We start from the raw sequence: 55,440 nt of genomic DNA, 5'->3' as shown, positions 1-55,440 counted from the left end.
GGCGCTCTTCGGCGCAGCAGCTGCTTCCTTGTCCTCGACCTCTGCGACGGGGGCGATTTCCGGCTCCGCTGGCTGTTCGCCGGGTTGATCTGCTGGCTGATCCGCGGGGTGTTCTGCCGGGTGCTCGGCTGGCTGGTCGGGCGCCTCGTTCGGCGCGGGCTCAGGCGCGTTGTCAGGCGCATGGTCGGCCGGGTTATCGGCAGGGCCTTCGGCGGGTGCCTCACTGGCGCCCTCGCCGGCGTTTTCCTCGGGTTCGTCCTGTCCGCCCTGGGCCGCCACCAATGGGGCGAGCGCGGCGGAATCGGCGTTGATGGTGTGGGCATCGACAACCGCGAGGAACGGCCCGTTGATGCCGGGGCCGAAGCCCTCAGCCAGCAGGTCGGCGGCCTTGCGCTGAGTGGTATCGGGATTCGAGGTGGTATCGGCAGGCAGCGCCAAATCCATGTGGAGCACGGGGGCGGTCATGGCGCCGAGGGAGAGGACGACGAGGGCCATCGCCAAGCCGGGCACCTTTTGTACCAGCCGTACCCAGCGATTGCCCATGGTCGGGCCGCGGCGCACCTTGCCCTTGCGGGAGGGGTTCCCGGCCACGCCGGGGATGCGGCCGGCAAATGCCTTGTCCCCCAGAAGCCCCAGCATCGCGGGGATGAGCGTGAGGGAGACGAGGACGGCGATGGCCACGGTTGCGGCGGCGGAAAGCCCCATGGCGGTGAGGAATTCGATGCGCGCAATGAGCAGGGCAAAAAGCGCGGTAAAGACGGTGGTGCCGGCGAAGACCACGGAAGAGCCCGCCGTTCCTGCCGCCATACCGGCGGCCTCTGGGGCGGACATGCGGGCCCGCTCGGCGCGGTAGCGGGACAGGATAAACAGCGCATAGTCGATGCCCACCGCCAGGCCAATCATGATGGCCAGCACCGGCGTCATGTTATTGAGCTCGATCCAGTGCGTGGTAATCATCATGCCGCATGCGCCCAGGCCAACCCCGATGACGGCCGAAATCAGCGGCATTCCGGAGGCGACCAGGGAACCGAAGGTAAAGATGAGTACGAGGAAGGCCACGCCCAGGCCGATGACCTCGGAGGTGGAATTGACCCGAATCTCATCGCCAAACCCGGCACCGCCGGCCTCAACGGTAAGCCCCTGCTGCCTGCCAATATCCATCGCTTCCGTCACGATGTCCTTATCGGCCTGTTCCACGCTATAGGGCGATTCGGCATCGAAGTTGAAGGTGGTATAGGCAATGGTCTCGTCTTCGTTGACCATGGCGAGGTTATCGGCATCGGCACGCGCGGATGATTCCGGCAGCCCCATCTCCGTGAACTGGTGGATGACCTCGTCCTGCAGCCGCGGCGAGACCTCAAGGGGGTTGCCAAAGCGCATGGTATCGCCCATCTCCAGGTTGTCCTCGAGGTGGGAAATGACCGCGTTGATGGTCTTGTCATTGGCGGGATCCGAAAGCTTTTGGCCCTCCGGGGCCTTGAAGACCAGGTTCACCGACGGCGAGTTGGCGGGATTGCCGCCTTCCGGGAAGAGGTCCATCGTCTTGTAGGTGGCGTCGATGGACGGGGTGCCTTTGATAGCGAACTCGCTCGTCATCGGTTTCATCAACAAGGCGGTAGCGCCGCCGGCGGCAGCCAGCAGGACCACCCAGGTGACGATGACCTTCCATTTATTAAGGAATGACCAGCGCCCGAGCCGGTAGAGGAGTTTAGCCACGGGAAATGTACCTTCGCATTCGCGTAGTCGGACGGATTTAACTTCGCCCTAGTGTAGTTGCCGTGCCCCTTATTCCCTATTACTTAGCCACCGTGCAACTCGTATTCACAGACGATGCCAAGGCGGCCGCCCCAAAAAGAACCGTGGCCACCCGGTGCAGTCAAAGACTAGACTGGGCGACCACGGCGGAGCGGCTTAGACGATGCAGCCGCGAGAGAGCGCTCGCTGTTTAAACGTACTTTGCCAGGTTCAAGCCGGGAAGAACGAGGTTAGAAAAGAAGGAGCCGAATTTCTTCACTCGTTCGAGAATGGCCGCAATAGCCCCATCCAGCTTGCCGAAGGAAGAGCTTCCTAGGGAAGAACCATCGGTCGCAGGTTTTTCTGCGGAGGGCTTGTTTTCTGAGGGCACCTGGCCAGACGGCTTATCGCTCGCGGAAGCCCCCTCGAAGGCCACGGTGAGATCCGTGTCGGCATCATCTACTGGCTGCCCCACCGGGTACTTGCCCAAGAAGATGTCAGAGCCAGTCTGGGTAAATGAGGTCGGGGCATCGGTTGTGGCGTAGCTCTTGCCGGTCTCTGGCACCAAAGGCTCGGAGAGCTTGAAGGTAGAGATAGCAGCATCATCCCCGGATTGGTCGACAGGCTGGTCCTTAAATGGGCCGGAAGCACCGGTAAGCTTATAGTCCGCGGTAATGGTGGCATCTTGACCTTTTACTTCCACCTTAATATCCGAAAACATCAAGTCCATACCGTAGGAACCGTTAGGCCCCAGCCCTGGATAGCCCTGAAGGTGCACAGACCCCTTGGTACCAATTGTTCCGTTGCCATCGGCGTCTAGGGTGGTCTCGGCTACATCGACGGGGAAGGTGAAATCCTTGCCCACCTTTTCTGCGCCTTCAGCCGGGGTAATGACACCTTTAGCAAACGGGGTACCCAAGTGATGAATGAAAGATTCTTTGATCGGCCAATTCAGTTGGCCGGATTCCACAGCGGCGATCTCGGTGGAACCATCAGCCGGAGCCTCAGCCGCGGTGGCCATAGGGACCGTAAAGCTGCCGAGTGCAACCGCACCGGCCGCGATAACAGATGTTGTTTTCATGAGATTCTCCTCTTGAGAGCAGTGGTGAAGCCTTGCCTATCAATATTAGTCAAGGCTTACTTTAGTTAATTGATTAGAAAAAGTAAATCAGTGACGCTTATCTAATTCTGCGAAAATTCCCGAGTTGAAAGCAAACGCCCGCTGTGCCTCAGACAGCAAGGCCTCCCGTTCCCCTGCGGTCAGCGAAAGGCCATCTAGACGCTCGCGATACCCCTTGCGATACGGGGGAATCTTGCCAATGGCAGTGAAGTCATAGAAGTTCAGCGCATCCGATTCAATGTCATAGAGCGCACCTAAGCGCGCAGCAATGACCTGCCCCCCGGAGACATCCCCGAGGTAACGGACATAGTGATGGGCCACGACCTCTACCGCGCTTCCGGACACCTCCTCCAAACGCGCAACATAGGCGGCAGTAGCTGGCAAGATTCGGATCTTTTCACGCCAATCACCACCAACTAGAGCCGCCAAGTCCACCTCCAGTGCGTAGCGCCGTTCGAGACGTGGATCGGCCACCGCGCTGCCGATCGGAGTGTGCGCCACGCTGCGGACGGCACGCTCCAACGACTCATAGACAAACCACAACTGGCCGGTCAGGTCGGCTGCAGCCGCCCTGCTCAACCGTCCCGACATGAGGCGCTGCATAAACGCAGAGCCTTCTGCATTTTCGTGAGCGTGTGCGGTTGCCTCGCGCAGCGCTGCAGACAATGGCTTATTGAGAGTAACAGTCACTGACTTCCTCCAAAGTAACGCTTACCTAAGTTCTAGATTCAATTTAAGGTTAGGCAACCCTTAATTACAAGACTGGGAAGAAAAATCAACCGAAAGGACTACCTCCCACCCACCGTCTGCGTCACGAGTGGCGCACTACCACAAAAAGAAGCGCGACACCGGACTTACTGCCGATGCCGCGCGCATCGCTTAGGCTTTTAGACTTTTAGCGATTGGCCGTTACTTTTATCGATGGAGAAGAGCACGGACACTATCTAGGGCTCCAGACTTTATAAAGGCCTGCCCCAAGATGGCGAACATGCTACCGATAGTCACCACACCCAAGATGTAGTTCCAAATCTTGGCGAACTTAGAGCCAAAGGCAGAATGTTCATCTGCACTCCCCTGATCTTTCCCTTTTTCGGGAGCTTCATTCGCCGGTTTATCGGATTCTGGCTTCTTAGGTTCCGGCTTCTTAGTCTCTGAAGACTCTGTATGCTTTGGAGTTTCTGGCTTCTGCGAAGGTGCTTGGCTCTGCGAGGTCGCCGGTGGCTGCGGAGCCGGCTCGTTCTGGGTCGTTTCCTCACTCTTCGATGGTGCCTCGCCCTGCGGAGCTTCTGGGGCCTCCGGGTTATGCTGATCCTCCGACTCTGGACTCTTCTTCTGACCACAATCTGGAGAAACGTTGAGGGTCAGCTGAGCTTCATCAACCTTGGGGCTATATTTAGGCCCATAAATTCCCATGAAGAGTACATCTACGCCTTCGGCCTTTTTGTCTGTCGTGCCTGGTTGCCGCTCGTAGGAAGTATCAGCGGTGGAGAGGGTGAGCGTGTTACCTTCCTTCTTCCATTGTCCCTTACCGTGAGCAAATGCTCCTTCTCCAGTACGCTTATTGGCTTCGGTTTGATCGTCCTTAGTGTACTGCGTCATATGCTTGCCTTCGACGTAATAGGCTTCGTAGCCACTACCAAGACGAACCTCATCCCCAGTTGTTTTTACAAAAGGACTCTTAACATTGGAGTACAGCGCATCATGGTGGCCGGTGAAGGTAATCGAAGAGTCCTTGGTCCTGATTTCAGAAGCGGTCACGTTGCCCTGCTCATCTACCGTGACCGTCGATTTTTCAGGATCGACATCAAATCCAAAGGTGAAGTCTTTACTGTCAGGCTCGCCGTTTTCCTGAACCGAGCCAGTAGTAGTCCAGTCACCTTGGGCAATAGGGCCTTTGATGTAGCTGCGCCACGAGTGTTTGATGCCCCAATTTAAGGAGCCGGATTCGATGGTGCATGTTTCTTCCGCAGAAGCATGCGGCACGGTCAGCGCTGTCGCCGCAAGGGCGGTGACCAAGATTCTTTTAAACATGGAAGTCCTCCAAATGATGTGAGAAGAGTGGGTTGATTGCGGGCGTGGCACGTTGTGGATGTACCCGCAGCCCGTCGACGGAAATAGGCCAGTCATATACCTGAGACAAAGTGCGACCGGTAAATACCTCGTCTACGCGCCCTTGGGCTGCTAGTCCCCCGCACGACAGGCACACGACATGATCGCAATATGCAGCTGCAGCGTTGAGGTCATGGAGCACCACGAGAACGGCAACACCGGCCTCGCGGGCAAGGGCTTTCACTGAGCCCAGCAGTTGTTCTTGATGCCGGATATCCAGCGCGGCCGTTGGCTCATCGAGCAAGATAACCGGGGTATTTTGGGCAAGCACCCGTGCGAAGGCAGCACGGGCGCGCTCACCGCCGGACAGAGTGCTGATGTCTCGGCCCGCGAGGTGTGCGACGCCGGCGGTATCGAGGGCGGCGTCAATAAAAGCATCGTCAAGGTCCGCGTAGGCAGTTCCCTCCCAAGGGCGACGCCCCATCGCAACGACATCGCGGACGAGGAATTCGAAGGACACCGAGACGTCCTGGAGCATTACCGCACGCGTGCGCGCGAGCTCCCGTGGTGGTGCCTTGGGTGATAGTCCACCCACGGTGATCTCGCCGGAATAATCGATGTCTCCGGCTACGGCGGCAAGTACCGTGGATTTACCGGCACCGTTCGGACCGATAAGTCCGGTTACTTCGCCCGCCTGGGCAGTAAAGGACACCTGATCCACGAGGATGTGCTCCCCCACGCGAACGGTTAAGTCTTTGACGTTTATCATCAGCGCACTCCTTTGCGCATCATGCGGCGCAGCAAGATGAAGAACGTTGGGCCGCCCACCAGGGCAGTGAAAATACCGATGGGAAGATCCGCAAAGGGAATCATCGTGCGCGCTGCCACGTCGGCGAAACCAATGAGGACGGCACCGCCCAGGGCGGAGGCGGGCAGTAGGATGCGGTTTTCTGGCCCGACGATGCTGCGCAACAGGTGGGGAACGATAAGCCCCACAAAGCCGATGAGGCCGGCAAAGGAAACAGCCGCGGCGGTCAGCACTGCCGATGCCACGATTGCCACGATGCGCAGCCGCGGCACGTTTACGCCGGTGTGCGCGGCGGCGCGCTCGCCGAGCGCGAGGACGTCCAGCTGCTTGCCCAGGCGCAGGGCCACCGCGAGGCCTACCACCACGATGGGAAGTACCGCCCAGACGTGTTTCCACTGCGAACCGTTGAGGGAACCCATCTGCCAGAAGATGATTGCTTCGCGGTTTGCGGTCGGTGCCAGGTACACCATGAAAGAGATGATCGCGTTGCATACCGCATTGATGGCGATGCCGGTGAGAATCAGGTGTACCACGGCCACGCGTCCGTTGTAGCGCGCCAGCTGATAGATAATGAAGGTAACCAGCAGCGCGGTCAGGAAGGCCGCGGCGGGAACGGTGAAGGTACCGAAGTACTCGATATTAAAGACGATGACTACGGCAGCACCGACGCCCGCACCGGAGGTAACGCCGATAATGGAAGGTTCTGCCAGGGGATTGGCGAATACCGCTTGCATCAGCGTGCCGGCAACGCCCAAGGCTGCGCCAACCACGAGCCCTAAGACCAAGCGCGGCAGGCGGATGTCCCACACCACGCTTGCGGTCAAGGAATCCTGCGCGTGCCCGGCTGCCAGAATGGGAAAGAGATCAGACAGCGGTACATAGTATTGCCCCAGCACGACGGAGATGAGTCCCGCGAGAACGGTGAGGATCCCCAGCAGTAGGAATACCCAGGTGCGCTGAGTCCGCCGGCGGGCGAAGGTATCCGTCTCCTTACTCATTGTCTGGGTCATACACAGCCTTTGCTAGCTTCACCAGGGTCTGCCCGGTCATGGGACCGAATGCCAGCGATTGACCGTCCGGAATGGTCACGATGCGCTTCTTCTGGCCTGCGGTGGTCTGAGCAACGCCGGGTCGATCCAGCAAGCCATCAATTCCGCCGGTGGATTCCAAGCCATTGGTCATCATGATGATCACCTCTGGATTGATGCGGGCCAGTGCCTCCGCGTTAGCGGGTTCTGCATAAGAAAGATTATTTTCCGCAGCCAGATCCACGCCGCCAATGCCTTCAATCAGGTCCTTAGCACCAGTGCCTTCACCCATGATGAAGAAGACGCCGCCGTTTCCGCGTGCGTACAGGAACGCCATGCGCATCGGATCATCGGGAACCAATTCCTTGATGGCTTCCCTTGCTTCTTCGATTTCCTTGTTGGATCGATCGGCTAGTTCGCGTGCGTCGTCGGGCAAGCCAAGGGCATCGCCAAGCGTGGTGATGTCTTCGCCCACGGAGTCAATGGTGCGCTCGGGTTCCATGACCACGGTGGTGACACCCGCCGCGCGAATCTGGTCGATAGCATCGCGCGGGCCAATGGAATGATCCACGATAAGAAGGGTGGGATTCAGCTCCAGCACCGCTTCCACGTTGATATTGTGACCGCCTTCGGTCACCACTGGGAGGTCTGCCAAGTTGGGCTCGGTGGAAGACACCGTGCGGCCGACAATATTATCTGCAAGCCCCAAGCCGCTGAGCGTCTTGGTATAGGTGCCATAGATATCCAACGCGAGGATGCGGGAGGCATCGGTGACGGTGACGTCGTAACCATCGGCATCAGTAAGCTCCACCGGAAGCGCCGGCTCCGCCTTATCAGTAACCGGCTCGATATCATCAAAGTCCTTGACGTCGCTGACGCCCTCAAAGGACCTGGGGTCCGAGAGATCGGCGGGATCCGGCAGCTGATCCGTGTAGCTACCCTGCACACCGCAGGCGGTAAGGCTGAAGATGCACAAGAGCGGTACGAGGAAACGAAGAACGAGTTTCACGGCAATCCTTCTAAGAGTTGTTCATGACAAGGCGGCTGGTGGAGCCACCGGCAATGATCAATCCGACGATGAACAGCAGTAGATAGGTGGTCGGGTTATCCATGTTTCCGCTGGGAGACGTGGCGGACTTGATCTTGAACTTGTTCGATCCGTCCTCGTATCCCTGCGAGGAATCACCAGCATGCGCTGCGTCCCCGGCTGCGGCATGAGCGCCACCCTTGGAAGCAGAGCCGCCCTTTCCGTTTCCGCCCGCGCCGGCACCACCGGACCCAGAACCGGAGCTAGCACCGCCGCCACCAGATACGGCGCCGCAATCAGCGCTTCCGCCCAAGGTGGCGTGGAAGCTCAGCGGATCCAACTGAAGACCCGGCTCATAGAAGTCGGCGAAGGCGTGAGAACCGGTTTCAGAAAGCGATACTGAAGCTTCACCAGATACGGCATCGGAGCCAACGTCCAGGGAGCTAAAGTTCAAGCTGCCAATGACGGTGCGTCCGAAGTCCTTCTTCTCGCCTTCCATATTGGAAGAACGCACGTCACCAATGAGTTCACCAGAGTTGCCGTTGAAGGTGATCTCCAAGTTGGCAATGTTCAGATCCAGCTTGCCGTGGTGGCCAGAGAACTGGATGCTTCCGCCATATTGCACGGAGCCCGCATTATCTTTTACAGCGCCGGAGTTACCCGTGAATTGGAAACGACCATTTTCATATCCCACGCCAGATAGATCCCATCGGCCTTGCGCAATAGAGCCGGTGATATAGGACTGGAAGGACTTCTTTACGCCCCACTGTGCTGTAGCTTGGGTGACACCAGTAGCTTCACAGACGGCACCGTCGCCGCCGGATGCACCCGCGCCCGAATTACCTGAGCCCGAGGCGCCGGAGTTAGCGGATCCAGAGTGCGCAGGACCCGATCCCGCTGCTTTCCCAGTTCCTGAAGCACCGCCGCTTCCGCCCGAACCGGAGTTACTCGGTGACGAATTTCCCGATGCAGAGTTAGTAGAAGCCGAGTTTCCTCCAGTGGAGTTCGACGTACCCGAAGCAGAGCCACCCGAATTCGAGTTCGACTCACCACGGTTATTGAAAGACTCCAGCTCATCAAGGAATGCCTGGGTATTGCCCATAAACGTGGTAATACCGTTCATCGTGTCATTGGTCTCAGACAGGATGTCCATGGCTTCCTTATTAAAGCCCGTGAAGGAACCCGTGATAGAGGTCAATGGGCGCTTCGAACCGCCACCGGAACCGGAACCAGAGCCGCCAGAGCAAGAACCATCTAGCGCAATGGTCCCGGAGGACGGATCGAGGACTTCACCCTCTTTGTAGAATCCAGTGAAAAGTTTGACGCCACCGGAGGTCAGGGATGTTGAGCCGGCCAAATCTACCTTTTCAGCTCCGTCTTTTACCGGATTATCCAGATTGATGGTGGCGATCACTTCGTCATCGCCTTTGATTTGTTTACCGCGGCTATAGTCTTGCCGGTTCAATTCGTAGGAAACATAGTCCACGGAGATCTTTGCCTGGTTACCAGACGCCTTGACCTTGAAGTCCGACATCGTCATGTCCAGGACCCCTTCATGGCCGGTAAAGCTCAGCGTGCCGTTGAACGGAATCGTGACGTTTCCACCAGAGACATCAGGCTTTCCCGCGGTAAAGACGAACGCACCATCGCCCGTTTCGTCCCCCTTAAAACCAATGCCATTGGCACCCCAGCCACCGCGGGCAATATTTCCCTTGATGTAGCTGCGGAATGACTGCTTGAGGCCCCAATTCCATGTGCAGGCCTCGTCTGCGTGGGCAACCGGAGTAGAAGATAGAAGCGGGGCGAATCCCGCCATGAGGAACGCCGCGACAATGACGCCGAACGCCGACCTCCACAGTTTACGAATCATGTTGAGAACCTTGTTTCTCGCTAAAAGAATGTATAGGCTACGCTTACTTAGGTAAGCATATCCTGACCGATTTTCTTTCAGCTGTCAATAACTACCCCCAATAAGAAAACAATGCAGAACTACCCCCACCGAGACATCTTCACCAGCATCTACCCAGATGTCGATCCCACTCAGAGCTTCCCTCTCACAATCGGCGAACGCTTATCCTTAGCGCTTTCCGTCGGCGTATTCATGTTTGGCGGCGTAAGCGGAAGCCTGCTCATCGCCGGCATCGGCTTGGCTTTTGTGGTCGCCTGCTCCTTCGCCCTATCCCAAAAGGCCCCGCGCCGCATCCGCACAGAGGCGCGCAGCCGGTTCCCCCGGGAACCGTGGGCCGAACAGCCCAGTCTCCTCGTCCCCGCAGTGTGGGCAATCATCGCAGTAATCGCGGCCTTGGCGTGGTGGTTTACCCCCGTGAAGTACCTCATGTGGAGCGCGGGCACCATGGCCTTCATCGCAGCTACTGCAACATGGTTCCTCCCTACCGTGCAGCGCCGCCGCTCACGGGCCGCACACGCAAAGCAGGATGCTTAAATTACCCAAAGACCCAAGCTCCCCTGCCGCAGAAAACAAAAATAGGCCCCGACCTGCATTAACAGGTCGGGGCCTTGCGCGGTGGCGGCGGGATTTGAACCCGCGGTTGGGGGTTACCCAACAATCGCTTTCGAGGCGATCACCTTCGGCCGCTCGGACACGCCACCGCGTTCCAGATTACGGGAGGACCCCCGATGCAACAAAATCGCCGCGCCAGCACTAAGCCAGCGCAGCGATTTCGCTAGGAAGGGACTATAAAATTAGTCCTTCTTCAGGCCACCGATGATGTCGTTGGCCTTGTCCTTGATGCTGTCAGCAGCATCGGACAGCTTGTCCTTAGCCTCGGAAGCGACCTGATCGGCCTTGCCCTCGTTGGCTACGTCTTCGTTACCGGTTGCCTCGCCGAAAGCTTCCTTTGCCTTGCCTGCGAGGTCGTCCTTCTTGTTTTCCAAATCGCCCATTTTCTCTCTCCTTAAATGAGTCGCTTACAGTGTGACAGCCACTATACCCACTTTTCGCGCAAAGTGGTGAAGAATTTTTCTAGCAACGCCACGCAGTCCTCTTCAAGCACGCCGCCGCGAACCTGTGGGGTAAAGGGGGCGGTGGGGGCACGCAGGACATCGACAAGCGAGCCGCACGCACCCGTCTTCGGCTCAAAGGCGCCAAACACCAGTGAGCTTATCCGCGCGGCTTGCAGGGCGCCGGCACACATGGCACAGGGCTCCAAGGTGACCACGAGCTCGCAGCCGATCAGGCGCCAACCATCGCCGTGGATGCGCACCGCCTGGCGGATGGCCTCGATCTCGGCGTGGGCGGTGGGATCGCGCAATTGCTCGCGGCGGTTGACGCCGGTGGCGAGCTCGCGGCCGGTGGCATCATAAAGCACCGCCCCAACCGGCACGTCGCCGGCGGGGGTTTGGCGCGCCACCGCGAGGGCGCGCTGCATGCGTTCCTGCGCGCGCTGCAGGGGCTTAGGCGTTATCAATGACGTCTTCTAGCTCATCCCCAAAGCCCAGGTCGCCGGCAATGCGCAGGAGCATATCGGAGGGCCAATCGTCCTCATCGTCGATGATATAGCCCACCTGATCCTCGGATAGGCCCAGGTCAGCGAAGATATCGAAGTCGCCCTCGCCGTAGGGTTCGGCCTCTTCCGGGTCCACGTCTGGAATCTCATAGTCATTGAGCTCCATGAAGTCCGCGGCAAAGTCATCGTCAACGCCGTAGGTGGCGTCCGAAATTAGCATTTTCACCCCGCCGGGCACGGGCCGCACGGCAATGAAGTAGGCGTCCTCGACGCAGAGAAGGGCGAAAGCCGCGCCTTCGGAGCGCAGGGAGCGCACCGCGGTGATGGAGGTTTGCGGGTCCTCAAAGTCATCATCGAAGCTGCGCACGACCCATTGTCCCTCGTTGCGGGCGACGGTAACCGCGAAAGAGTAATTTTCGTTGCTCATACCTCGTGAGATTAGTCGTGTTGTGCCACAATTGTCACCGTGAGTTCTCAAGATGTTCAACGCCCCATCTGCATTATCGGCCTCGGCCTCATCGGTGGTTCCTTGCTGCGCGATCTCGCGGGCTATAACCACGACGTATTTGGATACAACCACTCGACGTCCGCCGCCCGCACCGCAGTCAAGCAGGGGTTTGACGTCAATGATGACTTGCCCGCGGTGCTTAACCGCGCCGAGGTTGAAGAGGCGCTCATTGTGATCGCCGTTCCCATGACCGCGGTGGGCAGCGTCTTGGATGCCATTCAGGAACACGCCCCTAGCTGCGGCATCACGGATGTAGTCTCCGTGAAAACCCCCGTGCGCCAGCAGGTCTGTGACCGCGGCATGGAGGATCGCTACGTGGGAGGGCACCCCATGGCGGGTACCTCGAAATCTGGGTGGGATCACTCCCAGACGGGGCTTTTCCGCCGCGCCGCGTGGGGCATTACCTACGATTACGCCGCCGAGTATGAGGCGCGCGGGGAAAAGATTCCTAAGAAATGGATTGAGACTTTTACGGACGTCGTGCGCATGACCCAGATGGTGCATGCAGAGGCCGTGCCCATCCGTGTGGCCAACCACGATGCGGCGGTCGCTCGCATTTCCCACCTGCCGCATATCTTTGCGGAGACCCTGGCCACGGTGGGCGATAATGGCGGCATTTTGGCGCAGTCCCTGGCCGCCGGTTCCTTCAAGGATGCGACCCGGGTGGCAAGCACCCGCCCGGATCTCGTGCGGCAGATGTGCGAGACCAATGCTCCGGCCCTGGTGGAGGCCTTGGATGAGGCGCTGGAGCTGCTTCACGATGCCCGGGAGAAGCTCGCCGCCCCCGAGCCTTCCATCGCCGAGCTTGCCGATGCCGGCTACCGCGCCCGTACCCGCATCGAAGCCAGGTCGGGCGCGCGCAAGGAATCGGTCTCCCCGGTCAAGATTTCCTCCCGGCCGGTGCTGCGCCTGCACCCCGGCGGCCCGAAGTGGGTGGCGCAGCTGCGCCAGACCGAATCCTTGGGCGGGCGCATCGAGATTTTTTAGCGGCGCGACGTGCGGGCGGCACCGTTGCCAGCACCGCTAGCGAAGGTGCGCGCGGCCGCTGCGGCACCGATAAGGCCAATGGCCGCTACCGTGAAGTAGATCCACGGACGGTCGCCGCTGGTCTGCGGCGTTGCCTGCGGGGTAGGCGTGGTCTCTGCGGTCAAGATGGCGTCCTTATCCTTGCCGCTGATCACGCCGTCAACCCAGTCCTTGGTGCCTGCGAGCGTGGTGATAGCCGCGCTTGGGGAGGGCAGATCCGGGTCCGCATTGGAGGTACCCGCGGTAGCAAGGCCCGCAAGCTTTCCGTTGACAAAGAACGGTCCGCCGGAATCGCCACCCTGCATGCCGGCATTACCGGTGGAGTGGACATCGAGGATCGGGCTGCTGATCATCGGGGCCATGCCGCCTTGGCCAGGCTGCATTACTTCCCCACCGTTGCCGTCAGGCTTGACAATCTGCGGCTGCTCGGCACCCGGCTTGGTGGCACCCGGCGAGACCACCTTAGGCTTATCCGATCCCGAACCAGATCCCGGCATCTTGAGGCCCGGCATGGCCTCTTCGGCCGGCACGGATTCGTAGCCTTCAGGGACCTTCATGTCTGCATCCGGCTTGGAGCCGCCCGGCATCTTGAGGCCCGGCATGGCTTCCTCAGCGGGCACGGATTCATAGCCTTCAGGGGCTTCCTTGTCGGCGCCTGGCTTCTGTGCGGAGTCATCGCTTGGGCCGCCGCCCAGGATTTCGGAGACCTTCATCTCTGCCATCGGCAGCTGGCCCTTGCGCGCCATGGAGGAGCTGCTGCTCCAGCCGTACAGGGTGCCAAGGTCGCCGGTCTCTGGAATATCGGTGGAGATCTTGGCCGGCTTGATATCGGTGACGGGCTCGGTGAGGTGGAGCAATCCGGCATCGGAAAGCGGGGACAGCGCCCACGAATCCGCGTCGTAGACCTTGCCTCCCAGGCGGGCCTGGGTGCCTTCGTTATTGACGGACTGCAGGCAGTGGCGGGCGGTAAGCACCCACTGCTTGTCCACCAGCGTGCCGGTGCAGTCGCCGAAGTTGCCTATGCGGCCCATCTTGAGAGCGACGACGGTCTGGGACTCGGCGTTATCGGGGGCGGGTTCGCCGTGCTCAAGGGCGCTGGCGGGGGCCGCCAACATCCCGATGATGCCAGCGGTGGTCAAAGCGGTAGCAAATTTACGCGACATGTTAGTCCTTCTTTCCAGCAGGAACGGCGAGTTTAACGGCGGACGAGACGGCCTTTTCAAGCGGGCCTTGGCCCAGGAATTTCCGCCAGATGGTGGCGAGTACGAGGAATAGGCCAATAAATGCCCACGCCCACGCGGTGTTGTGCAGTGAAATGTGGCTTTGCCAGTAATAGGCGGAGAGCACGTGCAAGACATACACGGTCAGGGACATCGTGCCCATTGCGGCCAAGGGGTAGACGAGCTTGGGTACTGCGCTGCCGATGAGCAGGCACAGGTGCAGCACCACGGCAGCCACTGCAACGGAGAGCAGGATTTCGCCCGCGACGCCGGTGTGGCCGGTAAAGCGCAGCCAGCTAGGCATATCCGGCTCGAAGCGGAAGTAGGTGCCAACCGCGGCAATCACCGCGCTGACCGCGGTAACAATCCACTGCAGCGCCGTGCGGAAGCTACCTGGGCGGATGTAGACCTCAAAGAGCAGCATGCCGGCGATGAAATACGCGATCCAAGCCAGCAACGGATAGACCTGCGGCAGGGTAAACGGCGCGTAGTGCACGGTTGAGGCAATGGCGGCGACGAAGAAGAGGGCCAGCTTCCACCACACGTTCAGCGGTGGTACCCAGGAGACCACCATCATGGTGATACCCATGGCAACGAGCACGACCTGAATCTGCCCGCCGACCGGAAGCAGTGCCAGTCCGATAAGCGTAATGATGGCGCCGCGGGCAATCAGGCGCAGCAGCGTCTGTACAGAATAGTTCTTGCCAATGAGCATCATCGTCACGCCGGCGACAATGGCAAATAGCGCGGCCGGAAGGCCCGACAAAATGACCTTGGTACTCCATACCAACGAGGCCATGTGCAAAATAATCATGCCAATAATGGCAAGTGAACGAGCCAAATCCAGCCCGACGATGCGCGATGATGTACTCACCTAGCACTCTCCTTCACGATGTGATGAGACGCAGTGCTTTCCACCACGACCCATATTTATAACGACTCTCTTTTTCTACAATGGAAGTCTGGGAGGTTGCTGTATCAACAGTTTGCATGCCCTGTGTCTTATAAATGCCGTTATTACCCCGGCTAATCCTGCCGCCCCACTCTCCCGCCGACCACAGAAGAGTGCACCCACTTTCCCGGCCTCACCGTGCGACGGAGGGAGATGCAACCGTGCCTAGGTGATCAACCAGTTTCGCGACTTCAGGGTTAGCGAGCAGCTTCTTTTCAACCGCATCAATCTTGGCCTTATCAGCTTAGATCTCGTCCTGCCACAGTAGTCATCCTGGTCCATCCCCTCAGGCAGGTTGGGAACCCACACACAAACCATCAGAGACCCTCATTTTTCATTCTGATCATGGCAGTGTGTATACCTCACAGGCATTTAGGGACCACTGCGCCCATCTTGGTGTGCGCCAGTCCATGGGAGCAGTGGGTACAAGTGCCGATAATGCCCTGGCAGAATCCTTTAATGCCGCCTTAAAGCGTGAAGTTTTGCGTGACCGGAAAGTCTTTGACAATCCCATTGTCTGCCGCCAAGAAGTCTTCCGGTGGTGTATGCGCTACAACACGCGCAGACGGCACTCCTGGTGCAACCTTCTAGCCCCCGACGACTTCGAAGCACTCACATCGGCTACACTGACCAAAGCAGCATAGCTAACCCCCGACGTGTCTACTTTCCGGGGGTCAGGCCCCTGTGTCGGGTGATGTTTTACTCATCAGTCGCGACATGTTTGACACTATGAATAGTCCCAACCGCAACATGGCCATCGTCAACGCAGTCCGCATACAAGGCCGCAGCCCTTCAAAAGTCGCCCAGCGTTTTGGTATCTCACGCCAGCGCGTCTATCAGATCCTCAACGCCTTTGATGCTGGTGGCGCCGACGCCATCGCGCCCCGCTCTCGTGCCCCGCATACTCACCCACAGGCAGTGCCTGACAAACTGCGTAAAGAAATCATCACTATCCGCAAGCAATTAACTCGCCACGGGCTCGATGCCGGGCCAGACACCATTTCCTTCCACTTGGAAAAAGACGGACACCGCAGCCCATCAACATCGACAATCCGCCGCATCCTCAACACTGAAGGCCTTATCACCCCGGCACCGAAGAAGAAGCCTAAAAGCTCATTTGTCCGCTTTGAAGCCGCCATGCCCAATGAATGCTGGCAGGCTGATATCACCTACATCTATCTGGCAGATAACACCCGCGTCGACGTACTGGATTTCCTCGACGATCACTCCCGCTACCTGCTATCTATTACCGCACGAGCCGGCTTTAGCGGCCCACAGGTAGCACAAGAATTAACCCGCCTTATCAACACATACGGCCCGCCAGCATCCACTCTCACCGATAACGGCTTAGTATTTACCGCCCGGCTAGCCGGGCGCAAAGGCGGGAGAAATGCCTTTGAAAAAGTCCTGACAACACACAAAATCCAACAGAAAAACGGACGGCCAGGACACCCGCAAACCCAAGGAAAAATTGAGCGATTCCACCAAACACTCAAAAAATGGCTCGCCGCACGACCAGCCGCACACACCATTGCTGACCTGCAACAACTCCTCGACGAGTTCCGCGATTACTACAACACCACACGCCCACACCGCGCACTAGGCCGACACACCCCACACCACAGCTACACCACCGGCACAAAAGCCAGCCCCAACGACAATCCCACACAAGAATGGCGCACCAGAAAAGACATCGTCTGGGACAGAAGGCAAAGTCACCGTCCGCTACGCCGGCAAACTCTTCCACCTAGGCATCGGACGCGCATTCAAGAAACAAAAAATCCTCATGGTCATCGCCGACAACCACGTCACCACATCACTAGCTGCGACCGGAGAAATAATCACCGAGCACTACATCGACACAGCCCGCGACTACCAAAAGCCCTACTGGAAAAAAGGCGACCCACCCCTAGAGCCAAAACACGAAAAACCGGCACCCCAGAACAAAAACAACTGAGATGCCGGTTTGTCAACGATGTCGCGACTGACCTGTCAAGCATGTCGCGACTCATGACATTTGTGCGCCCGGAGGGATTCGAACCCCCAACCTTCTGATCCGTAGTCAGATGCTCTATCCGTTGAGCTACGGGCGCAGTCCGTTGTATAGCAGTGCGTATGCTCTGCTGTGCAACGAGAATTTACTATACCCACGGACCCATGAACTAACAAATCGCCTGTACAGGGCCGCGTTCGACGGGATAGTCAAAGGCGCGTAGTTCACCCGCCGTTCACGCTTTGACTCGGTGTGGAAGCGGGGAAGGCTATACGAGGGCGGAGGCTTCGGCATCGGAAAGCAGGGCGTCTTGAAAGGCCTGCAGGGTGGATTCGTGGTCGAAATCGATACCAATGAGCACGAGCTCCGTGCCAGGGGTTACGCCGTTGGCGGCCCACAATGACGCGGGCATGATTTGCAGGTTAGGGCCGGCCTGCTGCCACGCGTGGGCCACGCGCAGGTCGGTGTCGATCCAGCAATAACCCTTGGAGCGCACTAGGCCCGTGCTCGCCCGGAGGGCGGCGATGAGGCGCTCGCGGTTAAAGGGGCGGTCGGCGCGAAAGACGACTGAGGAGATGCCATATTCCTCGGTTTCTGGCGTATGCGGGTTTGCAAGCTCTTCGGCGTAGCCGTGGTAGGCGGCTGCGGTGGCGGTATTAAACAAATGCGCATCGAGAACCAGCCCCGGTTCGATCACCCCGTTGGTCACCGGCACTACGCGAGCCCGCGGATTCATGGCGCGGACTGCGGCGATGACGCGCTCGGTTTCGGCGGCATCGACAAGATCGGTCTTGGTAATGAGGATAAGGTCGGCGAATTCGACTTGGTCCACTAAGAGATCGGAAATGGTGCGGTCATCTTGGGGCGTAGCCTCAATGCTTTCGGAGACGAGGCTGCGGCCGCGGCGCAATTGGTTTAAGAAGGTAGAGGCATCGACGAGGGAGACCATGGTGTCGATGGGGGCGGCATCGGCAAGCGTGGTGCCATCGGCAAATTCCCACTCAAAGGTGGCAGCCACGGGCATGGGCTCCGAAATGCCGGTGGATTCGATGACAATCTGATCAAAGCGGCCGGAGCGCGCTAGCTTGCCCACGGACTCGATGAGGTCTTCGCGCAGGGTGCAGCAGATGCAGCCATTCGACAGCTCCACGAAGCGATCCTCGCCGCGCTCGAAGTGGCCTTCGCCGGCGACGAGGGCGGCGTCGATATTGACCTCAGAAAAATCGTTGACGATGACCGCCAGCTTGCGCCCCTCCCGGTTCGCGAGCAGGTGGTTAAGTAGCGTGGTTTTTCCGCTGCCTAAAAATCCGGACAGCACGGTAACAGGTGTAGCCATCCTTTAATGGTAACGTTTTTCATTAAAGGATGGCTATTGAGGGAGCTTAGTGTCTAGACCGTCAGTCCGAAGATCGGTACCGCCAGCAGGAAGACGGTAAGGGTAATGAGGAAGATACCGATGACGTTGAGGCCAACGCCGCCCTTGATCATCTCGCCAATCTTGACGTAGCCGGAACCATAAGCAATGGCGTTCGGCGGGGTTGCCACCGGCAGCATGAAGGCACAGGTTGCAGCCAAGGCGACCGGGATGGTGAGCAGCAGGACGTTGATATCGCCTTCGGTGGTCAGCCCCACGCCCACGGCGACGCCGCCCATGATGGGGATGAAAGTCGCCGCGGTGGCGGTATTGGAGGTGATCTCCGTCAGGAAGAGGACCAGGGCGGCCACGGCTGCGACGATGAGCACGATGGGCAGGGAGCTGAGCCCCTTGGCCATCTCACCAATCCACAGGGACAAACCGGAGGAGTTGAAGGCCGAGGACAAGGAGAGACCACCGCCAAAGAGGAGGAGGACGTCCCATGGCATTTCATTGGCCGTCTTCCAGTCCAGCAGGCGGATGCGGCGCTCCGAATCGGCCGGCAGGATGAACAAGAGGATACCTGCGGCGATGCCGACGATGGCATCGTCATAATTATCAAAATCGCCAAGGACGATGGGCAGGGATACCCAGGCCAGGGCGGCCAGGACGAAGATGATTCCGGTCATGATCTGTGGGCGGGTCCATGGGCCCAGGGCCTTGATTTCGTCGTTGATGAGCTCGCGGCCGCCGGGGATTTCGGTCATTTCCGGCTTGAAGATGGTAATCAACAGCACCCATGCGATGAGCAGGAAGGTTAGCGCCAGCGGCACGCCGACGGCCATCCAGCGGCCAAAGCCGAGGGTAACGTCCCAGGTATCGGCCATGTACGCGTTCAAGAACGCATTCGGCGGGGTACCAATCAGGGTACCCAGCGAACCGATGGAAGCGGAGTACGCGATGCCCAGCATGAGGGCGGTGGCAAATTTCTTCTGCTTATCCCAACCGCCAACGGTCTCTGCGGTAAGCGCCAGCACGGACGTACCAATCGGCAGCATGACGACGGCCGTTGCGGTATTCGATACCCACATGGACAAAAAGCCGGTGGCCAGCATGAAGCCCAAAATGAGGCGGCGCGGCGAGGTGCCGATGAGCTTTACCACATAAAGCGCAAGGCGGCGGTGCAGGTTCCAGCGCTGCAGCGAGAGCGCGATAAGGAAGCCACCCATGAACAAGAAAATGGTGGCAGAGGCATACGGTGCGCCGACTTCCTTAATGGTTCCCACGCTAGCGAGCGGGAAGATGACCAGCGGAATCAGCGCGGTGGCAGCCAGCGGGATGGCCTCAGTCATCCACCACACGCCCATGAGGATGGTCACCGCCGCAACGGTGCGGATGGCGCTTAGCGTGTAATCGGCTTCCTCATCCACGCCGGTGGACTGCTGGACAGTATCGATGGCATTCGAGGGGAAGATGAAAAATACGAGGATGGCCAGGGCGAGGCCAATGAAAAGGCCAATGAATTGGCGGCGCCATTCATTGCGTGGGGCACCGGGATCCTCAGCGCCCTCTGATTGGGCGGTAGATTCGTGAGTATGCGGGGTGGTCATGCCGCGAACTCCTTCACTAGAGAGACTTTTAGCAGGGCGGGGTGTGATAGCTCTGTCAATTACCAGCAATCGAGCCAGATCCTTGGTGCATCCCGAACATCATTCAGTCCGTGCAGAGCATGCTAAGACCCTACAAAACATTTGCACCAGAAACCACAAACTTTACGGAATTCACCCCCACTGCTTTTAAAATTCACACACCGCAGCTACTCATAATGTGAAATCTCCCCCACCGGTTCGCTACCCCCGCCCGGCGCGCCAGGCCCCGTACGCCAGGGGCCTTTATAGCCCGAGCACCGACTTGGCGATGAGGAAATAAATGATCAGACCCGTGGCATCGCAGAACGTGGAGATAAACGGGTTAGAAAATACGGCGGGGTCCGCGCCAATGGTCTTTGCAACGATGGGCATCAGCCCGCCCACCGTAGCGGATATGGAACAGATTAAAAACAACGTCGAGCCAATGACTAAGCCAATATCCACGCCGTAGACCACCGTTGCCAGGCCGAGTCCCGCCAAGCCCAATACGGCACCAAGCAGCATGCCCACGCGGAGCTCGCGCCAGAGGACAGCGAGGAGGTCGCGCCCGCGGACATCGCCAAGCGCCAGCGCACGGGTCACCGTCGTTGCCGCCTGGTTTCCCGTATTGCCGCCGGTACCGGTCAGCAACGGGATAAACAGCGATAGCACCACGGCCTGCGCCAAGGTGTCCTCGAAGGCGTCCAAGACCCGCACGGTCAACAGCGCAGATACCGCAAGAACCAGCAGCCACACGATGCGGGACTTCACCAATTTCAATAGCGGCGTGGACAGGTAGGGCTGCTGCAGAGCCTCGGTACCACCGGCGCGCGCGGAGTCCTCGCTATCCTCGGCCTCGACGATGTCAATGGCATCATCCCAGGTCAAAAGCCCTACCAGGCGGTCCGAATCATCCACGATGGGCAATGCCAAAATATCGAGCGGCAGGAACCACCTGGCGGTTTCTTCCGCATCATCATTGGCATTGGCGTAGATGGGGCTTTGCATGATGTCCCCAATCGTGGTGCCCTCCTTCGCGGTAAAAATCTCCCGCAGCGTCACCACGCCCACTAGGCGGCGATCCGCGCGGGTGATGGGCACCGCATAGATGGTTTCCAGCTCATCGGCTTTCGCGCGCAGGGTCCGCAGCGCTTCCTCCACGCTCATTTCTGGATGGATGCCGGGGACCTCGGGCGACATGCGGCGGCCCACCGAGCCCTTGGTATAGCCCAGGACAACCCCGGTGACATCCCGCTTCGATTTGGTAAGCGAGCGCAGCAGCCGGTCCGCTATTTCCGCCGGCAGCTCATCCAAAAGGGCCACGCGGTCTTCCGGCTCAAGTTCATCGAAGAACTCATAGACATCAGCATTGCCCAGCTCATCGATAATATCGGCCTGGTGCTTGGCATCCAGGGCATCAAATACCACGATGGATTTACGCCGCGGCAACAAGCGCAGGGCCAGCGCGGCGCGGATGGCATTTTGCCGCTCGACGATGGCGATGAGCTCCTGCAGCGGCACCTCATCAAGCAGCGCCTGCAAGCGGGGTGCCTTTTGTGGGTCAATGGCAGAATCCTGCTTCAACCATGCCTCGACCGTATCGCTGGCCTGCTCAGTAATATCCGCCATTGCCATCACCTTGCCCTTCTCGCCCCTCATACCGCGGCACCGGTGGCCACCGTAATTGATATAGCCTCACATAGATTACGCGTATCCCCCACCAGTACACAGCGCTGCGGTAGAAAACTTTGCCTTTAGGCAAAAACACCCCACAAGGCAAAGGCCGCAAGCAGGGAGACCAGCCCCGCGCTACTGGCCAAGACGGCGGCGCCGGGGAGGTGGCGGTGGGTTCGCAGGGAGGCATCGACAAGCGATGCCCGCTTCCTCACCGCCACTATCAGCACCAGCACGCCAGCCGCGAGCGCCAGCAACGGGAGAAACACGCTGACGCTGACCACCCGCATAACGCCTAGGAGTATCACCGCCAGCGCGAGGATAGTGCGCTGCCACGATAGGCGGGTGCGCTCGGGCTGCAAGCCGGGGTCAAAGAGCTCCCCATGTTGCTGCGGGCTAGGCAAGTAGCTCGCCTACCAGCAGGACAGCCGCGATAACGACGATGGTGCCCACAAGCACCGGGATGGCGATGCTGAAGGGCAACGGGCGCTGTTGCCGCAAGGCGCGCTCAGCCCGCTTCCATTGCACCCACGCGACTACCGGCAGCACAATCGCCACCACCAGCATGAATGTGGAGACCACCGCGCGCAGCGTCGCCGGCAGCGGCACGTCGAAAGCTTCCAAGGCCACTCCCCCGGCAATCAGCGCGAGCGAGGTGCGGATCCATGCGAGGAAGGTGCGCTCATTCGCCAGCGTAAAACGCGGATCAGGGTCGCTTCCTACCCCAAATACCGAGCGGGGAAACCTCGAATCGCTCATGCCTTCCTACCTTATATTCAATGTCCACCCTTGGCGCGATAAGGCTGCGAGCCTGTTCGCCGGCCACCTCGTTATGATCGGGGCCATGATTGAAGTCGCAGCAATCGTTTTCCGCAATTCCTTTGGCCACGTGCTTGGCGTACGCAAGGCCTCATCCACGAAGTTCCAGCTGCCGGGCGGCAAGCTAGAAGAAGGCGAAAGCCCTGTCCAGGCCGCTGCGCGCGAGGCGGAAGAAGAAATCGGCGTCCGGGTTCGCCTACCTGAACTTACCGAGCTCGGCACCTTCACTGCCCCCGCCGCCAATGAACCGGGCCAGACCGTCCGCGGGCATATCTTTACCTACCCGCGCCCGGTCATCGCCCACGCCGCAGCCGAAATCGCCGAAACCGCCTGGATCGATCCCGCCGACCCGCAGTGCGAGCTTGCTGATCTCCTGCGCAGCGAGGTTTTTCCGGCGCTGTAAAGTGGTCAAGCCCGCGCATCAGCAAAGGAAACTACGCCTACACCGCACCACCTGCGCCAGGGAAAATCATGAACCAACGGTCACGTAACAGTCACCCTGGGATAAACGGGGTGCGGTGTACTACTTATTTAGACTGACGCCCTGCATTCTCCGCCCACACGCGCACTCCCACAGAAGCAGCAGTCAGAACAACAATGAAGATGGTTACTAAGCCGATGCCTATTACATCGGTCAGCCACAAAACAAATACCACCAAAGAGGCGACTGCTAAAGCGAGCAAAATTCCGTTCTTTATCTTCTGCGCTTTATCCATAGCGCCATTATTCACGATAAAAATTCACCACGTGACGAGTTCATCCTTTTGAAAAATCTCCTTGCGCTCCAAAAGCGCCCTCGGAGAACTGCATTTCCACTTCATGCCCGTAGCGAGGGAATAGTCGTGTCCCTGCTTGCAGAATAGGGGCCTGGCCCCTGCTTGGTGGCCACCATTCTTTGTCGTTTACCCCGTTTAACCCGCCGTTTAGGACTGCCGTTTAAGCTGGCAAACGACAAAATCCCGAGCGCAATTGCCCGGGATTTGTGTGGCGGAGATGAGAGGATTCGAACCTCCGGACCCCAGAAGGGTCAACTCCTTAGCAGGGAGCCCCATTCGGCCGCTCTGGCACATCTCCAAGTTCAGAAAGAACCGTAAAAGACAATACCTGCCGCATGCGCCACGGCCAAACTAACCCCCTGGTTTTGTCCCCGGTTTTCTTCTACGCGCGCAGGAGAGACGACCTAGAGTGGTAGCCATGATTCGCTCCGACTTACGCGCCATCCCTGGCTACGTGCCCGGCGCGCGCCACGATGATGCCCTCAAGCTCTCTTCTAATGAAGCCACGCAGCCACCGCTGCCTGAGGCCGCCGAGGCTATGGCCCGCGCCGCTGCCGAGGCCAATCGCTACCCGGATATCGCGGCCACCGAGTTGCGTGAGGATCTGGCCGAGCACTTAGGCGTGAGCTTTGACCAGGTTGCGGTGGGCACGGGTTCTTCCGCGCTGTGCCAGCAATTGGTACAAATCACCACCACGCCCGGTGAGGAAGTGATTTTCCCGTGGCGTTCCTTCGAGGCTTATCCCATCTTTGCCCAGGTGGTGGGTGCGCACCCCATCCCGGTTCCGCTCGATGCGGACCAGCGCGTGGATTTGCCCGCAATGGCGGAGAAAATTACCTCAGATACGCGCCTGATTTTCGTCTGCAATCCGAATAATCCTTCCGGCACTACCGTGACTAAGGCGGAGTTTTCCGAATTTATGGACGCGGTGCCAGGCGATGTCCTCGTGGCCCTCGATGAGGCCTATATCGAATATAATCGGAATGCCGATACCCCGCTGGGAACCGAGCTCTTTGGCGCTTACCCCAACGTGGTCTTCCTGCGGACCTTCTCCAAGGCCTATGGTTTGGCCGGCGTGCGCGTGGGCTATGCCTATGGCCCAGAAGACGTCATCGCGGCACTGAATAAGGTAGCGATTCCGTTTTCCATCAACGCCGTGGCCCAGGCCGGTGCCCGCGCCGCGCTAGCAGCGCAGGATTCGCTGCGCGAGCGTACCGAAGAGACCTGCGGCCAGCGCCAGCGCGTGGAAAAGGAGCTGGCAGAGTGGGGCGTTCCCCGCTCGGAGGCCAACCACGTATGGCTGCCGGCGGCGAATATTGAAAAGCTAGGAACGCCGCAGGAATTAGCCGCGCGCCTGGCCACACGCGGCGTGCTCGTCCGCGCCTTTAGCGAAGGCATACGCATTACCATTACAACCGAGGAAGAAACTAACGCCCTGCTTCGGGCGTGGAACGATACCGTAGGAGGCTAAATGCGTTCGTTGACCAATTTTGCCCTCAACGTGGTCGCCATCGCGATTGCGCTCTGGGTTGTAGTGGGCATCATCCCTGGGATTTATATCACCCCGGATAAGCTGGGTAATTTCATTGCCGTGGCCATTGTTTTCATCATTATTAACGCGGTGGTCATGCCCGTGCTGCGTTTTATCGGTGCCCCGCTAACCTGCCTTACTCTCGGACTATTTGCGCTCGTCATCAATGGCGCCGCCCTACTGATCGTGGAGTGGACGCTTAATACCTTTGACCTAGGGATTGGACACCTCGTGGTCAATTCCTGGGGCTCTGCAATCTTCGGCGCCATCATCTTGTCCTTGGTCAGCAGCCTGGTTAATTTCTTTACCAGCCCACTGCGCAAGCCGGTCTAAAAGAACGGGTTATCCCCCGGCGAAGGGTGGCAACACGTCAACGCGGGAAACGCCCATGAGCGGCGAGTCCGCTTGGGTGTTCCCGGCGCCATCGATAAGAAAATTACAGCGCCCCAGCACCTCTTTCATGCTCATACCGGCCTCTGTGGTGCCGGTGTGGTCCTTGCCCAGCTGCTCTATGAGCTGGCCTAAGGTGGTGGGCGCTTTTACCTGCTCCGAAGCAACGCCGGCCGCGGCACGAGCGGCGGCGAAATAGTGAACGGTCAACATGCTTTCTACTATGCCCGCAGGCTTCGAACGTGTCGAACTCGCGGGTAAACTTGGCTCTATGCGCACTCCCGAAACCCACGCACACGAGGTCGCGGCAGCCCTCGGCCCGCGCCAAGTCATCTCCCGGCCCTTAAGGCAGGCACAGGAGATGGTCCTTGCCGCCGATGTCTATGCCGCCTTCCCCTCGCCGCGCTTTAGCAATTCCCAGATGGATGGCTACGCGCTGCCCGCCACCGCAGCCGGATCGTACGAGGTCGGCCCCACCATCGCCGCCGGCGCGAATCCCACCGAGCTGCTGGATGGTCCCTTGCACACCGCCTGCCCCATCATGACCGGAGCCAAGGTTCCAGAGGGCACGGCATCCATCGTGCCGATTGAAAAATGCCAGCCGCAGGAATTCCTCCAGCCAGGCGAGACCATTACAGTTCCGGCCACCGAGGAGGGCCAATTCATCCGCGGTACGGGCACGGACCTCCAGCAGGGCGTTCTCCTGGCCGCCAAGGGCGAGAAGCTCACTCCGGTGCGTCTGGCCGCGCTGGCCTCCCAGGGCATCGAGGAGGTCAGCGTTTATCGCCCTGCCCGCATCCTCGTCTGTACCGGTGGCGCGGAAATTGGTACGGGTGTTGCTGCTATTCCCGATGCCAATGCGCCGCTCATCTCCGCTATGGCCCACCGCGCCGGCATCGAGGTCGCCGGATACGTCACCACCGATGATGATCCAGAGGTGCTCACCCGCGCGCTGGAGGAGGCCACGCAGGACTACCTCCCCGATGCTATCGTCACCTCCGGCGGGATTTCCGCAGGTAAATACGAGGTCATCCGGCAGGTGCTCACCGGCTGGTTTGGCCACGTGGATCAGCAGCCCGGCGGGCCGCAGGGCATCGCCAGTTTCCATGGCACCCCGGTCATCTGCTTGCCCGGCAATCCGATTTCCACCATGGTGAGCTTCCGCCTCTTTGTGGCCCCCACCCTGGGCTGGGCGCCCGCAGCATATCGCGTACCAATCGCGCACGCCATCGAGGGCCTACCCCACAAGGATCAATTCCGCCGCGGGTACGCCGAGGCGCAAGCCCGGGTTACCGGCGGCGCTAGCTCCCACCTGCTGGCCCAAGCCGTCGATGCCACCCACCTCATCCGCATTCCTGCTGGTAAGAGCCTCAGCGCAGGAGAAGAAGTAAAGGTCTATCCCCTATGAGTTCTGCTCGCACCGCCATTGTTTTGGTCGCCTCCACCCGCGCCGCCGCCGGGGTCTACGAAGATCGCTCGGGCCCCATCGCGGTAGATTTCTTGCGCCGCAAGGGCTTCGACTGCCCCGCTGCCCGCGTGGTGCCCGATGCCGATATCGCCGCAGCGGTGGACCAGGCCTTCGCCGAAAAGCCCGCGGTCATCCTCACCTCCGGCGGAACCGGCCTGACCCCGGACGATCTCACCGTCGATGCCGTCCAACCCCACCTCACGCGCGAGCTTCCCGGCATCGCCATGGCCTTTTGGAATAAGGGCCTAGAGACTATCCCCACTGCGGTGGCCTCGCGCACGGTCGCAGGTGTCAATGACACCACCTTTGCCATGACCCTGCCCGGTTCTACCGGCGGGGTCAAAGATGGGTGCGCCGTGCTAGATGAATTAATCGTCCACATCGTCGATATGTTAGAAGGAAAACATGAGCACTGATCCCTCTTATGTCGCCGCGCAGACCGGGCTCACTGTCGGCACGATGCTGACCGAGCAGCCCCTCGAGCCCCTCCTTGCCGCGGCCAAGGCAGAGGTCATCACCCCAGCCATGGGCGCGGTGGTCACCTTCGAGGGCATCGTGCGTGATCATGATGGCGGCCGGCCCGATGTCACCCTGCTAACTTATACCGCGCACCCCAGCGCCCCGGAAAAGCTGCGCGAGATTGTCGATGAAGTAGCAGGCCAACACCCCGTGCGCTTGTGGTCAGCCCACCGCACTGGCGATCTACAGGTGGGCTATCTGGCCTTTACCGTCGTCGCCGCCTCTGCCCACCGCGGCGATGCCTTCCGCGCCGCGGAGGCCTGTGCCGATCGCGTCAAGGCCGAGGTTCCCATCTGGAAGGAACAAAGCCACGGCGATGGCTCCGTCAACTGGGTGGGCCTCGAATGAGCATCCGCTATGCCCGCCAGGAAGCCCTGTGGGGTGAAAAGGGCCAGCAGAAATTGGCTGACTCCCACGTCGCGGTCATCGGCGCGGGCGGCCTCGGCTCACCGGCGCTGCTTTACCTAGCAGGGGCCGGGGTAGGCCGCATCTCGCTTTTCGATGACGATATAGTATCCCCCTCCAACCTTCACCGGCAGGTTATTCACAGCACCCCAACCATTGGCACCGCGAAGACCGAATCGGCCGCGGCTGCCCTCCACGCACTCAATCCTGAGGTAGAAATCATCTGCCACGGCCGCCTCGAAACGGCCACCGCCCTCGAGCAGCTGCGCGGCTGCGACGTGATCCTCGATGGGACGGATAATTTCGACGCCCGTTACCTGTGCTCATGGGCCGCCCACAGCCTGGGCATTCCGCATATTTGGGCTTCTATCCTGGGCTTTGATGCGCAGATGAGCGTCTTTTGGTCCGGCAAGGGCCCTGTGTACGAGGATGTCTTCCCCACCGCCCCGGCTCCGGGCGAGGTCCCATCGTGCTCCCAAGCCGGCGTCCTGGGCCCCATCGTTGGCACGGTGGGATCCGCGATGGCCTTGGAGGCTTTGAAGATCATTACCGGCGTCGGCACCCCGCTTATTGGCACGCTCGGCTACTTTGAGGCCCTATCTGGGACCTGGGAGTATATCCCCATCCGCCCCACCAGCGCGCAGCCTACCCAGCCAGCCGATGCCCCCGAGGTCCGCGAGATCCCCGCGCACGCCCCGCTTATCGATGTCCGCACCGACGCCGAGCGCGCCCGCGCCGCCATTCCTGATTCAACGCACCTGCCCCTTGACCGCATCCTCTCCGGGGAGAACCCGGACATCGGCCAGCGCGATGCCGCCGTTATCTACTGCGCCAGCGGCATCCGCTCCGCGCAAGCCGTCCACGCATTGCGCGGCCGCGGCTACGAGCACGTCGTTTCCCTGCGCGGCGGCATTAACGCGTGGTTGGAACAGCACGGGATGCCCTAGACCAGCCGCACGATGGCCCTTCTAGCGCCTTTGTTTGTCTTCCCTACCGCGAACAAAGAGGAACCAGATGAGCGGTCCCAAGAAGGGAAGGGCAAAGGTAGCGGCGATAAAGAGAACCTTGGCCGCAATCGTGTACCCAGAAGCGATAATAGAAATAACCGCCGCAATCCAGAACGCGACGAGCAAAATAATGGGCAGGAACCCGAGGAACCACCACGTGTCATTAGGGTTAGTGGATTCCGTTGCTGCTACATAAAGTTCCGAGGTACTCATGATGTCCTTTCGTCGAGTAATTTTTATCTCTAGGACAAAGCCAGCAAACAACCACACCTGACTTGCCCCTGTACATTTCCAAGATTAAGTCTGCGCCGCACCAGGCGCGTCATCCCCCGGTATGAAATGCCGCAGCAACAAGCGTGAAGCTTGTTAACTTAGGCAGCTTTCCGGTGTCCTGTTAGCTCCACATTTGCTGTAGGGCCTGACCCCCGGAAAGTGGACAGATCGGGGGCTAGCTATGCTGCTTTGGTCAGTGTAGCTGAAGTCTCGGCTTCAAAGACATCAGGCGCTACAAGATTGCACCAGGAGTGCCGCCGGCGCGTGTTATAACGCATGCACCACCGGAAGACTTCCCGGCGGCAGGCGATCGGATTGTCAAAAACTTTCCGCTCTCGCAGCACTTCCCGCTTTAAGGTGGCGTTAAATGATTCTGCTAGGGCTTCTATCAGCACTCGTTCCTACCGCTCCCATAGACTGGCGCACACCCAACGACGAGCAATAGTTTCTAAACGCTTGTGAGGTGTACACGCTGCCGTGATCGGAATGGAATACAGCCCCGTCAAGACTGCCACGCACACCATGCGCGTGGGATAGAGCATCGATGACCAGTGAGACACGCATGTGGTCTGCAAGTGCATAACCTGCACGTTTGTGTGAATGAAGTGTCAATGACTGTGGCCAAATACATGTTTTTCCCTCCTTTACATGGCAAGTAGGTAATATCGCCGACATAAACGCGGTTCGGCTCGTTAGCTGCGAATTTGCGGCCTAGCAAATCCGGCATGACTCGGTGGCCAGGCTTGCGCCTGGTAGTGACACATCGGCGGCGCTTGGTAAAGCCTCTAAGCCCCATGGCTTTCATAATTCGTGCGACTTTCTTGTGATTTATCGGGCTGAAATCCGTATCACTGTTGAGGCTTGCCGCGATGCGTTTAGCCCCATAAAGACCATGCTCATCATCAAAAGTGGCCTTGATTTTTGCACCAATAAGGGCATCAGAATACATCCTTGACCTGCGCTTTTCACGGGTGTGGACCCATTTATAAAACGAGGAGCGATTGAGCTTCAACACGTGGCACATCCGCTTGACCGAGTACTCGGTTCGGTGGTCATAGACAAACTGGAAGCGGATCACCAGCGTGTCTCTTCGGCAAAATATTTCGCAGCCTTACGCAGGATGTCACGTTCTTCGCGCAGTTTTGTGTTTTCTTTCTCCAGTTGGCGAATGCGTTCGGATTCATTCGCTGCCTGGGCTTTATCATGCACGGCTTTAATGCAGGCACGTTTGCCGGTGCCGTACTTTTTGACCCAAGAATGCAGCGAAGCTCGGTTGATGCCGAGCTCTGCTGATGCTGAGTTCAGCGAGAGGTCCTCATTGTTCCTTATAGAGGGCCACGGCATCGCGTTTGAACTGTTCGGAGTACCTGGACATGATGGTAGATTACCTTTCTTCCCAGCCCGACTGGGCTGGATATCAGGTGTCCACCAAACAGGGGTCAGGTCCATGACTTTCAATATGGAAACCGTCAGACGATAACACCACACTCACCACTTTCTGTAAACATAAGGCCTGGACCCTGATAGACACGTGTAAAACAATATTAGGAACGGCCCTATTTTACAGGAAACATTCTGCCGCACACCGGCGTAACAATAGGGTGTAGCTTATATTTCCTTCCAGCCCTACAGGGCTAGATGTTCGAGGGCTACCTAACATGGTTCAGATCCTTGCTCGCAATACGAGCGCAACGACCTTAGCCATATACCGCAGTACAAAGCGGGAAACTAGAACTTTCGCCAAAGTTGGGGATTATCCTAATTGTTTTCCGTTAAAGCATGCTGTCGCCGGCGAGTTCGCTAACGTCTAAGAATTACTTTTCACTAGGCAAGGAACGACGTTTCAAGAAAGTCCTCAAGACTCCAATATTCAGGATCAAACCACGCAACGCCTTCGTCGACTTCGACTGCGACGAATTGGTCAGGCAATAAGATGAGGAAATCATTTATCTCAGCACGGATTCCTTGGCGCTGTAGCTCTTGTGCGACTCGCTTGGTGCTCTCCTGTGCGGTCTCGGCGGGGCGACGATTAAGGTCAACGCCATAGAAAGTATCCGTGATTGGTACCTCCAGGTACTTCATTTCAACGGTGACGCACTTACCGTCTTCCACGCAGCACACAATCTTGCGGCCAGGATCACCGGGCTCGAGTGTTTCGATATCAACCCAGCCTTCAAACTGCTCTTCATACGTATCCGCACCTAATTCCGAGTCATAGCATGCTTTAGTGGCCTGGTTCACCGTCATTCCGGGTTGTACGGGCAAGGGACAGGTACCTTCAATTTTCATTTTCTCGATGCACTTCCTTTTTCGTCGGTTGTTTAGTACGCCAAGGTCTTCGGTTAGGCTGTCGCGTAAGTCAGACTGCGCACTCGTGTGATTGAAATTGGCTGGCTATTCCCAGCAAATAGCCACGACTTTGCCGAATTGGTATGACAAAGCAATGGTTCCATTGTCGTGGGGAATGGTTATGCCGTCACGGTTATGTTCAAATTCGATCCCCACATCTTTTAGGGCTTTGACAAACTTTCGGCTTGACAATGACAGTGGGATATCAAGGAAGCTATCTGTCTCCCGCGCGTTTAAGATTTCTATTGAGGTAATCAATCCGTCGTTTTCAAAGCCATCAATGTCATAGTCGATTCCCCCCATCTCACATTTGCCAAAAATTTGGCCCGTGCTGCCTATCCCGAGATAAGAAATATCTAGGTATCGGTAATCAGACAGAATATTTTCGTAGTATGAAACAGGTACAGACCGCTGCAACGGTTCAGGTACCTCAAAATTGAACTTCATTTCTACAACTCCTTGACGCAAGATGTTTATCTTCTAGACCCTGCCTTTTTGGAAGATTCAACTTAGACGAGGGCTCTATTCTTTGCAGTCTAGGCCACAAGTGTGGCGTAGTTTGGCTTCATTGTTAGATTGTCTGCTGCTCGTCCGTTTCCGATACGGAGGTCAAGTCCCGTGTAGTGGTGTAGCCATTTGTGCTTTCGGCTCGGTATGAAGTTCGGGGCTTGTTACAGCGATGCTTCCGCGTGTTTGGAGTCTGGAGCGCCGTTTTGAGATGCCTCAGGTTGTGTTTCGTCTGACTTCTATTCTGCAATAGGTGTTGACGACCAGGAACGGAGGGGGCCGTCGTGGAGCCCTTGGAAAAACTGGTACTTTTCTAGAGGGATACGTGCCGGGGGATCGAAGTCGGGAGCCGTGACCAACTCCTTAGTGTGTGGGTCGACAACGCGTGCTGGTGTTAGACGGGCCAAGTAACCATCTGTCCCATAGAATGCGTCATCATACGGGGATACACCTAGCGGGGCGAGGATGGATTCTATCTGCTTCTCCCCAAACTGAGACCACATAATCTGCGCGTGTTCTTTTGTAAACGTTTCTTGTGGAAACTCAGTGACCTTTGGCAGGGAGTCAAAATCAAAACCGTAATCCTTAAAAGGCTCACTTTGATCCTCGAGGTACGACATGGAACGGTGCAGCGTACCATCAGCTTTTAACTGTTTGTGGCTGCTAAAAGATCTGTAGAAGCAACAATCAAATCGGCCTAAACGATCATCGGGCAATTCGGAGGGAAGCGCGCACATCATAAACTCTATTTCTCCATAGCTTGCGCGATGGAAAAAGGCTACATCGTCGGTATCTACCCACGGCGTGTGCTTGATTTCGATGTAGTAAGGAACTTGTGACTCAATTTCTTTCTTGCGCGCCAGACGGCAGGCAAATTCACCAATCCGTGGCATCTTTGGCGCTTTGGTAAAGCAGCAGGGGCTAAAAACTGCAGTCCATTCTGACTCGGTGGGGACGAATACAAACTGCGTAATGTGATTTTGCGGTTTAAGTAACTCTGCAAGCTGGTTCCTACTGGCCGATACCTTGTCCGCATGAACTACACATTCAACCTTTTGCTTCTTCCTGTGGGAATACTCCCTTGTATAAATGCTTTCTATTCCTGATGCCCACTGTTGAAATTCTTCAACAACGGTAGATAGTGGAAACCGAAGAAGCGCCACAGCATGGGATACCGGTGCGATGGAATTGGTGTAGAAATACTTCGTCATTGTCTTTAGTTCCCTTCGTGTTCGCGGTCCCAGGTGTGTTCACGACGTTCAAATAAAGCGCATGGTCCGTACTTTTTAGGCAAAGGGTATCCACTATTGATGAGTGTTGCACGCCCGGTGAGGAATTGCCTGTTGAAGGGATCGAGTCCGAAAAGTTGTGCGCATTCGAAGAGATCTTCGGTAGTAAACCGCTTGCGTAGTGGACCTTTTTTGGTTTTGAGTCGTTCTAGTCCGGGGAAGGCAAATTCTTCGCCGTCAGGCCAGTCGGTAAAAGCCTGGAACCGGGATTCTCCTTCCCCGATCCCTACAATAAAGGTATTGTTTCCTCGGATTTCAGCGACAGGGGCGCGTTTGCCGATAGCAGCATCCATATCGTAGGTGTCGATGATGAGGCACTTGTTGCCTGAGCGGTAGTTCCATCCTGTGACGATTTTGCGTTCATCTGGCTCATCCACGATACGTAGCTGTGTCATACCGGGAACAAAAGGAATAGAACCGTTATACCTAACGGTTGCGAAAAAGTCGTGATTGTTGCTCGTATCATCGCTGATAAACCACACCCAATCGGGATTCGTGGTTTCTAAGACTGCTGCCCAACGACGAGGAAACTGCGGATCGTGGACCCCAAGGCGTAGCGCATGGGGAAGATCATCGACGGTGGTATCAATGTTCACGTATTGCTGTGACCAGTAACTATTAGCTGTGTCTAAAGGCGTGTGGAAAACATTTGACCGTGCGGCAGCCTCAACCGCATAATCAAAAGGCAGCTTCAAAAATAACTGATCATAAGAATACGGGGCTAGCAGATAATCAATATCTCGCCGCAGGTACACACCCATCTTTAAATCCCTTCCCTGAGCGAAGCGACATAGTTGTCTACTCCATCTCGATTGGCTTTGATGACTTTCCAAAGTTCAGAGGACTCATCAAGCTTGTCTAGTGTAAGCAGCCAAATAACCGCATCCGGATTCGCATCCAACTGCTGCTGTGCATGGTACGGCGCCCTGGATGCAGGTGGGCGGTCGAACTCAGTTTTAATTGACACACCATCCTCGTGGACGATATTAAGGTCGGGGCGTGGTTGCGTCCAGTAGCGTGGTGTATCTGTAACTGACGGTGGGCCCCTTATGAATGAGGCCGGCGACCACCGTAGTACCTTTCGATTCCGTAACCACACTTCCTCGAAAGGGATAACCACGATGGCCGCTAGCCCATATTCTATAGACCCGACTACCTACTTAGACGAATTGCTTGCCCAAGCATCCCCAGATCTCATGCGCGAGATGCTTCAAGGATTCATCAACCAAATCCTATCGACTCAAGCAGACCAGATCTGCGGCGCCGACTACGCCACCACGTCTAAGTCTCGAACCAATGTCCGCAATGGCTACCGCCACCGCGATCTTGATACTCGCGTTGGCACCATTGATGTCGCTGTACCCAAACTACGTACCGGGTCATTTTTCCCGGACTGGTTATTGCAACGACGCACTCGGGCAGAACGAGCACTAACAACCGTAATAGCTACCTGCTATTTAAAAGGCGTGTCCACACGCAGGATGAACGATCTCGTCGCCAGTTTGGGAATTAATAATCTTTCAAAGTCGCAGGTATCTGACATGGCTAAAGACCTGGACGAGATGGTCGAAGACTTCCGTACCCGACCACTCGATACCGGTCCATACCTGTATGTTGCCTGTGATGCATTGACCATGAAAGTCCGCGAAGGAGGACGCGTGGTCAAAGCTTCCGTCCTCGTGGCTACCGGGGTTAATGCCGAAGGCTATCGGCATGCAGGTTGCTACATCTGAGTCTGTGGCGTCGTGGACTGGGTTCTTTAGGGATCTTAAAGCTCGCGGACTTAATGAGGTCTATCTTGTCACCAGTGACGCGCATCTAGGAATCCAGCATGTGATTAGTGACGTGTTGCCGAATGCGTCCTGGCAGCGGTGTCGAACGCACTTTTCTAAAAACCTGTCTTCGATGGTTGCCAAGACCCAGTGGCCAACCCTATCGGCGATGTTTCATACGATATTCCAGCAACCAGACTCGGAATCGGTGTGGTCCCAAGCACGTGAGGTCGTAGCGTTTTGTGAAGATAAATTCCCCCACGTTGCCAGCTACCTGGAAGAAGCCCTCGACGAGCTCTTAGCTTTTACCAACGCCCCGAAATCCGTCTGGAAGAAAGTCTGGTCGAATAACCCTACTGAACGGCTCAATCGTGAAATCCGCAGGCGTACGGATGTTGTAGGCATCTTCCCCAATCGTGACGCTGTCGTGCGCCTTGTTGGTGCTGTCCTAGCAGAACAACACGATGACTGGATCCAGCAAAACCGCTACATGTCACTAACCAGCCTGGAACAGACCAAAGCATTGATTACCGCCAACGTCATAGACGCTGACACCACCAAGGAGGTCGCATGAACCAGTTAAAGCACCGAGCACGTGCTGGCCCCTGACACCATCACACTGCATGCTCTATCGAAAGGTAGAAACACCACTCAAACGGACTTGACCAGTCTTTTCCGGGGTAAGCAACTCATCAGTGGTTGGGTACCCTAGCTCACCGGTCTCCCAGCCTTGCTGAGCCCATTTATCGCGAATGCCTCCCCACACTTGATGAGCATCAGTCTCTGGCGACCAGTAGATAGACCCGCCCTGGAAATGGTTAAACCGCCCCTTACCATCAGGGGTCTTCAACTCATCCGTAATGGGATATCCCAAGGCCGCGCCTTCCCAGCCAAGATCTCCCCACTTATTGCGAATACGCCCACCCACTTGGTGAGCAATTCCATTATCAACACCAGCATGCCAATAAATGGAGGCATCCTTAGCAAAAACCTGGAACCGACCATTATTTTTAGCTACACGCTCATCAGTTGTAGCGTCGCCAAAAGTCTGCCACCCACCAAGCCGGTGATACGCCTCTTCAATACGGCCACCAATCCAATGGCCGTGAAAAACCTTGGCGCTTGAAACACCAGCACCAGCAAAAGTAACACTGGCACATACCGCAATAGTTGCAGTCAACTTCTTAGCGAATTTCATCCGTAGCCCTTTCCCGCCACCGCATTTAAAAACAGCTAAACACCAGATAATTGACAGATAAGGTTAGGGTAGCCTTATGCATACGGGTAGTCCATAGTTAAATATTTAGGAACTTTCTTAAAACCTAAATAATTCACCAAAACGCCAGGTAACACATGCACAGCCTTGATTTTCAAATCCTGGAACGACACTCGAACCAACCTATATGGGGGTATATTAGACCCTAATCTAAACATTCATGCTGCACATACAGTCTCGACAGTGTAAGAAACTGAGAGCTTCCGCCCCATTTGGGCAAGGTGGGGATCCCGGTGTTACGCCTTGTAGTTGTCTCTGTAATCTGGTAAGAGGCAGCGAAGGTCATGTATGGGGGTATTAATTTCGTGGGGTGGGCCTAGGCAAAAGCCAGCCTCAACAATCCCACACAAGAATGGCGCACCAGAAAAGACATCGTCTGGGACAGAAGGCAAAGTCACCGTCCGCTACGCCGGCAAACTCTTCCACCTAGGCATCGGACGCGCATTCAAGAAACAAAAAATCCTCATGGCCATCGCCGACAACCACATCACTAGCTGCGACCGGAGAAGTCATCACCGAGCACTACATCGACACAGCCCGCGACTACCAAAAGCCCTACTGGAAAAAAGGGGACCCACCCCTAAACCCCAAATAACAAGAAAACCGGCACCCAGAACAAAAACAACTGAGATGCCGGTTTGTCAACGATGTCGCGACTGACCTGTCAAGCATGTCGCGACTCATGACACCTGCGGAGACGGCGGGATTTGAACCCGCGGAGGAATAAACCTCGCCGGTTTTCAAGACCGGTGCATTCGGCCGCTCTGCCACGTCTCCATCGTGCCGAAAAGGCAACTTGGTTAGCTTACTAAACGGTTCCGCGCGAATCACATTGCCCCACGAGGAAATGGACGTGGCGCACACCACACCTTCTCCATTAGATTGGCGGTATGAGTGCTACACAGATGAAGGCAATCGTCCAGACCGATCCTGATACCCCACGGTCGCTAGAGCTACAGGACGTAGACGTTCCCGAGCTGCGTTCCGGCGAGGTACTGGTGAAGGTGAAGGCCGCGGGCGTCAACCGCGGCGATATTCTGCAGACGATGGGCGCGTACCCGCCGCCACCAGGGGCATCGGAAATCATTGGCCTAGAGGCCGCCGGCGTGATTGAGGATGCCGGCGATACGGATTGGGAAACCGGTACCGAGGTGGGCTGTTTGCTCGCGGGCGGCGGCTATGCGGAATACGTCGCCGTCCCGCAGGGTCAACTCCTTCCGCTGCCCAAGGGATTTAGCTTGGAAGAAACCGCGGCCGTGGTTGAGGTCGGCTGCACCGTGTGGTCCAACTTGGGCATCGAGGCGGGCCTGCACGAGGGCCAGCGCGTGCTCATCCACGGCGGTGGCGGTGGCATCGGTACCTTTGCCATCCAGGTGGCAAAGGCGCTGGGCGCTGAGGTGGCTGTTACCGCCGGCTCGCAGGAAAAGCTGGATCGCTGCCGCGAGCTCGGCGCGGATATTCTCATCAACTACAAGGAGCAGGATTTCGTCGACGAGCTCAAGGGCAGCTGCGATGTCATCCTAGATATCATCGGCGCGAAGTACCTGGAAAAGAACATGAAGTGCCTGGCCAAGGACGGCAAGCTCATCATCATTGGCATGCAGGGCGGCACCAAGGCGGATATCAACTTAGCCCCCATGCTGCCGAAGCGCCTAACCATTCAGGGCACGACGCTGCGCGCGCGTGACTTGGACGATAAGGCGGAGATCGTCGCCGGCACCATCAAGAATGTGTGGCCCATGCTGGAGGATGGCCGCGTGAAGCACGCGCTGCATGGCACGTACCCGCTTGCCGATGCCGCCCAAGCCCACACCGCCCTCGACAGCGGCGAGGTCACCGGCACGCTGGTGCTTACGATGTAGCTTCCCGGCGCGCCTTACTCAAGCGAACCTAGGCGAGCGAGGCAACGACGCGAACGAGGTGCTCGATATCGTAGTGGGTATTAAACGGGCCTAATGCCACGGTGACGGCACCGCCGATCTCTTCCACGCCCATTTCCGTAAGCAGAGGCGTTTGCGGGGCCAGGGTGGTGACGAGCCCATTATCAAAGAGGCGCTTGTACACCGTCTCCGCGGGCACGCCTTGGACCGCAAAGGTAAGGCGCGGCAAGCGATTATCGGACGCACCCGCTGCTGCCTCGCCGGTAATACCCAGGATGTGCACGGCGGGAAGCGTGCTCAAAAATGAGTACAGATCCGCGCGCAAGTCCTCGAGGTAAGCGCTCAGGGCGGTCATGGACTTATTAAGCCGCACCCGGCGCGATCCCTTATCCCCACCGGCCAGGGCCGCGAGGTGGTCCACCAGCGGCCCCACGCCGCCGGCCAAGCCGGAGGAGACGGGAGTTTCTAGCTTGCGGCCGTCTTCCTTGGAATAGATGGGATTTAGGGCATCCAGGCGGCGGAGCATGCGCGTATCGCGGAAGACCAAGGCGGCCATTTGGGGCCCGCCAAGCAGGCCGATGTCGATGCCCACGATATCCGCGCCCAGCTCATCGAAGCGGATGGGGCGGTAGGGCGCGATTGCGGAGACATCGAGAAGCGTCCAGGCACGCGAGCGCCCCCGCACCGTGTCAATGATCTCCTCGGCCGGGGATACCGTGCCCAGAAGCTCATGCGCGGCGGAAAAGGAGACGAGCCTGGTGGAGCCATCGACAAGCTCCGCGAACTGGAACCCCGGCAATTCGCCGGTGCCCAGATCCGGCTGCGCCCAGCGGATATCGGCGCGCACCTCAGAAAAAGCGGAATACAGCGTGGTCGGGTCCAGCTTGGACAGCACCACCGAGGAGTTGCTGCCCAATAGCGGGCGTGCCGCGCGCGCTAAGGATTGATACAGCACGGGCAAGGATGGGCCAAGGACCACGCGGTCCGCCTTGGAACCGGTGAGATCCGCAATGGCCATGCGCGCTGCCGCGTAGTTGCCATCGCCTGCCAGCCGACCCGGCTCTGGCGCGGCCGAGTGGGCGCCGCCTGGGCCCTCTTGCGTCGCTACCGCCGTCGCCATCCGGAAGGACCGGGCAACGCCGGAGGTCACGCGCTCCGAAATTTGGGGCACCGCGTGCGCGTTGAGGTACGTCCAGCCATCAGATAGCCCGGTGTACAAACCTCGCGCACTAAAGACGTCATAGTGTGCCGAAGCTGCTGGCATTAGGTCCCCTTCTTCATCGCACTGAACAACTGCCACCACGTGGCGGTCGATTCCCTACTGTATACGCATTTGGCTTCAGTTTCCCAAATCTGAATTTTCCCTGGGCATCGCTGTTTTCGCAGGCTAGCGGCGTGTAGTTCCCCGTTTGCCCAGCACGCGCGCTAGGGTGTTGGGCGTGCAAGATAACAATCAACTGCGCGCTGATATCGCCCGCATGACCTCCCAGCCAGAAGGCGAGGCCGTTCCAGCGTCCCAGTCCATGACCCTCAAGGCTGCTTTCGCGGACCTTACGCGGGGTGCACAGCAGCGTGAGCTGTGGTTCAAGCTGGGCCTGCAAGATATCAAGCAGCGCTACCGCCGCTCTGTCCTTGGCCCGTTCTGGATCACCATCGCCACCGGTGTGATGGCGCTTGCCTTGGGCCTGCTGTATTCCATGCTTTTCCAGATTCCCGTCGCGGAATTCCTTCCCCACGTCACCGTGGGCCTTATTATGTGGACCTTCATCTCGGGCTGCATCAAGGAAGGCGCCACGGTCTTTATTGAAAATGAGGGACTGATTAAGCAGCTTCCCGCCCCGCTTTCGGTGCACGTGTACCGCCTGGTGTGGCGCCAAACGCTGTTTTTGGGCCATAACCTCATCATCTGGCTCTTGCTCATTATGATCTTCCCGCGCAACCTGGGCTGGGAATTCTTCCTCTTCATCCCCGGGCTGCTCCTCCTGCTCATCAACGGTGTGTGGGTCACCATGTTCTTTGGCATCATCGCCACGCGCTTTCGCGATGTTGCCCCACTGCTAGAGGCCCTGACGCAGCTATTGTTCTACGTCACCCCGATTGTCTGGATGACCAATACACTCAAGGACCAAGGCGGTGCGGTGGCGGACCGCGCCCGCATCGCGGAAATCAACCCGCTGTATCACTACCTGGAAATCGTGCGCGCCCCAATGATTGGTGAGCCCGTTGCCGCCTACCACTGGTGGATCGTCATCGGCTGCACCGCAATCGGCCTGTTCATCGCCGGGCTAGTCATGCGCAAGTGGCGCTTCCGCGTGAGCTACTGGGTATAGCCTCCCTTCCTTTACTCCCATCCCCACCATGAGGCTCGTTGAAAGGATAAAAACTAATGGTCTCAATCGATACGTATAACGCGTGCGTGGACTTTCCCATCTTTGATGCTAAATCCCGCTCCCTAAAAAAGGCCATGCTTTCTACTGCGGGCGGTGCCATTGGGAAAAATGCCCACAACACCGTGGTGGTTGAGGCGCTGCGGGATATTAACCTGCACCTGCGCGAAGGCGATCGCGTCGGGCTCGTTGGCCACAATGGCGCCGGCAAGTCCACGCTGCTGCGCCTGCTTTCCGGCATCTACGAGCCCACGCGCGGTACTGCCGATGTCCGCGGGCGCGTCGCCCCCGTCTTTGACTTGGGCGTGGGCATGGACCCGGAGGTATCCGGCTACGACAACATCATCATCCGCGGGCTGTTTTTGGGCCAGTCCATCAAGCAGATGAAGAAAAAGATGGATGAGATCGCGGAGTTCTCCGAGCTGGGCGATTACTTATCGATGCCCCTGCGCACCTACTCCACCGGTATGCGCGTGCGCCTAGCCCTCGGCGTGGTGACCTCCATCGAGCCGGAAATCCTGCTGCTGGATGAGGGCATCGGCGCCGTCGACGCCGCCTTCATGGCCAAGGCCCGCGTGCGCCTGCAAGAGCTGGTTAAGCGCTCCGGCATCTTGGTCTTTGCCTCTCACTCCAATGACTTTTTGGCGCAGCTGTGCAATACCGCGCTGTGGATCGATCACGGCGAAATCCGCTCCGTGGGCGAGGTCTCCGAGGTCGTGGGCCAGTACGAGGGCCCAGAAGTAGGCGAATACGTGCGCGATCTGCGCCAGCGCTTTGAGGGCGAAGAGGCAGCCGGGTAGAAGCTAGCGCAGCATCCCCAGCAGCTGCTGGCTCAGCCCGGAGACCTCCACGTGCAGGTCATCCGGGCGTTTATAGGTGTCGGCCTCCACGCGCGCAGTCACGTGCCGCTGCGAACTATTCTCTGGCCCCGCCTTTTCTTCTCCTTCAGAAACCACCTGGTAACCCAGCTTCTGGCTCACCCGCGCCGAGGCCTCATTCTGTGCCGCCCAGCTCGTGGTCATCGCCTGCGCACCCAGGTAATCGAGCCCAAAGGCCACCACCGCGTGCCGGATGAGCGTGCCCACACCCTGGCCCTGGAACCGGTGAAAGACCCAGGAACCGGTCGCGATTTCTCGCGCCATAGCAAAGTCCTGCGCCCGCGCATCGATGGTGCCCAGGATTTCCCCCGAATGCACCTCGCGCACGATGAAATCCAAGGACCACTTTTCTGGGCGCAGCTGCGCGCGGTTGGTCCACCGGAACTGGGCCGCCGCTGCAGGCGTATTCATCCCGGGCTTAAAGAGCCACGGAAAGGCGTAATCCGGAATGTCTGCGCCGTAGATATCCTCTGGCGTCACACCGGCAATTGCCGCAATATCCTCATCGCGCATCACGCGCAGTTCCACGCCAGGGTGAGTAGTATCGCTCGCGCGAATCGTCAGCCCGAACGGTGGCCACATGCTTTCCATAGGAAGTCAGCTTAGCACACGCGGAGTGTTTATCCGCGGCAGATCCATTCCCCGGTGGCAAGATGGAACGCATGACTGCCACCCTTGATTCCACCGGTACCACCGCTGCCGTCATTGTCACCCACCAGCGCGCGGACTTGCTGCGCGCCTCGCTCGAAAAGGTAGTCAACCAAACCCACCCCGTCGAGTGGGTCATCGTGGTGGATAATGGCGCCGAAGATGCGGTCCGTGACGTGGTGGAATCCCTGGCAGGTGATCGAGCGGTCTATGTGCCGTCCAAGACCAACCTGGGTGGTGCGGGCGGTTTCGCCCTCGGTTTTCTTACCGCGCTATCGCTCGGTGCCGACGCCGTGTGGTGCGCCGATGATGATGGCCGCCCCGCCGATTACGGCGTATTAGAAGAGCTCTACCGCGTGGCAGGAAATAATAACCTGCACGAAGTCTCACCTGCCGTGTGCAATATCGACGATCCCGGCCGCCTGGCCTTCCCGTTGCGCCAAGGGTTGGTGTGGCGCCGCCGCATGGAGGAACTCGAGGGAGACTTCCTGCCCGGCATCGCCTCTCTGTTTAACGGCGCCCTGATTTCCGCCGCGGCGATGCAAACCATCGGCGTGCCGGATTATCGCCTCTTCATCCGCGGCGATGAGGTGGAATACCACCGCCGCTTGGTCAACTCCGGGCTGTCCTTCGGCACCGCCTTGACCACCAGCTACCTGCACCCAGATGGCTCGGATGAATTCAAGCCCATCCTGGGCGGCAAGATGCATACCCAGTACCCGGAAGGCGAGTTCAAGCGCTTTTTCACCTACCGCAACCGCGGCTACCTGCTGTGGCAGCGCGGCATGCGCAAGCTTTTGCCCCAGGAATTTGCTCGCTTTGGCTGGTTCTTCTTGGTCCAACGCCACGATCCGGCCGGCTTCCTGGAGTGGCTCAAGCTGCACAACCGCGGGCGCCGCGAGGATTTCCGCCGCCCCCGGTAATCGCTCCTAAGGCGTGCCGCTGGCCTATTTTTCCTTAAAGATAAAGACCCGCTGGATGGCAAAGTTGGTCACCGTCGCCACGCCTTGGGCAATGACGAAGGCGATGGTGTCTTTCACCGCGCCCTCAAAACCTAAAGAAATGAGGGGCTCATTGAGCACCCAGTACAAGAAATTCTGCACGGCAAAGGTGGATACGTATAACACGCCCACCGTCGCGGCCGTGCGGCCGGACACCTTCGTGCCAAAGGTCCAGCGCGCATTGGCCAGATAGGCAGCGATGGTGCCAAAAACCCAACCAATCGCTTTCGCCCCAGAGCGGTGCAGACCTAAGTGGGTCAATAACAGTGTCAGCCCATAGTCAATGACGGCGGCAAAGACGCCCACCGCAATAAATCGCACCAGCTGCTGCTTCAAAGAGCTGGAGGGGCGCTTTACTTCTGCAGCATCTTCAAGTGGATTAGTCACAGGCAGTTAGCTTACCCGCGCAGCAGCGCGCGGTACATGTCTAGGCGGTACACCGGCGCGGCGGCATCTTTGCCGTAGGCACCAACCTGGGCCAATTGGCGCAAAGAGGCCTCGCACAGCGCGCGAATCTCCGCGCCTTTCAAGGTGTTGCCATCATCGTTGACCCAGCCCAAGGCATCCATGGTGGTTTCCACCACAGAATCGGTCAGCTCGTCACCGCCCATGCAGGATAGCGCCAAGGCCATGGACCAAAAGGCATCCTTGCCCTCGTTGGTAACCTCACGCGGCAGGCTAGCCAGTGCCTCGGCGGTGGCCGCCGATAGGTCGCTTCCACGGTTTAAGTCCATGGCCTGTAAGAGCGGAACAAAGTCATAAAGCTTGGTGCGCTCGATGAGCGCCCTTACCTGGGGTTTAACCTGTGCCAGGACTTCATCGGTGATCTTTTCACCGGTTAATGCCCGGTTCACCGCGGTAAGTTCAAAGGGTGCAAAGAGGCTGCCCGAGCCGCCCACGCACAGCGCGCTGGGGGTGCCATTATCGCGGGGATAGATTTCCGCGACCACCAGCTCAAAGTCCCAGAGCCCCCACACAAAATCGATCTGGTCTCCCTCACGCCAGAGGAATTCGGAAGCTTGACGCTCTGGATCAAGGCGCGGACCGCGGGCATCGGTGTGTTCATAAAAATGCCACGGGGACTTTTCATCCGGCAGCCCAAAGCAGATATGCAGTACTTTCTGCAGCTCGTGCAGGGTAAGTGCATCGCTAAAGCCGATTTGGCGGTGCACCTCCTCATCCGCGCGGATATTGGAGGCTTGGCAAATAACGGTGAGCGGTTCCCGCTTTAATGACAGCAGCGGGTCAGCACGGCGAGCCCGTGCCTGTCCAATATCGGTGACCCCTGCATTCATGGGCCCCACCATACGCAAATTTTAAGAAGCCAGTTTTTCTATATCGCGCGCTTCTAGCTCGCTGATAATAAACGTCGCGGCCGCTCCGATTGCTCCCAACAGCGTCCACGGGCGCTTAACGCCGCGCTTGCGCAGGAAAGACACCACCTTGCGGGACACGGCTACATCGGCCCACAAAGCAAGGCCCACCAAGATGAGCACCGCGGCCAAAATGGCCCAGAGCTTTAGGCCCTTATCCGCAAATTCCTGCGGGGAGCGCGGTTCATCGCCGTCCTCTTCGGCCTGGGCGTTGGTATAGGCCACCAATGCGCCAAAACCAATCGTGGACAAAACGTAAGCGGTGATAAGGCCCTTTGTGGATTTGATCCAATCTGGGTAGGAGGTGACGATGCCCTGTGCGGCCGCTTGGGTGATTCGGCCTGCCAAGGTGTCATCGAGGGCGTAATTATCGCGGGATTTTTCTGCTACTTCGTGGTTGTTTGTCATAGCGACCACTCTAAGCGGCGGTAAGCTATTGCGCATGTACTCGGAAAAGACAGAGCATATGACGCCGGCCCAGCAAGCCGCTCAAGATGAGCGTGCCGAGGACGATAAGCGCAACGGGCATTTTGAAGCAACAGAGCACACCAATCTGCCGCTTAGCCCCTTTATGACGCGCCTGATGGCAGAGGAAATGCCGATTTTGGATTCCACTTCGCGGCGCCGCGTGTACGAGATTTTGGGCGCCTACGAAGGGCCCACCATTGAGTCCCAAGCAGGCCTGCCGGAAGAAATCCGCGAGATCATGGATCTCTGAAACACACCATTCGGGGCCGCCTGTGTGCCCCACGATGTTTTAAATATCACGAACGTCACTCCAGCCACCGCACTATGAGCTAGGTAGGCTGGTACATCGATACAATCCGTCGAGCAAAGAGTAAGAGATGGAACTACATACCACCGAAAAGTCCCTGCACGGCTGGGGCCGCACCGCCCCCACGACCGCCCATGTGCTGTCCACGGAAGACGTGGACGTCATCAAGAACGCAGTGGCACAGGTTGCGGAAGATAACTCGGACAAGCCCGCCCACCTGCGCCGCGGCGTCATCGCCCGCGGCATGGGACGCTCCTATGGTGACCCCGCCCAAAATGGCGGCGGCCTGGTCATCGACATGCAAAAGCTGAACAAGATCCACTCCATTGACCCGGAGACCGCGCTTGTCGATGTCGATGGTGGCGTCACCCTCGACCAGCTCATGAAGGCCGCGCTGCCCTATGGCCTGTGGGTTCCGGTCCTGCCGGGCACCCGCCAGGTCACCATCGGCGGCGCCATCGGCCCCGATATCCACGGCAAGAACCACCACTCCGCCGGTTCCTTTGGCAACCACGTAGTTTCCATCGAGCTGCTGGTTGCTGATGGCCGCGTACTCCACCTCACCCCAGAGGGCAGCGACGATGACCCCAGCGGTGAGCTCTTCTGGGCCACCATCGGCGGCATGGGCCTTACCGGCATCATCCTGCGCGCTACCATCCGCATGACCAAGACGGAGACCGCCTACTTCATCGCGGATACGGATCGCACCGATAACCTGGAAGAAACCATTGCCTTCCACTCGGATGGTTCGGAGCACAACTACACCTATTCCTCCGCCTGGTTCGATGTCATCTCCCCAGAGCCGAAGCTAGGCCGCTCCACCATTTCCCGCGGCTCGCTGGCCACCTTGGCGCAGCTCGAGGAATTGGCCCCCAAGCTGGCGAAGGATCCGCTGAAGTTCAACGCGCCGCAGCTGATGACCGTGCCGGATATCTTCCCGTCTTGGACGCTGAATAAGCTCAGCCTGTCCGCTGTGGGCTTGGCCTATTACACCATGGGCGCGCCGGCGAAGAACCAGGTCAAGAACTTGACGCAGTTCTACCAGCCGCTCGATCTCATTGGTGAGTGGAACCGCGGCTACGGTTCCAAGGGCTTTTTGCAGTACCAGTTCGTCGTTCCCACGGAGGCCGTGGAGCCGTTCAAGGAGATCATCCGCGATATCCAGCGCTCCGGCCACTACTCCGCGCTGAACGTATTCAAGCTCTTCGGCGAAGGAAACCGCGCGCCGCTGTCGTACCCGATGCCGGGCTGGAACGTCTGCGTGGACTTCCCCATCCGCCCGGGCTTGGGCGAGCTTCTCGATGACCTGGATCGCCGCGTCATGGAATTTGGCGGCCGCCTGTACTTGGCAAAGGAATCGCGCACCTCCGCCGAGAACTTCCACCAGATGTACCCGGGCCTAGAAGGCTGGCTCAAGACCCGCAATGACATTGACCCCACCGGGGTCTTTGCCTCCGATATGTCCCGCCGCCTCGAGCTGCACTAATCACTGGACTCATCACCACCCTCATGAAGGAGATTTTTAAACCATGCTTAATGCAGTAGGCCAAGCCCAGCACATCCTGCTTTTGGGCGGTACCTCTGAAATCGGCCTCGGCGTCGTCGCTGAGTTCCTTGAGCGCGGCCCCGCCAAGGTCACCCTGGCTGCCCGCGCCCAGTCCCCGCGCATCGAAAAGGCGCAGGCTGACCTGGAGGCCCGCGGCGCGGATGTAGAGATCGTAGACTTTGATGCCACCGACTTTGAATCGCACCCGGCGGTCATCGATAAGGCCTGGGAGCGCGGCGATGTCGATATCGCCATCGTGGCCTTTGGCACCCTGGGGGATCAGGAAGAGCTGTGGCAAAACCACGACAAGGCCGTGGCTTCTGCCCAGACCAACTACACCGCACCCGTCTCCGTCGGCGTGCTGTTGGCCGAAAAGCTCAAGCACCAGGGACATGGCACCATCGTGGCGATGTCCTCGGTGGCCGGCATGCGCGTGCGCCGCTCCAACTTTGTCTACGGCGCCTCCAAGGCCGGAGTGGATGGCTTCTACATCAACTTGGATGAAGCACTGCGCGGCTCCGGCGCCAACGTGCTCGTCGTCCGCCCGGGTCAGGTTCGCACCAAGATGTCGGCCGAGGCCGGCGATGCCCCGCTGACCGTCAACGTCTCTGACGTGGCCAAGGCCACCGTGCAGGCAGTACTGGATGGCAAGCAATCCATCTACGTCCACCCGCTGTTCAAGTACGTCTCGTTGGCATTCAAGTTCATCCCGCAGCCTATCTTCCGCAAGCTGCCGTTCTAACCGCGGTTCCGGCGTGCCTCGCAGCGCGCAGGGTACGCAGGGCCCCTAAAAGGTCCGCGGCCCTGCGCGCTTTGCTAGTTAATAAGCCAGCTCACACCGCGCCTTATCCCAGAAGTGGGATTAAGGTATGCGAAACTAAAGGGCATGACAAGCCCAGCTACGCCTTCCCAAAAAGCTCCAACGAGCGAGAAGAATCGCACCACCGCGTATCACGCAGATGCGCTATCCCACCGCTCTACCCTGCTGGGTATCCTCTTTGCCTCCCTCGGCGGCGGCATTGTCACCCTCCTTGGTTGGTATGCCTTCAAGGCGGTATCCCTGCCGTCCTTTAATACCTCCATGGTCACCCGCGCGCTATCTACCGTCGGCGTCGTCATCACCTTGGTTCTAGCCGGTGGATTTAGCGCGTGGTGGATTTATGACCACTACAAGGAGACTTTCTCCAGGCCGCGGTGGCGCACGTGGGTAACGTACGCGGTGACCTACCTATCGCCGGCCCTTCTCACCCTCGCGTCTATCGGCCTGCCGCTTTCTGCTTCGCGCCTCTGGCTCGATGGCGTACAGGTGGACCAAGCATTCCGCACCCAATTCCTTACCCGCTCGGTAGATCAAATGGGCTATGCGGACATGAACTACCTGGACATGCCCACTTTCTATCCGCTGGGCTGGTTCTGGCTGGGCGGGCGCCTCGGCTCATTGCTCGGCGTCCCAGGCTGGGAGGTCTACCAGCCCTGGTCGCTGATTTCCATCGCGGTAGCAGGCTGCATCCTCGTTCCCATCTGGCAGCACCTCACTAAGTCCCTGCCCGTGGGAACCGCCATCGCGCTGACCACCACCGCCGTCACGCTCACCATTGCGGCGGAAGAGCCATACTCTGCCGTTATCGCCATGGGCATCCCCGCCATTGCGGTCTTGAGCGCTAGGGCTTTCCAGGGCTCACGCTTGTCCACCCTTGCGGTGGCGCTCTACCTGGGCATTTCCGCCACGTTCTACACGCTATTTACTGGTGCGGCCGCGCTTACTGTTGTGAGCCTCATTGCGGTATTTACCGCATTCTATGAGCGCACCTGGCGCCCCATTATCCGGCTTATCATTATCGCGGTTATCTCTATCGCCATCGCGCTGATTGCATGGGCGCCCTATCTCTGGAGCGTGCTGCACTCCAGTGCCCCGCTGCAGACCACCGCGCAGCACTACCTGCCAGAGGAAGGCACGCAGCTTCCGGTGCCCTTCTTGTCTTTGAGCATTATCGGATTCCTCTGCCTGGTCGGCTTGGTCTACACCATCATGCGCCTGAAGAACGCGGAGATGCGCGCGCTCGGTCTTGCCCTCATCGGCATCTACGGGTGGATCATCTTATCCATGGTGGTAACCCTGGCCGGCACCACGCTGCTGAGCTTCCGCCTCGAGGTCATCGTGGTGCTGCTCTTTGCCACCGCCGGCATCCTCGCCCTTGGGGAGGTGCGCACCGTCGGTATTCACCGCCTGTATCCCGCCAGCTTCTCCAGCGCGGGTAATAAGCGCCTGACCGCCGTCTTCGGCGTCATTTTGACGCTGGCGGGTGTGTTCTACGCCCAGCAGATCCCAGAGGAAAATGAGGACGCCATCGACTACGCCTACCGCGATACCGATGGCTACGGTGAGCGTGGGGACCGCTTTACCAGCGATTCCTCCCACCATTACCTCGATATCCACAACTTCATCCAGGACCAGGGCTATACCGCCAATGAAACCGTGGTCCTCACGGATGAAAAGACGTTCATGGCCTACTACCCGTACTGGGGCTTTAACGCCTTTACCAGCCACTATGCCAATCCGCTGGGCGAGTTTACGACGCGCAATGACCAGATTGAAACCTGGGCGAATGACTCCTGGGAGCAAAGCCCAGAGGAATTCAAGGAGTCGCTGGATTCCACCCCATGGCGCGGGCCAGATGTCATGATTTTCCGCGGCGATCTGGACAATAAGGACGATGGTTACAAGCTGCACTTGGCCGAGGATATTTATCCCAACCAGCCCAATATTCGCTTCCGCGCGGTCTTTTTCAACGCTGATGTTTTTGACAAGGGCTGGGAGCTCAAACAAACCGGTCCTTTCGTAACAGCGGTACGAACCCAGTAAGTTCACCCACACTTCGCCCGTGTTATCGGGCGTGCACCCAAGAAGTAGGGCTTATCTGACGTACACTAATCGCCGTGTCAGATAGCCTAACTGTGAATTCGAATAAAGCGAGATCTTCCGGCTTGAGCTTTTCCACCGCCCCTAAGGGGCTGCGGTGGACGGCGATCATTGCCGGATTGATTGGCTTCTTGTGTTTTATCGCCACCCCGCTGCTGCCGGTGGATCAGACCCAGTCGTCTTATGATTGGCCGCAGCATGATTCGGTGCAATCCATCAACGCACCGCTTATCTCCGTGGCTCCCGAGTCGCTAGAGGCCACCATCCCCATGTCCGCGGTCAATGAGCTGCGCGATGGCCAGAACATGGTCTATGGCACCGTGCCGCCGGAGTCAAAGAAGGCCTCGAACCGCGGGCTCTTCGTCCGCGCCAACGATGACGGCTTATCCGTCGTCTCGCTCGATGAGGTGCTGCTTACCCTCAACGCCAAGGAGGTAGCGCAGCTTGACGATGCCGCCAAGCTCAAGATCTCCGCCACCGGCGACGGCACCACCGTCAGCGTGGGCAAGCATAAAAAGACCACCGACGACGATCTGCGCCCGCAGGTAACCGGCGTCTATACCGAATTGGACGATAAGGCCGACGTGCAGCGTTTGGTTGATGATGGCCTCAATGTCCACGTCGATATCAACTCGCGGTTTACCTCTTCGCCTTCGCCGATTAAAACCATCGCCATGTGGCTGGGCAGCGTCATGGTCATTGTGTCCCTCTACTGCCTCTGGCGCATCGACCGGCTCGACGGCCGCCGCATGAAGTTCATGCCGGAATCGTGGAAGAAGGTGCGCCCACTTGATGGCGTGGTCGCAGCTATCTTGGGATTCTGGTATATCTTCGGCGCCAATACTTCAGACGATGGCTTCATCTTCTCCATGAGCCGCGTCTTCGATAACGCCACCTACATGGCCAACTATTACCGCTGGTACGGCGTGCCCGAGGCGCCTTTCGGTGCGCCGTATTACGACCTCGTCGCACTGCTGTCCCAAATCTCCACCGCGTCCGTCTTCGTGCGCCTGCCGGGCTTGATTGCAGGTCTTATCACCTGGTTTATCCTCTCGCGCGAAATGCTGCCGCGGTTTGGGGAGGTCATCGACAAGCGCCGCGTCAGCCACTGGACGGCCGCGCTGATGTTCCTGGCCTTCTGGCTGCCGTATAACAACGGCATTCGCCCGGAGCCGATCGTGGCCTTCGGCGTCATGCTGACCTGGGCGTCGTTCGAGCGCTCCATCGCCACGCGCCGCCTTTTGCCCGCCGCGGTGGGTACCATCGCTGCTACCCTGACGCTGGCCGCTGGGCCTACCGGCCTATTTGCGGTGGGCGTCTTCCTCGTGAGCGTGCCCCACCTTTTCCGCGCCATGAGCGAGCGCGTTCCCGCCATGGGCGGCGGCGCCACCGGCTGGCTTTCCCTCATCGCACCATTCTTGGCGTCTGGCACCGCCATCATGGTCGCAGCTTTCGGGGATCAAACCTTGGCCAATGTCATGGAATCCACCCGCGTCCGCTCTGAGGTCGGCCCGTCGCTGCCGTGGTATTCGGAATATGCCCGCTACTCCACACTCTTCCAAGAATCCGTGGACGGCTCGCTTACCCGCCGTTTTGCCGTATTTACCATGCTGTTTTGCCTGGCACTTATTGCGGCGGCGGTCATTAAGGATCGCCGGATCAGCGGCATCGCCGTTGGCCCTACCCAGCGCCTGCTCATCATCGTGGCGCTGTCCATGTTCTTCCTCATGTTCACCCCAACCAAGTGGACGCACCACTTTGGCATCTATGCCGGAGTAGCCGGTGTCATCGCCGCGCTCGCGGCCGTTGTCCTCTCCCGGTTTGCGCTGCACTCGCCGCGCGCCCGCACCTTCAGCATCGCGGCGGTCATCTTCTTGCTAGCGCTAACGTTCGCGGGCTGGAACGCATGGTGGTACGTCTCTTCCTTCGGCATCCCGTGGTGGGACCGCACGGTGCAGTTCAAGGGTATTGAGGCCAATAAGATCCTGCTGGCCATCTCCTTGGTCGTCCTCGCGGTTGGCGTGGTGCAGTCCCTGCGCCACGATCACCGCAAGCTGCAGGCGCAAGAAGACGGCACTGTGGAACAGTTCAAGGACGACGCCGCGGCCAAGGTATCGCGCTCGGCCGGCATCATGTCCGCGCCCATCGCGCTAGCCTGCGCCATTGTGGTGGCTTTTTCCATGGCCTCTTTTGCCAAGTCCACCATCGCCCAGGCGGATTCCTACTCCGTGGGCAAGGGCAACCTCGCCTCCCTGCGCGGCGATACCTGCTCGCTGGCCAACGAGACCCTGGTGGAGACCAATACCAATGACTCCTTCCTCACTCCGGTCAGCGGTAGCTTGGGCGATTCGCTCATCAATGAGGACGAGACCCATGCTGGCTTCGGCCCGAATAATATCCCTGAGTCGATCGAACCAGAAGACCAGAATTCGGCTTCCGTCGGTGCCATCGGCGGCAGCTCGGGAGACTCCGATTCTGCCTCTCAGGACAACGCGACCTCGGGCTCGGAAACCGAATTGGGCAGCGATGACTCCGATTCTTCTGGTTCCTCTGATTCGCAGGAGACCAAGCGCAAAAAGGATGAGCACGCCCGAGAGACCACTAATACCTCTGAGGGCGGCGTGCGCGGCACCGAAGGCGTCAATGGCTCCACCATGCACTTGCCCTTCAACTTGGACTACACCACCGTGCCGGTCTTGGGCTCGTACTCAGAGGACCAAGAGGCCACCTCGCAGGTAACCACCCAGTGGTATAACCTGCCGGAGGCAACCGAGAAGACCCCGGTACTCGCGGTTTCTGCGGCCGGCAATATCTACCACCATGACGTCAACGGTGTGGAACAGGACGGCATGGAGCTCACCTTGGAGTACGGCACCATCGATGAGGATGGCAACGTCAGCAATAAGGGCGAAGAGGAGATGTCCGCCGTCGGTGCAACCCCCAAGTGGCGCAACCTGCGCATCCCGATGGATAAGCTGCCTGACGATGCCAACGTGGTTCGCCTCGTGGCCAAGGATGACTCCACCGACGAGGATGACTGGATTGCCTTTACCCCACCGCGCGTGCCGGAGTTGGACACCATCAATAACCAATTCCCCAAGGAAACCCCAGCCTTGCTGGACTGGGCGGTGGCCCTGCAGTTCCCCTGCCAGCGCACCTTTGACCACTACGCCGGCGTGACCGAGATTCCGGAGTACCGCATCCTGCCGGATGCCTCGGCGCAGACCTCGCTCACGGAGTTCCAGTCCTTCGCCGGTGGTGGCGCCATGTCCACCGCGGAAGCGGTGAACTACTCCTACGAAATCCCGAGCTACCTCAACAACGATTGGGCGCGCGACTGGGGTGCCATTGAAAAGTACGAATTGCGTACCGATTCGCAGGGCAATACCCCAGCCGAGGCGGAGATCGATTACGAGGACGTTACCCGTTCTGGACTGTGGAAGGAATCCGAGATGAAGATTCGCCCCGAGGACGAGCAGTAGGCCCGCTGGCCCCGTTGCTGCGGCCCGGTCCGGACTGAGAGCCGGACCGGGACCGGGACCGGGATCGGGACTGGGGCCGCAGCCGACGTACCAGCCAGTCGCCGGCGAAGAAAAGGAGCAGCGATGCTCCAAATAGCGGCGCAATGATCGAGTAGATCACAACCCCTGCCACCACGGCGGGGGTTATTTTTAGCTCGGGGAGGCGGCGGCGCGGCTTATTCCACCACATCCACAGCCCGGCGATGCTGATGACGAGAAGGCCCAACGCCAGCGCGGCCAAGACCACCTGGCTGTAGATGCCGAAGAGGGTGCCCATGTGCAATTGGATAAGCCAGGAGGTCAACCGGGCGGCCAGCGGCCAATCCGCCGAATTGATGCGGTCGATGACACGGCCATCTGCGGTTACCGCTACGGCATCGCTACGCAGCTTGTATGCCGCGCGCCCCTCGCGCACAGTCCAGGCATCGCCGGCCTGCTCCGGCGGGGTCATCCGCAGCACCCCGGTAAGCCCTTCACTGCGGGCGGTGGACAAGGCCGTCTGCGCGCCCTCGAGCACGTCGTTGTCCGTGACCTCACCGCCGCTATGCCCAGCGTGGCCCTCGTGACCCGCGTGGCCCTCGTGGCCAGCATGCGCGCCGGAACCCTCGCCTGCCCCTGTGCCGGCACCGGCTTCTGCCACAGAAGTTGCCACGGACGGTTCCTTCCAATTGAGCTCCTCGCGCACCTTGCCAATATTGCTTCCGGCAACCATCGACCAGGTCAAGCCGGTGATGGTGAGGAATAGGAAACCGGGCAGCAACCAGCTGCCCAAGCGGGCGTGTATCCGCAGCGCCTTATTGTTTTTCTTCTGGGTTTTCTTCCTGCGCTTGAGCCACAGATAGACACCGGCGATCGTCAGCGCACCGAGCCAGGACGCGGCTAGCTCCGCATAGATGCGGCCGGGCTCGCCCAACCACAACGTGCGGTGGCCATTGGACAGCCACGTGCGCAGTGGCAGCGCCCGCGAGCCGCCGTATTGTTGTTCTTCGCCGGTAATGCGCAGGTCTACTGGATCAACGAATACCGCATGGGTGTAGCTAGGGCTCTTAGCATCTGGATCCGTGAACAGCACGCGGGTGGTCTCTTCTGGATCTTCAGACGCCTCCACCGCGGCCACCGCAGCGCCGGGGTGTTGGCGCTGCGCCGCGGCGATCTGATCGTCCAAGCTGCGTGGGCTGCCCTGCGCGGTGGCGGTGATTTCATCGTGGTACACCCACTGCTCAAGAGTGGGCGCGAGCGCGTAGAAGAAGCCGCTGAGCGCGGCAACAATGAGGAACGGCGCGACGATCACGCCGGCAAACTTATGCAGGCGCGATAGCGCACCATGAGTTGTAGTCTTCATGGCCCACTAGTCGCAGCCTTATTGGCATAAGTTCCCGATTATCGCTGAAATAATGGAGCCCTAATCTATTACGCCAGCTCACCGCGTAAAAATTCGGCGGCGTCCTGCACCCGTTGGCGCGCCACGGCCGGGGTGGATACGCGGTGGGTCGAGACATAATCGCGCTCGTGCGCCTGCGGGATGTGGACGCGATCGGCTATCTCGTCCTCGGTCGCAGTCTGCACGAAGGTCTCAGGGAATTGTTTAGGCAGCTTATAGCCCACGCGGTAGTACTCCGGCAGGTTGGCCAGGGCGCCGAAGTCGGGGAAGGTGAGCAAGAGGGCATCGGCAGGCGCGAGCGCTGCCAATGCACCGCCGGAAGAATATCCCCACGTGGTGACGTGGGAGGCGCCCTGCTCGCGGGCGTAATCAATGGCGCGGTTGACCGCCGCGACCATGTCTTTGACCGTATACTCCGGCGCGAGCGGATAATCCACGTCAATGATCGTGGTGCCGGAAAGCTGCGCGGCGGCGGCAACCTCGGGGCGCCACTGCATTTCCAGCGCCTTGCCATCGCCGCGCCACCAGCCGCCCGAGTGCAGCGATACCGCCCACCGGCCGGTGGGCTCAGAGGGGCGAAAAATGGCGCCGACCTCGGCGGAGTCTACGGTAATGCCGTCCGTAAACGCCGTACCCGGAAGCGCGTGATTAACTCCGGTGCCCAGAACCATCATGGCGGCGTGGGTGATGCGGTCTGGCAACAGTGCGCAATACTGGTCCGCCTCCGGCGAGCCACCGCCGGCCCAAGGCGGGCGGAAATCCGGCGTTTCATAATGGGCGTCGATATAAGAAACCAGCTGCTCTAGCTGTTCTTCCTCGCTTATCTGGCGGTCTTGCCCGCCGATGCGCCATTCTTGGCCGGGCTCTAGCGGCCGGTGCGGATCTTTATCGTGTGCATCAGTCATATCCCCGAGCCTACGCGTGCACATGATGCGCACAAGGTGGGCTCGGGGGAGAACCGATTTACCAGATGGTGACTCGGTCCTCTGGGGCCAGGTACATCGCGGAGTCTTTGCCTACGTCGAAGGCCTCGTAGAACTCCGCGATATTCGCGGCGATGAGGTTGCAGCGGAACTCCGCGGGCGAGTGCGGGTCAATGGCCAGGTACTGGGTCGCCATCTCCGGGCGGATGGCCGTGCGCCAGACGCGGGCCCAGGACAA

The 55,440-nt window shown here is 58.7% G+C and carries 53 protein-coding genes, 4 tRNA genes and 5 pseudogenes (2 of these 62 running past the window's edge); 22 read left to right on the top strand and 40 right to left on the bottom strand.

Features of this window, described 5'->3' with window-relative positions:
* The 8 genes from ACP8IT_RS00865 to ACP8IT_RS00830 all read right to left on the bottom strand — a co-directional run.
* Positions 1-1,716 carry the 5' portion of an MMPL family transporter gene (locus ACP8IT_RS00865; RefSeq protein WP_490290210.1) on the bottom strand. The gene continues 939 nt to the left of window position 1, outside the view, so 1,716 of the gene's 2,655 nt are visible here — the first part of the coding sequence; its start codon is at positions 1,714-1,716; the stop codon falls past the left edge of the window.
* Between the two features lie 229 nt (positions 1,717-1,945).
* Positions 1,946-2,815, bottom strand: a complete 870-nt coding sequence (locus ACP8IT_RS00860) for an HtaA domain-containing protein (RefSeq protein WP_490290209.1) — start codon at positions 2,813-2,815, stop codon at positions 1,946-1,948.
* Between the two features lie 87 nt (positions 2,816-2,902).
* A complete protein-coding gene (locus ACP8IT_RS00855; protein WP_490290208.1) occupies positions 2,903-3,544 on the bottom strand; it encodes a biliverdin-producing heme oxygenase in 642 nt (213 codons plus the stop codon).
* Positions 3,545-3,769: 225 nt separating this feature from the next.
* A complete protein-coding gene (locus ACP8IT_RS00850) occupies positions 3,770-4,885 on the bottom strand; it encodes an HtaA domain-containing protein (RefSeq protein ID WP_490290207.1) in 1,116 nt (371 codons plus the stop codon).
* Positions 4,878-5,672 (bottom strand): heme ABC transporter ATP-binding protein, encoded by a 795-nt coding sequence (locus tag ACP8IT_RS00845; protein WP_490290206.1) that lies wholly within the window; start codon positions 5,670-5,672, stop codon positions 4,878-4,880. Before ACP8IT_RS00845 ends, ACP8IT_RS00850 begins: the two co-directional genes overlap by 8 nt.
* On the bottom strand, positions 5,672-6,721 hold the full coding sequence (locus ACP8IT_RS00840) for a FecCD family ABC transporter permease (protein WP_023029964.1): 1,050 nt from the start codon (positions 6,719-6,721) through the stop codon (positions 5,672-5,674). The genes ACP8IT_RS00845 and ACP8IT_RS00840 overlap by 1 nt, the downstream gene beginning before the upstream one ends.
* Positions 6,702-7,748: a heme/hemin ABC transporter substrate-binding protein gene (locus tag ACP8IT_RS00835; RefSeq protein ID WP_023029963.1), complete on the bottom strand. Its 1,047-nt coding sequence runs from the start codon at positions 7,746-7,748 to the stop codon at positions 6,702-6,704. The genes ACP8IT_RS00840 and ACP8IT_RS00835 overlap by 20 nt, the downstream gene beginning before the upstream one ends.
* A 10-nt stretch (positions 7,749-7,758) precedes the next feature.
* A complete protein-coding gene (locus ACP8IT_RS00830) occupies positions 7,759-9,636 on the bottom strand; it encodes an HtaA domain-containing protein (protein ID WP_490290205.1) in 1,878 nt (625 codons plus the stop codon).
* A 111-nt stretch (positions 9,637-9,747) separates the two neighbouring features.
* On the opposite strand from ACP8IT_RS00830, the gene ACP8IT_RS00825 reads away from it, so the two are divergent.
* Complete coding sequence (locus ACP8IT_RS00825; protein ID WP_490290204.1) at positions 9,748-10,209, top strand: hypothetical protein; 462 nt, start codon at positions 9,748-9,750, stop codon at positions 10,207-10,209.
* 79 nt (positions 10,210-10,288) lie between these two features.
* On the opposite strand, the gene ACP8IT_RS00820 is transcribed toward ACP8IT_RS00825, so the two are convergent.
* From ACP8IT_RS00820 to ACP8IT_RS00805, 4 genes are all read right to left on the bottom strand, one after another.
* Positions 10,289-10,376, bottom strand: a tRNA-Ser gene (locus ACP8IT_RS00820).
* A gap of 93 nt (positions 10,377-10,469) precedes the next feature.
* Positions 10,470-10,670, bottom strand: coding sequence for a CsbD family protein (locus ACP8IT_RS00815; protein ID WP_005276418.1), 201 nt, complete (start codon positions 10,668-10,670; stop codon positions 10,470-10,472).
* Between the two features lie 41 nt (positions 10,671-10,711).
* Positions 10,712-11,194: a nucleoside deaminase gene (locus tag ACP8IT_RS00810; RefSeq protein WP_255343669.1), complete on the bottom strand. Its 483-nt coding sequence runs from the start codon at positions 11,192-11,194 to the stop codon at positions 10,712-10,714.
* Entirely contained in the window at positions 11,181-11,660 is a 480-nt protein-coding gene (locus tag ACP8IT_RS00805) for a tRNA adenosine deaminase-associated protein (protein WP_284623371.1), read from the bottom strand. Before ACP8IT_RS00805 ends, ACP8IT_RS00810 begins: the two co-directional genes overlap by 14 nt.
* A gap of 39 nt (positions 11,661-11,699) precedes the next feature.
* Here ACP8IT_RS00805 and ACP8IT_RS00800 point away from each other — a divergent pair, with 39 nt between their 5' ends.
* Complete coding sequence (locus tag ACP8IT_RS00800; protein ID WP_284831983.1) at positions 11,700-12,728, top strand: prephenate dehydrogenase; 1,029 nt, start codon at positions 11,700-11,702, stop codon at positions 12,726-12,728.
* On the opposite strand, the gene ACP8IT_RS00795 is transcribed toward ACP8IT_RS00800, so the two are convergent.
* Both ACP8IT_RS00795 and ACP8IT_RS00790 read right to left on the bottom strand, forming a co-directional pair.
* Positions 12,725-13,930: a trypsin-like serine protease gene (locus ACP8IT_RS00795; RefSeq protein ID WP_490290203.1), complete on the bottom strand. Its 1,206-nt coding sequence runs from the start codon at positions 13,928-13,930 to the stop codon at positions 12,725-12,727. The two genes, ACP8IT_RS00800 and ACP8IT_RS00795, sit on opposite strands and share 4 nt — an antisense overlap.
* 1 nt (position 13,931) lies before the next feature.
* Positions 13,932-14,861, bottom strand: a complete 930-nt coding sequence (locus tag ACP8IT_RS00790; RefSeq protein ID WP_490290202.1) for a DUF418 domain-containing protein — start codon at positions 14,859-14,861, stop codon at positions 13,932-13,934.
* A gap of 407 nt (positions 14,862-15,268) precedes the next feature.
* Between ACP8IT_RS00790 and ACP8IT_RS00785 the strand changes: the two are divergent.
* Positions 15,269-15,583 (top strand): annotated as a pseudogene (locus ACP8IT_RS00785) (transposase); the annotation flags it as partial.
* An 85-nt stretch (positions 15,584-15,668) separates the two neighbouring features.
* Positions 15,669-16,896: pseudogene (locus tag ACP8IT_RS00780) on the top strand (IS481 family transposase).
* A gap of 63 nt (positions 16,897-16,959) precedes the next feature.
* Here the strand turns inward: ACP8IT_RS00780 and ACP8IT_RS00775 are convergent.
* The 6 genes from ACP8IT_RS00775 to ACP8IT_RS00750 all read right to left on the bottom strand — a co-directional run bounded on the left by ACP8IT_RS00775 (position 16,960) and on the right by ACP8IT_RS00750 (position 22,347).
* Positions 16,960-17,032, bottom strand: a tRNA-Arg gene (locus ACP8IT_RS00775).
* Positions 17,033-17,200: 168 nt separating this feature from the next.
* Positions 17,201-18,268, bottom strand: a complete 1,068-nt coding sequence (locus ACP8IT_RS00770; RefSeq protein ID WP_490293056.1) for a GTP-binding protein — start codon at positions 18,266-18,268, stop codon at positions 17,201-17,203.
* Positions 18,269-18,321: 53 nt separating this feature from the next.
* Positions 18,322-19,896, bottom strand: a complete 1,575-nt coding sequence (locus tag ACP8IT_RS00765; RefSeq protein ID WP_284624926.1) for an SLC13 family permease — start codon at positions 19,894-19,896, stop codon at positions 18,322-18,324.
* A 282-nt stretch (positions 19,897-20,178) separates the two neighbouring features.
* The gene (mgtE, locus tag ACP8IT_RS00760; protein ID WP_034666766.1) at positions 20,179-21,543 is read right to left on the bottom strand and encodes a magnesium transporter; all 1,365 of its coding nucleotides are present in this window, start codon (positions 21,541-21,543) and stop codon (positions 20,179-20,181) included.
* A 125-nt stretch (positions 21,544-21,668) separates the two neighbouring features.
* A complete protein-coding gene (locus ACP8IT_RS00755; protein WP_126318016.1) occupies positions 21,669-21,992 on the bottom strand; it encodes a DUF202 domain-containing protein in 324 nt (107 codons plus the stop codon).
* Positions 21,985-22,347, bottom strand: a complete 363-nt coding sequence (locus ACP8IT_RS00750) for a YidH family protein (RefSeq protein ID WP_023029949.1) — start codon at positions 22,345-22,347, stop codon at positions 21,985-21,987. Before ACP8IT_RS00750 ends, ACP8IT_RS00755 begins: the two co-directional genes overlap by 8 nt.
* Before the next feature lie 85 nt (positions 22,348-22,432).
* Here ACP8IT_RS00750 and ACP8IT_RS00745 point away from each other — a divergent pair, with 85 nt between their 5' ends.
* Positions 22,433-22,810 (top strand): NUDIX hydrolase, encoded by a 378-nt coding sequence (locus ACP8IT_RS00745; RefSeq protein WP_172596691.1) that lies wholly within the window; start codon positions 22,433-22,435, stop codon positions 22,808-22,810.
* Between the two features lie 124 nt (positions 22,811-22,934).
* On the opposite strand, the gene ACP8IT_RS00740 is transcribed toward ACP8IT_RS00745, so the two are convergent.
* Together ACP8IT_RS00740 and ACP8IT_RS00735 are read right to left on the bottom strand one after the other, a co-directional pair.
* Positions 22,935-23,123, bottom strand: a complete 189-nt coding sequence (locus ACP8IT_RS00740; protein ID WP_126318014.1) for a hypothetical protein — start codon at positions 23,121-23,123, stop codon at positions 22,935-22,937.
* Positions 23,124-23,392: 269 nt separating this feature from the next.
* Positions 23,393-23,481 (bottom strand) — tRNA-Ser (locus tag ACP8IT_RS00735).
* A 120-nt stretch (positions 23,482-23,601) separates the two neighbouring features.
* On the opposite strand from ACP8IT_RS00735, the gene hisC reads away from it, so the two are divergent.
* Positions 23,602-24,654, top strand: a complete 1,053-nt coding sequence (gene hisC, locus ACP8IT_RS00730) for a histidinol-phosphate transaminase (protein ID WP_126318012.1) — start codon at positions 23,602-23,604, stop codon at positions 24,652-24,654.
* Positions 24,655-25,047: a phage holin family protein gene (locus ACP8IT_RS00725; RefSeq protein ID WP_023029945.1), complete on the top strand. Its 393-nt coding sequence runs from the start codon at positions 24,655-24,657 to the stop codon at positions 25,045-25,047.
* A 9-nt stretch (positions 25,048-25,056) separates the two neighbouring features.
* Here the strand turns inward: ACP8IT_RS00725 and ACP8IT_RS00720 are convergent, their stop codons facing one another.
* A complete protein-coding gene (locus ACP8IT_RS00720) occupies positions 25,057-25,317 on the bottom strand; it encodes a MoaD/ThiS family protein (RefSeq protein WP_005276363.1) in 261 nt (86 codons plus the stop codon).
* A gap of 58 nt (positions 25,318-25,375) precedes the next feature.
* On the opposite strand from ACP8IT_RS00720, the gene ACP8IT_RS00715 reads away from it, so the two are divergent.
* From ACP8IT_RS00715 to ACP8IT_RS00700, 4 genes are read left to right on the top strand one after another with little or no spacing between them, the layout of a single operon-like run.
* Complete coding sequence (locus ACP8IT_RS00715) at positions 25,376-26,512, top strand: molybdopterin molybdotransferase MoeA (protein WP_490290200.1); 1,137 nt, start codon at positions 25,376-25,378, stop codon at positions 26,510-26,512.
* Entirely contained in the window at positions 26,509-26,988 is a 480-nt protein-coding gene (locus tag ACP8IT_RS00710) for a MogA/MoaB family molybdenum cofactor biosynthesis protein (protein WP_023029943.1), read from the top strand. The genes ACP8IT_RS00715 and ACP8IT_RS00710 overlap by 4 nt, the downstream gene beginning before the upstream one ends.
* Positions 26,978-27,439, top strand: a complete 462-nt coding sequence (locus tag ACP8IT_RS00705; protein ID WP_490290199.1) for a molybdenum cofactor biosynthesis protein MoaE — start codon at positions 26,978-26,980, stop codon at positions 27,437-27,439. Before ACP8IT_RS00710 ends, ACP8IT_RS00705 begins: the two co-directional genes overlap by 11 nt.
* Positions 27,436-28,443, top strand: a complete 1,008-nt coding sequence (locus tag ACP8IT_RS00700; protein ID WP_490290198.1) for a ThiF family adenylyltransferase — start codon at positions 27,436-27,438, stop codon at positions 28,441-28,443. The genes ACP8IT_RS00705 and ACP8IT_RS00700 overlap by 4 nt, the downstream gene beginning before the upstream one ends.
* 21 nt (positions 28,444-28,464) lie before the next feature.
* Here ACP8IT_RS00700 and ACP8IT_RS00695 read toward each other — a convergent pair whose 3' ends face one another.
* From ACP8IT_RS00695 to ACP8IT_RS00665, 7 genes and pseudogenes are all read right to left on the bottom strand, one after another.
* A complete protein-coding gene (locus ACP8IT_RS00695) occupies positions 28,465-28,716 on the bottom strand; it encodes a hypothetical protein (RefSeq protein WP_237792309.1) in 252 nt (83 codons plus the stop codon).
* A 239-nt stretch (positions 28,717-28,955) separates the two neighbouring features.
* Positions 28,956-30,151: pseudogene (locus ACP8IT_RS00690) on the bottom strand (IS3 family transposase).
* 449 nt (positions 30,152-30,600) lie between these two features.
* On the bottom strand, positions 30,601-31,065 hold the full coding sequence (locus tag ACP8IT_RS00685; protein ID WP_023016526.1) for a hypothetical protein: 465 nt from the start codon (positions 31,063-31,065) through the stop codon (positions 30,601-30,603).
* 105 nt (positions 31,066-31,170) lie between these two features.
* A complete protein-coding gene (locus tag ACP8IT_RS00680; protein WP_490290197.1) occupies positions 31,171-31,572 on the bottom strand; it encodes a hypothetical protein in 402 nt (133 codons plus the stop codon).
* Positions 31,573-31,871: 299 nt separating this feature from the next.
* Positions 31,872-32,843, bottom strand: coding sequence for a hypothetical protein (locus tag ACP8IT_RS00675; protein ID WP_237800089.1), 972 nt, complete (start codon positions 32,841-32,843; stop codon positions 31,872-31,874).
* Positions 32,844-32,848: 5 nt separating this feature from the next.
* Entirely contained in the window at positions 32,849-33,682 is an 834-nt protein-coding gene (locus ACP8IT_RS00670) for a hypothetical protein (protein ID WP_237800088.1), read from the bottom strand.
* Positions 33,683-33,684: 2 nt separating this feature from the next.
* A complete protein-coding gene (locus ACP8IT_RS00665) occupies positions 33,685-33,888 on the bottom strand; it encodes a hypothetical protein (RefSeq protein WP_284630804.1) in 204 nt (67 codons plus the stop codon).
* Positions 33,889-34,042: 154 nt separating this feature from the next.
* On the opposite strand from ACP8IT_RS00665, the pseudogene ACP8IT_RS00660 reads away from it, so the two are divergent.
* Positions 34,043-35,267, top strand: a pseudogene (locus ACP8IT_RS00660) (IS256 family transposase).
* A gap of 54 nt (positions 35,268-35,321) precedes the next feature.
* Here ACP8IT_RS00660 and ACP8IT_RS00655 read toward each other — a convergent pair.
* A complete protein-coding gene (locus ACP8IT_RS00655) occupies positions 35,322-35,891 on the bottom strand; it encodes an LGFP repeat-containing protein (RefSeq protein ID WP_490290196.1) in 570 nt (189 codons plus the stop codon).
* Positions 35,892-36,304: 413 nt separating this feature from the next.
* Between ACP8IT_RS00655 and ACP8IT_RS00650 the strand changes: the two are divergent.
* Positions 36,305-36,564: pseudogene (locus tag ACP8IT_RS00650) on the top strand (IS481 family transposase); the annotation flags it as partial.
* Between the two features lie 97 nt (positions 36,565-36,661).
* On the opposite strand, the gene ACP8IT_RS00645 reads toward ACP8IT_RS00650, so the two are convergent.
* Positions 36,662-36,746, bottom strand: a tRNA-Ser gene (locus ACP8IT_RS00645).
* Between the two features lie 128 nt (positions 36,747-36,874).
* Here ACP8IT_RS00645 and ACP8IT_RS00640 point away from each other — a divergent pair.
* Positions 36,875-37,831 carry an NAD(P)H-quinone oxidoreductase gene (locus ACP8IT_RS00640; protein ID WP_490290616.1) on the top strand — a complete coding sequence of 319 codons (957 nt, stop codon included), beginning with the start codon at positions 36,875-36,877 and terminating at the stop codon, positions 37,829-37,831.
* Positions 37,832-37,859: 28 nt separating this feature from the next.
* On the opposite strand, the gene ACP8IT_RS00635 is transcribed toward ACP8IT_RS00640, so the two are convergent.
* On the bottom strand, positions 37,860-39,113 hold the full coding sequence (locus tag ACP8IT_RS00635; protein WP_490290195.1) for an aminotransferase class V-fold PLP-dependent enzyme: 1,254 nt from the start codon (positions 39,111-39,113) through the stop codon (positions 37,860-37,862).
* A gap of 214 nt (positions 39,114-39,327) precedes the next feature.
* On the opposite strand from ACP8IT_RS00635, the gene wzm reads away from it, so the two are divergent.
* On the top strand, positions 39,328-40,179 hold the full coding sequence (wzm, locus tag ACP8IT_RS00630; RefSeq protein WP_042404151.1) for a galactan export ABC transporter permease subunit Wzm/RfbD: 852 nt from the start codon (positions 39,328-39,330) through the stop codon (positions 40,177-40,179).
* 56 nt (positions 40,180-40,235) lie between these two features.
* Positions 40,236-41,036: a galactan export ABC transporter ATP-binding subunit Wzt/RfbE gene (wzt, locus tag ACP8IT_RS00625; RefSeq protein ID WP_005276318.1), complete on the top strand. Its 801-nt coding sequence runs from the start codon at positions 40,236-40,238 to the stop codon at positions 41,034-41,036.
* Between the two features lie 3 nt (positions 41,037-41,039).
* Here wzt and ACP8IT_RS00620 read toward each other — a convergent pair whose 3' ends face one another.
* Positions 41,040-41,705: a GNAT family N-acetyltransferase gene (locus tag ACP8IT_RS00620; RefSeq protein ID WP_490290194.1), complete on the bottom strand. Its 666-nt coding sequence runs from the start codon at positions 41,703-41,705 to the stop codon at positions 41,040-41,042.
* A gap of 62 nt (positions 41,706-41,767) precedes the next feature.
* On the opposite strand from ACP8IT_RS00620, the gene glfT1 reads away from it, so the two are divergent.
* Positions 41,768-42,685, top strand: a complete 918-nt coding sequence (gene glfT1, locus ACP8IT_RS00615; protein ID WP_284831756.1) for a galactofuranosyltransferase GlfT1 — start codon at positions 41,768-41,770, stop codon at positions 42,683-42,685.
* Positions 42,686-42,709: 24 nt separating this feature from the next.
* On the opposite strand, the gene ACP8IT_RS00610 is transcribed toward glfT1, so the two are convergent.
* The 3 genes from ACP8IT_RS00610 to ACP8IT_RS00600 are packed head-to-tail and all read right to left on the bottom strand — an operon-like array spanning position 42,710 to position 44,544.
* Positions 42,710-43,150, bottom strand: coding sequence for a GtrA family protein (locus ACP8IT_RS00610; protein WP_005280656.1), 441 nt, complete (start codon positions 43,148-43,150; stop codon positions 42,710-42,712).
* 11 nt (positions 43,151-43,161) lie between these two features.
* Positions 43,162-44,070 carry a plasmid pRiA4b ORF-3 family protein gene (locus ACP8IT_RS00605; protein WP_490290193.1) on the bottom strand — a complete coding sequence of 303 codons (909 nt, stop codon included), beginning with the start codon at positions 44,068-44,070 and terminating at the stop codon, positions 43,162-43,164.
* Positions 44,071-44,079: 9 nt separating this feature from the next.
* Positions 44,080-44,544 (bottom strand): hypothetical protein, encoded by a 465-nt coding sequence (locus ACP8IT_RS00600; RefSeq protein WP_284631958.1) that lies wholly within the window; start codon positions 44,542-44,544, stop codon positions 44,080-44,082.
* Between the two features lie 34 nt (positions 44,545-44,578).
* Between ACP8IT_RS00600 and ACP8IT_RS00595 the strand changes: the two genes are divergently transcribed.
* From ACP8IT_RS00595 to ACP8IT_RS00575, 5 genes are all read left to right on the top strand, one after another.
* Positions 44,579-44,854 carry a hypothetical protein gene (locus ACP8IT_RS00595; RefSeq protein ID WP_005280647.1) on the top strand — a complete coding sequence of 92 codons (276 nt, stop codon included), beginning with the start codon at positions 44,579-44,581 and terminating at the stop codon, positions 44,852-44,854.
* Between the two features lie 127 nt (positions 44,855-44,981).
* Positions 44,982-46,397, top strand: coding sequence for a decaprenylphosphoryl-beta-D-ribose oxidase (dprE1, locus tag ACP8IT_RS00590; RefSeq protein ID WP_023029921.1), 1,416 nt, complete (start codon positions 44,982-44,984; stop codon positions 46,395-46,397).
* Positions 46,398-46,440: 43 nt separating this feature from the next.
* On the top strand, positions 46,441-47,199 hold the full coding sequence (gene dprE2 / locus ACP8IT_RS00585; RefSeq protein ID WP_490290192.1) for a decaprenylphospho-beta-D-erythro-pentofuranosid-2-ulose 2-reductase: 759 nt from the start codon (positions 46,441-46,443) through the stop codon (positions 47,197-47,199).
* A gap of 144 nt (positions 47,200-47,343) precedes the next feature.
* Complete coding sequence (locus tag ACP8IT_RS00580; RefSeq protein ID WP_490290191.1) at positions 47,344-49,320, top strand: galactan 5-O-arabinofuranosyltransferase; 1,977 nt, start codon at positions 47,344-47,346, stop codon at positions 49,318-49,320.
* 74 nt (positions 49,321-49,394) lie between these two features.
* Positions 49,395-52,859, top strand: coding sequence for an arabinosyltransferase domain-containing protein (locus ACP8IT_RS00575; RefSeq protein ID WP_490290190.1), 3,465 nt, complete (start codon positions 49,395-49,397; stop codon positions 52,857-52,859).
* Here the strand turns inward: ACP8IT_RS00575 and ACP8IT_RS00570 are convergent.
* The 3 genes from ACP8IT_RS00570 to ACP8IT_RS00560 all read right to left on the bottom strand — a co-directional run.
* Positions 52,798-54,240: a PepSY-associated TM helix domain-containing protein gene (locus ACP8IT_RS00570; RefSeq protein WP_490290189.1), complete on the bottom strand. Its 1,443-nt coding sequence runs from the start codon at positions 54,238-54,240 to the stop codon at positions 52,798-52,800. The two genes, ACP8IT_RS00575 and ACP8IT_RS00570, sit on opposite strands and share 62 nt — an antisense overlap.
* Positions 54,241-54,308: 68 nt before the next feature.
* Positions 54,309-55,184 (bottom strand): alpha/beta hydrolase, encoded by an 876-nt coding sequence (locus ACP8IT_RS00565; RefSeq protein ID WP_490290188.1) that lies wholly within the window; start codon positions 55,182-55,184, stop codon positions 54,309-54,311.
* A gap of 58 nt (positions 55,185-55,242) precedes the next feature.
* Positions 55,243-55,440, bottom strand: partial view of a M13 family metallopeptidase gene (locus ACP8IT_RS00560; RefSeq protein ID WP_490290187.1) — the 3' portion only. It continues 1,737 nt past the right edge of the window; only the last 198 of its 1,935 coding nucleotides appear in the window; the start codon falls outside the window, past its right edge — the gene reads right to left on this strand; it ends in the stop codon at positions 55,243-55,245.

Source organism: Corynebacterium sp. LaCa_23 (assembly GCF_058182375.1).
This window is presented reverse-complemented; position numbering and strand designations above follow the sequence as displayed.

What these genes read in the sequence shown, in the direction of transcription:
- ACP8IT_RS00745 (WP_172596691.1), top strand. Translation starts at nt 22,433, where the DNA reads ATGATTGAAGTCGCAGCAATCGTTTTCCGCAATTCCTTTGGCCACGTG.
- ACP8IT_RS00565 (WP_490290188.1), bottom strand. Translation starts at nt 55,184, where the DNA reads ATGACTGATGCACACGATAAAGATCCGCACCGGCCGCTAGAGCCCGGC.
- ACP8IT_RS00850 (WP_490290207.1), bottom strand. Translation starts at nt 4,885, where the DNA reads ATGTTTAAAAGAATCTTGGTCACCGCCCTTGCGGCGACAGCGCTGACC.
- ACP8IT_RS00840 (WP_023029964.1), bottom strand. Translation starts at nt 6,721, where the DNA reads ATGACCCAGACAATGAGTAAGGAGACGGATACCTTCGCCCGCCGGCGG.
- ACP8IT_RS00725 (WP_023029945.1), top strand. Translation starts at nt 24,655, where the DNA reads ATGCGTTCGTTGACCAATTTTGCCCTCAACGTGGTCGCCATCGCGATT.
- ACP8IT_RS00825 (WP_490290204.1), top strand. Translation starts at nt 9,748, where the DNA reads ATGCAGAACTACCCCCACCGAGACATCTTCACCAGCATCTACCCAGAT.
- ACP8IT_RS00680 (WP_490290197.1), bottom strand. Translation starts at nt 31,572, where the DNA reads ATGAAGTTCAATTTTGAGGTACCTGAACCGTTGCAGCGGTCTGTACCT.
- ACP8IT_RS00740 (WP_126318014.1), bottom strand. Translation starts at nt 23,123, where the DNA reads ATGGATAAAGCGCAGAAGATAAAGAACGGAATTTTGCTCGCTTTAGCA.
- ACP8IT_RS00765 (WP_284624926.1), bottom strand. Translation starts at nt 19,896, where the DNA reads ATGACCACCCCGCATACTCACGAATCTACCGCCCAATCAGAGGGCGCT.
- ACP8IT_RS00770 (WP_490293056.1), bottom strand. Translation starts at nt 18,268, where the DNA reads ATGGCTACACCTGTTACCGTGCTGTCCGGATTTTTAGGCAGCGGAAAA.
- ACP8IT_RS00805 (WP_284623371.1), bottom strand. Translation starts at nt 11,660, where the DNA reads ATGAGCAACGAAAATTACTCTTTCGCGGTTACCGTCGCCCGCAACGAG.
- ACP8IT_RS00705 (WP_490290199.1), top strand. Translation starts at nt 26,978, where the DNA reads ATGAGCACTGATCCCTCTTATGTCGCCGCGCAGACCGGGCTCACTGTC.
- hisC (WP_126318012.1), top strand. Translation starts at nt 23,602, where the DNA reads ATGATTCGCTCCGACTTACGCGCCATCCCTGGCTACGTGCCCGGCGCG.
- glfT1 (WP_284831756.1), top strand. Translation starts at nt 41,768, where the DNA reads ATGGAACGCATGACTGCCACCCTTGATTCCACCGGTACCACCGCTGCC.
- ACP8IT_RS00635 (WP_490290195.1), bottom strand. Translation starts at nt 39,113, where the DNA reads ATGCCAGCAGCTTCGGCACACTATGACGTCTTTAGTGCGCGAGGTTTG.
- dprE2 (WP_490290192.1), top strand. Translation starts at nt 46,441, where the DNA reads ATGCTTAATGCAGTAGGCCAAGCCCAGCACATCCTGCTTTTGGGCGGT.
- ACP8IT_RS00795 (WP_490290203.1), bottom strand. Translation starts at nt 13,930, where the DNA reads ATGTCGCGTAAATTTGCTACCGCTTTGACCACCGCTGGCATCATCGGG.
- ACP8IT_RS00605 (WP_490290193.1), bottom strand. Translation starts at nt 44,070, where the DNA reads ATGGTGGGGCCCATGAATGCAGGGGTCACCGATATTGGACAGGCACGG.
- ACP8IT_RS00655 (WP_490290196.1), bottom strand. Translation starts at nt 35,891, where the DNA reads ATGAAATTCGCTAAGAAGTTGACTGCAACTATTGCGGTATGTGCCAGT.
- ACP8IT_RS00685 (WP_023016526.1), bottom strand. Translation starts at nt 31,065, where the DNA reads ATGAAAATTGAAGGTACCTGTCCCTTGCCCGTACAACCCGGAATGACG.
- ACP8IT_RS00815 (WP_005276418.1), bottom strand. Translation starts at nt 10,670, where the DNA reads ATGGGCGATTTGGAAAACAAGAAGGACGACCTCGCAGGCAAGGCAAAG.
- ACP8IT_RS00845 (WP_490290206.1), bottom strand. Translation starts at nt 5,672, where the DNA reads ATGATAAACGTCAAAGACTTAACCGTTCGCGTGGGGGAGCACATCCTC.
- ACP8IT_RS00860 (WP_490290209.1), bottom strand. Translation starts at nt 2,815, where the DNA reads ATGAAAACAACATCTGTTATCGCGGCCGGTGCGGTTGCACTCGGCAGC.
- ACP8IT_RS00640 (WP_490290616.1), top strand. Translation starts at nt 36,875, where the DNA reads ATGAAGGCAATCGTCCAGACCGATCCTGATACCCCACGGTCGCTAGAG.
- ACP8IT_RS00720 (WP_005276363.1), bottom strand. Translation starts at nt 25,317, where the DNA reads ATGTTGACCGTTCACTATTTCGCCGCCGCTCGTGCCGCGGCCGGCGTT.
- ACP8IT_RS00580 (WP_490290191.1), top strand. Translation starts at nt 47,344, where the DNA reads ATGACAAGCCCAGCTACGCCTTCCCAAAAAGCTCCAACGAGCGAGAAG.
- wzm (WP_042404151.1), top strand. Translation starts at nt 39,328, where the DNA reads ATGACCTCCCAGCCAGAAGGCGAGGCCGTTCCAGCGTCCCAGTCCATG.
- ACP8IT_RS00700 (WP_490290198.1), top strand. Translation starts at nt 27,436, where the DNA reads ATGAGCATCCGCTATGCCCGCCAGGAAGCCCTGTGGGGTGAAAAGGGC.
- ACP8IT_RS00600 (WP_284631958.1), bottom strand. Translation starts at nt 44,544, where the DNA reads ATGACAAACAACCACGAAGTAGCAGAAAAATCCCGCGATAATTACGCC.
- ACP8IT_RS00595 (WP_005280647.1), top strand. Translation starts at nt 44,579, where the DNA reads ATGTACTCGGAAAAGACAGAGCATATGACGCCGGCCCAGCAAGCCGCT.
- ACP8IT_RS00695 (WP_237792309.1), bottom strand. Translation starts at nt 28,716, where the DNA reads ATGAGTACCTCGGAACTTTATGTAGCAGCAACGGAATCCACTAACCCT.
- ACP8IT_RS00710 (WP_023029943.1), top strand. Translation starts at nt 26,509, where the DNA reads ATGAGTTCTGCTCGCACCGCCATTGTTTTGGTCGCCTCCACCCGCGCC.
- ACP8IT_RS00570 (WP_490290189.1), bottom strand. Translation starts at nt 54,240, where the DNA reads ATGAAGACTACAACTCATGGTGCGCTATCGCGCCTGCATAAGTTTGCC.
- ACP8IT_RS00620 (WP_490290194.1), bottom strand. Translation starts at nt 41,705, where the DNA reads ATGGAAAGCATGTGGCCACCGTTCGGGCTGACGATTCGCGCGAGCGAT.
- dprE1 (WP_023029921.1), top strand. Translation starts at nt 44,982, where the DNA reads ATGGAACTACATACCACCGAAAAGTCCCTGCACGGCTGGGGCCGCACC.
- ACP8IT_RS00715 (WP_490290200.1), top strand. Translation starts at nt 25,376, where the DNA reads ATGCGCACTCCCGAAACCCACGCACACGAGGTCGCGGCAGCCCTCGGC.
- ACP8IT_RS00750 (WP_023029949.1), bottom strand. Translation starts at nt 22,347, where the DNA reads ATGAGCGATTCGAGGTTTCCCCGCTCGGTATTTGGGGTAGGAAGCGAC.
- ACP8IT_RS00670 (WP_237800088.1), bottom strand. Translation starts at nt 33,682, where the DNA reads ATGGGTGTGTACCTGCGGCGAGATATTGATTATCTGCTAGCCCCGTAT.
- ACP8IT_RS00675 (WP_237800089.1), bottom strand. Translation starts at nt 32,843, where the DNA reads ATGACGAAGTATTTCTACACCAATTCCATCGCACCGGTATCCCATGCT.
- mgtE (WP_034666766.1), bottom strand. Translation starts at nt 21,543, where the DNA reads ATGGCGGATATTACTGAGCAGGCCAGCGATACGGTCGAGGCATGGTTG.
- wzt (WP_005276318.1), top strand. Translation starts at nt 40,236, where the DNA reads ATGGTCTCAATCGATACGTATAACGCGTGCGTGGACTTTCCCATCTTT.
- ACP8IT_RS00830 (WP_490290205.1), bottom strand. Translation starts at nt 9,636, where the DNA reads ATGATTCGTAAACTGTGGAGGTCGGCGTTCGGCGTCATTGTCGCGGCG.